Source organism: Collinsella sp. TF09-1AT, from assembly GCF_003436895.1.
Taxonomy (GTDB): Bacteria; Actinomycetota; Coriobacteriia; order Coriobacteriales; family Coriobacteriaceae; genus Collinsella.
Genome location: NZ_QSRC01000008.1, coordinates 56,794 through 112,217, shown reverse-complemented (window position 1 = coordinate 112,217; position 55,424 = coordinate 56,794). Strand labels below are relative to the sequence as shown.

Annotated in this window: 57 protein-coding genes and 1 tRNA gene (2 of these 58 only partly in view); 42 read left to right on the top strand and 16 right to left on the bottom strand. The window is 61.4% G+C overall.

Going from position 1 to position 55,424, the window contains the following annotated elements; translation table 11 throughout:
- The 5 genes in view from DXC90_RS08250 to hisE are tightly spaced (at most 46 nt apart) and all read left to right on the top strand, a layout consistent with a single transcriptional unit that may run on beyond the window.
- Window positions 1-576: the 3' portion of an imidazole glycerol phosphate synthase subunit HisH gene (locus DXC90_RS08250; RefSeq protein ID WP_117735545.1), read on the top strand. 120 nt of this gene lie to the left of the window's left edge; 576 of the gene's 696 nt are visible here — the last part of the coding sequence; the start codon falls outside the window, past its left edge; its stop codon occupies window positions 574-576.
- Window positions 573-1,316, top strand: a complete 744-nt coding sequence (locus DXC90_RS08245) for a HisA/HisF-related TIM barrel protein (RefSeq protein WP_055252390.1) — start codon at window positions 573-575, stop codon at window positions 1,314-1,316. The genes DXC90_RS08250 and DXC90_RS08245 overlap by 4 nt, the downstream gene beginning before the upstream one ends.
- 3 nt (window positions 1,317-1,319) lie before the next feature.
- On the top strand, window positions 1,320-2,102 hold the full coding sequence (gene hisF / locus DXC90_RS08240; RefSeq protein WP_055252389.1) for an imidazole glycerol phosphate synthase subunit HisF: 783 nt from the start codon (window positions 1,320-1,322) through the stop codon (window positions 2,100-2,102).
- Window positions 2,103-2,432, top strand: a complete 330-nt coding sequence (gene hisI, locus DXC90_RS08235; protein WP_055252388.1) for a phosphoribosyl-AMP cyclohydrolase — start codon at window positions 2,103-2,105, stop codon at window positions 2,430-2,432.
- A 46-nt stretch (window positions 2,433-2,478) separates the two neighbouring features.
- Window positions 2,479-2,796, top strand: a complete 318-nt coding sequence (gene hisE, locus DXC90_RS08230; RefSeq protein WP_055252387.1) for a phosphoribosyl-ATP diphosphatase — start codon at window positions 2,479-2,481, stop codon at window positions 2,794-2,796.
- Between the two features lie 29 nt (window positions 2,797-2,825).
- On the opposite strand, the gene DXC90_RS08225 is transcribed toward hisE, so the two are convergent.
- Window positions 2,826-3,737: a PHP domain-containing protein gene (locus DXC90_RS08225; RefSeq protein WP_117735544.1), complete on the bottom strand. Its 912-nt coding sequence runs from the start codon at window positions 3,735-3,737 to the stop codon at window positions 2,826-2,828.
- Between the two features lie 301 nt (window positions 3,738-4,038).
- On the opposite strand from DXC90_RS08225, the gene larC reads away from it, so the two are divergent.
- The 6 genes from larC (at window position 4,039) to DXC90_RS08195 (ending at window position 9,461) form a co-directional block, all read left to right on the top strand.
- Window positions 4,039-4,524, top strand: a complete 486-nt coding sequence (larC, locus tag DXC90_RS08220) for a nickel insertion protein (RefSeq protein ID WP_233502257.1) — start codon at window positions 4,039-4,041, stop codon at window positions 4,522-4,524.
- Window positions 4,525-4,581: 57 nt separating this feature from the next.
- Complete coding sequence (gene yfcE / locus DXC90_RS08215; protein WP_117735542.1) at window positions 4,582-5,130, top strand: phosphodiesterase; 549 nt, start codon at window positions 4,582-4,584, stop codon at window positions 5,128-5,130.
- A gap of 2 nt (window positions 5,131-5,132) precedes the next feature.
- On the top strand, window positions 5,133-5,993 hold the full coding sequence (gene mazG, locus DXC90_RS08210) for a nucleoside triphosphate pyrophosphohydrolase (protein ID WP_117735541.1): 861 nt from the start codon (window positions 5,133-5,135) through the stop codon (window positions 5,991-5,993).
- A 187-nt stretch (window positions 5,994-6,180) separates the two neighbouring features.
- Entirely contained in the window at window positions 6,181-7,470 is a 1,290-nt protein-coding gene (gene eno, locus DXC90_RS08205) for a phosphopyruvate hydratase (RefSeq protein ID WP_117735540.1), read from the top strand.
- A 196-nt stretch (window positions 7,471-7,666) separates the two neighbouring features.
- A complete protein-coding gene (locus DXC90_RS09770; RefSeq protein WP_233502256.1) occupies window positions 7,667-8,431 on the top strand; it encodes a septum formation initiator family protein in 765 nt (254 codons plus the stop codon).
- 28 nt (window positions 8,432-8,459) lie between these two features.
- A complete protein-coding gene (locus tag DXC90_RS08195; RefSeq protein WP_117735539.1) occupies window positions 8,460-9,461 on the top strand; it encodes a hypothetical protein in 1,002 nt (333 codons plus the stop codon).
- Window positions 9,462-9,909: 448 nt separating this feature from the next.
- On the opposite strand, the gene DXC90_RS08190 is transcribed toward DXC90_RS08195, so the two are convergent.
- Together DXC90_RS08190 and DXC90_RS08185 are read right to left on the bottom strand one after the other, a co-directional pair.
- Window positions 9,910-9,994 (bottom strand) — tRNA-Leu (locus DXC90_RS08190).
- Between the two features lie 31 nt (window positions 9,995-10,025).
- The gene (locus tag DXC90_RS08185; RefSeq protein ID WP_117735538.1) at window positions 10,026-10,649 is read right to left on the bottom strand and encodes a hypothetical protein; all 624 of its coding nucleotides are present in this window, start codon (window positions 10,647-10,649) and stop codon (window positions 10,026-10,028) included.
- Window positions 10,650-10,812: 163 nt separating this feature from the next.
- Between DXC90_RS08185 and DXC90_RS08180 the strand changes: the two genes are divergently transcribed.
- Both DXC90_RS08180 and DXC90_RS08175 read left to right on the top strand, forming a co-directional pair.
- The gene (locus DXC90_RS08180) at window positions 10,813-11,100 is read left to right on the top strand and encodes a PTS sugar transporter subunit IIB (protein WP_055252380.1); all 288 of its coding nucleotides are present in this window, start codon (window positions 10,813-10,815) and stop codon (window positions 11,098-11,100) included.
- 11 nt (window positions 11,101-11,111) lie between these two features.
- Window positions 11,112-11,486, top strand: a complete 375-nt coding sequence (locus DXC90_RS08175; RefSeq protein ID WP_055252379.1) for a VOC family protein — start codon at window positions 11,112-11,114, stop codon at window positions 11,484-11,486.
- 73 nt (window positions 11,487-11,559) lie between these two features.
- On the opposite strand, the gene DXC90_RS08170 is transcribed toward DXC90_RS08175, so the two are convergent.
- From DXC90_RS08170 to DXC90_RS08160, 3 genes are read right to left on the bottom strand one after another with little or no spacing between them, the layout of a single operon-like run.
- Window positions 11,560-12,855 carry a cell wall metabolism sensor histidine kinase WalK gene (locus tag DXC90_RS08170; RefSeq protein ID WP_055252378.1) on the bottom strand — a complete coding sequence of 432 codons (1,296 nt, stop codon included), beginning with the start codon at window positions 12,853-12,855 and terminating at the stop codon, window positions 11,560-11,562.
- Window positions 12,839-13,618: a response regulator transcription factor gene (locus tag DXC90_RS08165; RefSeq protein ID WP_055252377.1), complete on the bottom strand. Its 780-nt coding sequence runs from the start codon at window positions 13,616-13,618 to the stop codon at window positions 12,839-12,841. Before DXC90_RS08165 ends, DXC90_RS08170 begins: the two co-directional genes overlap by 17 nt.
- Before the next feature lie 18 nt (window positions 13,619-13,636).
- Window positions 13,637-14,179 carry a hypothetical protein gene (locus tag DXC90_RS08160; protein ID WP_055252376.1) on the bottom strand — a complete coding sequence of 181 codons (543 nt, stop codon included), beginning with the start codon at window positions 14,177-14,179 and terminating at the stop codon, window positions 13,637-13,639.
- Between the two features lie 373 nt (window positions 14,180-14,552).
- Between DXC90_RS08160 and DXC90_RS08155 the strand changes: the two genes are divergently transcribed.
- Window positions 14,553-15,314, top strand: coding sequence for a metallophosphoesterase (locus DXC90_RS08155; RefSeq protein ID WP_117735537.1), 762 nt, complete (start codon window positions 14,553-14,555; stop codon window positions 15,312-15,314).
- Window positions 15,315-15,335: 21 nt separating this feature from the next.
- Here DXC90_RS08155 and DXC90_RS08150 read toward each other — a convergent pair whose 3' ends face one another.
- Window positions 15,336-16,016: a hypothetical protein gene (locus DXC90_RS08150; protein WP_117735536.1), complete on the bottom strand. Its 681-nt coding sequence runs from the start codon at window positions 16,014-16,016 to the stop codon at window positions 15,336-15,338.
- 473 nt (window positions 16,017-16,489) lie between these two features.
- Between DXC90_RS08150 and DXC90_RS08145 the strand changes: the two genes are divergently transcribed.
- Window positions 16,490-16,729 carry a hypothetical protein gene (locus tag DXC90_RS08145; protein ID WP_117735535.1) on the top strand — a complete coding sequence of 80 codons (240 nt, stop codon included), beginning with the start codon at window positions 16,490-16,492 and terminating at the stop codon, window positions 16,727-16,729.
- An 85-nt stretch (window positions 16,730-16,814) separates the two neighbouring features.
- Window positions 16,815-17,540: a metallophosphoesterase family protein gene (locus DXC90_RS08140; protein ID WP_117735534.1), complete on the top strand. Its 726-nt coding sequence runs from the start codon at window positions 16,815-16,817 to the stop codon at window positions 17,538-17,540.
- Window positions 17,541-17,662: 122 nt separating this feature from the next.
- Here DXC90_RS08140 and DXC90_RS08135 read toward each other — a convergent pair whose 3' ends face one another.
- The 3 genes from DXC90_RS08135 to gluQRS form a co-directional block, all read right to left on the bottom strand.
- On the bottom strand, window positions 17,663-18,136 hold the full coding sequence (locus DXC90_RS08135) for a GNAT family N-acetyltransferase (RefSeq protein ID WP_117735533.1): 474 nt from the start codon (window positions 18,134-18,136) through the stop codon (window positions 17,663-17,665).
- Window positions 18,133-18,399: a DUF1778 domain-containing protein gene (locus DXC90_RS08130; protein WP_158550249.1), complete on the bottom strand. Its 267-nt coding sequence runs from the start codon at window positions 18,397-18,399 to the stop codon at window positions 18,133-18,135. Before DXC90_RS08130 ends, DXC90_RS08135 begins: the two co-directional genes overlap by 4 nt.
- A gap of 102 nt (window positions 18,400-18,501) precedes the next feature.
- Entirely contained in the window at window positions 18,502-19,503 is a 1,002-nt protein-coding gene (gluQRS, locus tag DXC90_RS08125; RefSeq protein WP_255413373.1) for a tRNA glutamyl-Q(34) synthetase GluQRS, read from the bottom strand.
- A 517-nt stretch (window positions 19,504-20,020) separates the two neighbouring features.
- Between gluQRS and DXC90_RS08120 the strand changes: the two genes are divergently transcribed.
- Window positions 20,021-21,967, top strand: coding sequence for a DUF2207 domain-containing protein (locus DXC90_RS08120; RefSeq protein ID WP_158550248.1), 1,947 nt, complete (start codon window positions 20,021-20,023; stop codon window positions 21,965-21,967).
- 110 nt (window positions 21,968-22,077) lie between these two features.
- Here the strand turns inward: DXC90_RS08120 and DXC90_RS08115 are convergent, their stop codons facing one another.
- Window positions 22,078-22,719 (bottom strand): GNAT family N-acetyltransferase, encoded by a 642-nt coding sequence (locus DXC90_RS08115; protein ID WP_117735530.1) that lies wholly within the window; start codon window positions 22,717-22,719, stop codon window positions 22,078-22,080.
- Between the two features lie 276 nt (window positions 22,720-22,995).
- Between DXC90_RS08115 and purH the strand changes: the two genes are divergently transcribed.
- The 6 genes from purH to DXC90_RS08085 all read left to right on the top strand — a co-directional run bounded on the left by purH (window position 22,996) and on the right by DXC90_RS08085 (window position 29,219).
- Entirely contained in the window at window positions 22,996-24,603 is a 1,608-nt protein-coding gene (gene purH, locus DXC90_RS08110; protein WP_117735529.1) for a bifunctional phosphoribosylaminoimidazolecarboxamide formyltransferase/IMP cyclohydrolase, read from the top strand.
- 246 nt (window positions 24,604-24,849) lie between these two features.
- On the top strand, window positions 24,850-25,557 hold the full coding sequence (locus DXC90_RS08105) for a hypothetical protein (protein WP_233502255.1): 708 nt from the start codon (window positions 24,850-24,852) through the stop codon (window positions 25,555-25,557).
- Between the two features lie 176 nt (window positions 25,558-25,733).
- A complete protein-coding gene (locus tag DXC90_RS08100) occupies window positions 25,734-26,405 on the top strand; it encodes a response regulator transcription factor (protein WP_117735528.1) in 672 nt (223 codons plus the stop codon).
- Between the two features lie 9 nt (window positions 26,406-26,414).
- Entirely contained in the window at window positions 26,415-27,458 is a 1,044-nt protein-coding gene (locus DXC90_RS08095; RefSeq protein WP_117735527.1) for a sensor histidine kinase, read from the top strand.
- Window positions 27,459-27,636: 178 nt separating this feature from the next.
- Entirely contained in the window at window positions 27,637-27,927 is a 291-nt protein-coding gene (locus tag DXC90_RS08090) for a helix-turn-helix domain-containing protein (protein WP_082435520.1), read from the top strand.
- Window positions 27,927-29,219 carry a HipA domain-containing protein gene (locus DXC90_RS08085; protein ID WP_117735526.1) on the top strand — a complete coding sequence of 431 codons (1,293 nt, stop codon included), beginning with the start codon at window positions 27,927-27,929 and terminating at the stop codon, window positions 29,217-29,219. The genes DXC90_RS08090 and DXC90_RS08085 overlap by 1 nt, the downstream gene beginning before the upstream one ends.
- Before the next feature lie 98 nt (window positions 29,220-29,317).
- Here the strand turns inward: DXC90_RS08085 and DXC90_RS08080 are convergent, their stop codons facing one another.
- Window positions 29,318-29,755, bottom strand: coding sequence for a universal stress protein (locus DXC90_RS08080; RefSeq protein ID WP_055251269.1), 438 nt, complete (start codon window positions 29,753-29,755; stop codon window positions 29,318-29,320).
- A 246-nt stretch (window positions 29,756-30,001) separates the two neighbouring features.
- Here DXC90_RS08080 and DXC90_RS08075 point away from each other — a divergent pair, with 246 nt between their 5' ends.
- Both DXC90_RS08075 and DXC90_RS08070 read left to right on the top strand, forming a co-directional pair.
- On the top strand, window positions 30,002-30,979 hold the full coding sequence (locus tag DXC90_RS08075) for an undecaprenyl-diphosphate phosphatase (protein ID WP_117735525.1): 978 nt from the start codon (window positions 30,002-30,004) through the stop codon (window positions 30,977-30,979).
- Window positions 30,980-31,272: 293 nt separating this feature from the next.
- Window positions 31,273-34,173 carry an ATP-dependent helicase gene (locus DXC90_RS08070; RefSeq protein WP_117735524.1) on the top strand — a complete coding sequence of 967 codons (2,901 nt, stop codon included), beginning with the start codon at window positions 31,273-31,275 and terminating at the stop codon, window positions 34,171-34,173.
- 535 nt (window positions 34,174-34,708) lie between these two features.
- Here the strand turns inward: DXC90_RS08070 and DXC90_RS08065 are convergent.
- On the bottom strand, window positions 34,709-35,641 hold the full coding sequence (locus DXC90_RS08065; RefSeq protein ID WP_370446341.1) for a type I phosphomannose isomerase catalytic subunit: 933 nt from the start codon (window positions 35,639-35,641) through the stop codon (window positions 34,709-34,711).
- A gap of 75 nt (window positions 35,642-35,716) precedes the next feature.
- A complete protein-coding gene (locus DXC90_RS08060; RefSeq protein ID WP_117735522.1) occupies window positions 35,717-36,436 on the bottom strand; it encodes a GntR family transcriptional regulator in 720 nt (239 codons plus the stop codon).
- 304 nt (window positions 36,437-36,740) lie between these two features.
- On the opposite strand from DXC90_RS08060, the gene DXC90_RS08055 reads away from it, so the two are divergent.
- From DXC90_RS08055 to nhaA, 7 genes are all read left to right on the top strand, one after another.
- The gene (locus tag DXC90_RS08055) at window positions 36,741-38,141 is read left to right on the top strand and encodes a glycoside hydrolase family 1 protein (protein ID WP_117735521.1); all 1,401 of its coding nucleotides are present in this window, start codon (window positions 36,741-36,743) and stop codon (window positions 38,139-38,141) included.
- Window positions 38,142-38,261: 120 nt separating this feature from the next.
- Window positions 38,262-39,614, top strand: a complete 1,353-nt coding sequence (locus tag DXC90_RS08050; RefSeq protein WP_117735520.1) for a PTS sugar transporter subunit IIC — start codon at window positions 38,262-38,264, stop codon at window positions 39,612-39,614.
- A gap of 153 nt (window positions 39,615-39,767) precedes the next feature.
- Entirely contained in the window at window positions 39,768-40,070 is a 303-nt protein-coding gene (locus tag DXC90_RS08045; protein ID WP_117735519.1) for a PTS sugar transporter subunit IIB, read from the top strand.
- A gap of 9 nt (window positions 40,071-40,079) precedes the next feature.
- Window positions 40,080-40,412 carry a PTS lactose/cellobiose transporter subunit IIA gene (locus DXC90_RS08040; protein WP_199406653.1) on the top strand — a complete coding sequence of 111 codons (333 nt, stop codon included), beginning with the start codon at window positions 40,080-40,082 and terminating at the stop codon, window positions 40,410-40,412.
- A 240-nt stretch (window positions 40,413-40,652) separates the two neighbouring features.
- Window positions 40,653-41,606 (top strand): ROK family protein, encoded by a 954-nt coding sequence (locus DXC90_RS08035; protein ID WP_231501530.1) that lies wholly within the window; start codon window positions 40,653-40,655, stop codon window positions 41,604-41,606.
- Between the two features lie 119 nt (window positions 41,607-41,725).
- Window positions 41,726-42,649, top strand: a complete 924-nt coding sequence (locus DXC90_RS08030; RefSeq protein WP_117735517.1) for a manganese-dependent inorganic pyrophosphatase — start codon at window positions 41,726-41,728, stop codon at window positions 42,647-42,649.
- A 264-nt stretch (window positions 42,650-42,913) separates the two neighbouring features.
- Window positions 42,914-44,272, top strand: a complete 1,359-nt coding sequence (gene nhaA / locus DXC90_RS08025; RefSeq protein ID WP_117735516.1) for a Na+/H+ antiporter NhaA — start codon at window positions 42,914-42,916, stop codon at window positions 44,270-44,272.
- A gap of 159 nt (window positions 44,273-44,431) precedes the next feature.
- Here the strand turns inward: nhaA and DXC90_RS08020 are convergent, their stop codons facing one another.
- Entirely contained in the window at window positions 44,432-44,686 is a 255-nt protein-coding gene (locus tag DXC90_RS08020) for a hypothetical protein (protein ID WP_055251249.1), read from the bottom strand.
- Between the two features lie 150 nt (window positions 44,687-44,836).
- Between DXC90_RS08020 and DXC90_RS08015 the strand changes: the two genes are divergently transcribed.
- The 7 genes from DXC90_RS08015 to DXC90_RS07985 all read left to right on the top strand — a co-directional run bounded on the left by DXC90_RS08015 (window position 44,837) and on the right by DXC90_RS07985 (window position 51,795).
- Window positions 44,837-46,141 carry an aminotransferase class I/II-fold pyridoxal phosphate-dependent enzyme gene (locus DXC90_RS08015; RefSeq protein ID WP_117735515.1) on the top strand — a complete coding sequence of 435 codons (1,305 nt, stop codon included), beginning with the start codon at window positions 44,837-44,839 and terminating at the stop codon, window positions 46,139-46,141.
- A gap of 67 nt (window positions 46,142-46,208) precedes the next feature.
- A complete protein-coding gene (locus DXC90_RS08010) occupies window positions 46,209-46,523 on the top strand; it encodes an STAS domain-containing protein (RefSeq protein ID WP_117735514.1) in 315 nt (104 codons plus the stop codon).
- A gap of 153 nt (window positions 46,524-46,676) precedes the next feature.
- Entirely contained in the window at window positions 46,677-47,276 is a 600-nt protein-coding gene (locus tag DXC90_RS08005) for a twin-arginine translocase TatA/TatE family subunit (RefSeq protein WP_158550247.1), read from the top strand.
- Window positions 47,276-48,067: a twin-arginine translocase subunit TatC gene (tatC, locus tag DXC90_RS08000; protein WP_022093860.1), complete on the top strand. Its 792-nt coding sequence runs from the start codon at window positions 47,276-47,278 to the stop codon at window positions 48,065-48,067. The genes DXC90_RS08005 and tatC overlap by 1 nt, the downstream gene beginning before the upstream one ends.
- A 6-nt stretch (window positions 48,068-48,073) precedes the next feature.
- Window positions 48,074-48,430: a hydrogenase maturation nickel metallochaperone HypA gene (hypA, locus tag DXC90_RS07995; protein WP_117735512.1), complete on the top strand. Its 357-nt coding sequence runs from the start codon at window positions 48,074-48,076 to the stop codon at window positions 48,428-48,430.
- A gap of 35 nt (window positions 48,431-48,465) precedes the next feature.
- On the top strand, window positions 48,466-49,149 hold the full coding sequence (hypB, locus tag DXC90_RS07990) for a hydrogenase nickel incorporation protein HypB (protein WP_055251237.1): 684 nt from the start codon (window positions 48,466-48,468) through the stop codon (window positions 49,147-49,149).
- 54 nt (window positions 49,150-49,203) lie between these two features.
- Window positions 49,204-51,795, top strand: coding sequence for a DNA topoisomerase I (locus DXC90_RS07985; RefSeq protein ID WP_117735511.1), 2,592 nt, complete (start codon window positions 49,204-49,206; stop codon window positions 51,793-51,795).
- Between the two features lie 141 nt (window positions 51,796-51,936).
- Here the strand turns inward: DXC90_RS07985 and DXC90_RS07980 are convergent, their stop codons facing one another.
- Window positions 51,937-52,920 (bottom strand): zinc-ribbon domain-containing protein, encoded by a 984-nt coding sequence (locus DXC90_RS07980; RefSeq protein ID WP_117735510.1) that lies wholly within the window; start codon window positions 52,918-52,920, stop codon window positions 51,937-51,939.
- Between the two features lie 212 nt (window positions 52,921-53,132).
- Between DXC90_RS07980 and tmk the strand changes: the two genes are divergently transcribed.
- The 3 genes in view from tmk to ricT are tightly spaced (at most 1 nt apart) and all read left to right on the top strand, a layout consistent with a single transcriptional unit that may run on beyond the window.
- The gene (gene tmk / locus DXC90_RS07975; RefSeq protein WP_117735509.1) at window positions 53,133-53,816 is read left to right on the top strand and encodes a dTMP kinase; all 684 of its coding nucleotides are present in this window, start codon (window positions 53,133-53,135) and stop codon (window positions 53,814-53,816) included.
- A gap of 1 nt (window position 53,817) precedes the next feature.
- Window positions 53,818-54,945, top strand: coding sequence for an ATP-binding protein (locus DXC90_RS07970; RefSeq protein WP_117735508.1), 1,128 nt, complete (start codon window positions 53,818-53,820; stop codon window positions 54,943-54,945).
- Window positions 54,936-55,424, top strand: the start of a protein-coding gene (ricT, locus tag DXC90_RS07965; protein WP_117735507.1) for a regulatory iron-sulfur-containing complex subunit RicT. Its footprint extends 1,212 nt past the window's final position; the window shows 489 of its 1,701 coding nt (coding positions 1-489); it begins with the start codon at window positions 54,936-54,938; its stop codon lies off the right edge, out of view. Before DXC90_RS07970 ends, ricT begins: the two co-directional genes overlap by 10 nt.

Sequence of the window (55,424 nt, the reverse complement as noted above, 5' to 3'; positions counted from 1 at the left end):
AAGGCCGATGGCCTGGTCATCCCGGGCGTGGGCGCGTTCTATGACGCGATCGCCTTTATGCGCCAGAGCGGCGAGGAGGCGGCCGTGCTTGACGCCGTTGCCGCCGGAACTCCTCTGCTCGGCATCTGCCTGGGCCTTCAGCTGTTTTTTGAACGCGGCGACGAGGGCGTGCCGGCGGACGAGGGCGCGGACGACGATGCCTCCGAGCAGGCCGGCGGTCCCTGGGTCGATGGCCTGGGCATTATGCGCGGCTCGTGCACGCGCTTGGAATCGAGTCGCCTGAAGGTGCCGCACGTGGGCTGGGACCAGGTGCACATGACGCCCGCCGGCGCGGCCGATCCATTGCTCGCCGGTTTTGCCGAGGGCGCCAACATGTACTTCACCCACAGCTATGCGGTGGCCGACGATGTCGATGCCGCCGATGTTCTGGCGCGCACGCACTACACGCGGAGCTTCCCGTGCATCGTGCGCCACGGCAACGTGTGGGGCTGCCAGTTCCATCCCGAGAAATCCTCCGCGCTGGGACAGCGCATCCTTAAGAACTTCGTCAACATCGTCGAGGAGGCCGGCCGATGATTCTGTTTCCCGCAATCGATTTGATCGGCGGCAAGGTCGTGCGCCTGGAGCGCGGCGACCGGAGCCGCTGCAAGGTATATTCCGACGACCCCGTGGCCGTTGCCCGCTCCTTTGCCGAGCAGGGTGCGAACTGGGTGCATGTCGTCGACCTGTCCGCTGCCTTTGGCGAGGATGAGGACGCATGCGCTGCCAACTCGACGGCGATCAAGGCTATCTGCGGCGTCGACGGTCTGTCTGTGGACGTGGGCGGCGGCGTCCGCTCGCTCGCACGCATCGACGAGCTGGCCGGCTATGGCGCGCGCCGTATTGCGCTGGGGACCGTGCTGGTGACCGAGCCGGGTTTTGCCGAGGTGGCAGCGCGCGGCTTTGGCGAGCTGCTGGTGGCAGACATCGCCGCCCGTGACGGCCAGGTCAAGGTGAACGGCTGGCGCGATGGCGCGGGCGTGGCGCTCGATGATGCGGTGGCGCAGCTTTCCGAGCTGGGCTTTAAGCATTTGGTGTACACCGACATCGCGCGCGATGGCATGCAGACGGGCATCGACGTGGCGGCGTATCGCCATGTGGCCGAGGTCGCGGGTTTTCCCGTCGTGGCTTCGGGTGGCATCTCGACACTCGACGATATCTGCGCGCTTGCCGCGGTGGGTGAGGATGCTATTGAGGGTGCGATCACCGGTCGCGCGCTCTACGAGGGCAACTTTACGCTGGCACAGGCGCTGGCCGCCGCCCGAGGGGAGGAGTAGCCCATGCTTACCAAGCGTGTGATTCCCTGTCTGGACGTTAAGGACGGCCGCGTGGTCAAGGGCGTCAACTTTGTGAGCCTGCGCGATGCGGGCGATCCGGTGGAGCTGGCGCGCGCCTACGACCGCGAGGGCGCGGACGAAGTCGTGTTCCTGGACATCACTGCGACGAGCGACAACCGTGCGACGACCATTGAGATGGCGGCGCATGCGGCCGAGGAGTTGGCCATTCCCTATACCGTGGGCGGTGGTTTTCGTGACCTGGCGGGCATGCGAACCATGGTGGCTGCCGGTGCCGATAAGGTGTCGCTCAACTCTGCTGCCGTGCGCGATCCGTCGCTGGTCAGCCAAGCTGCCGCTGCATTTGGCAGCCAGGCCGTGGTCGTGGCGATCGATGCCAAGCGTGTTGGTTTGCCCGGTGAGCCGGGAGCCGACAAGTGGGAGGTCTTTACCGCGGGCGGCCGTAACGCCACGGGTATCGATGCGGTGGCGTGGGCCGAGGAAGCGGCTCGTCGCGGCGCCGGTGAGATCTTGCTCACCAGCATGGATCGCGACGGCACCAAGGCTGGCTTCGACCTGGCACTCACCCGCGCCGTGGCGCGCGCGGTGCCGATCCCGGTGATCGCAAGCGGCGGCGTGGGCACGCTCGAGCATTTTGCCGAGGGCGTGATCGAGGGCGAGGCCGACGCCGTGCTGGCAGCAAGTGTCTTTCACTTTGGGACCTTCAGTATTCGCGAAGTCAAAGAATACATGGCCAGCCAGGGAATACCTGTGAGATTGGACTTCTAAATGGAGCAAGTGACAACCGCGGCAGAGCTCAAATACGACGACCGTGGGCTGATTCCTTGTGTGGTTCAGCAGTATGACACCGGTGAGGTGCTTATGGTTGCTTGGATGAACGAGGAATCGGTGGGGCTGACGCTCAAGACCGGGACCACGTGGTTTTGGAGCCGCAGCCGCCAGGAGCTCTGGAACAAGGGCGCGACGAGCGGCAATATGCAGGAGGTCAAGGAGCTCTGGGCCGACTGCGATAGCGATACGCTGCTGGTCAAGGTCGACTCGCCGGGTCCGGCCTGCCATACCGGCAACCGTACCTGCTTCTTTAGAAAACTCGCGTAGGGCGGGCGCTCGACCAGGCGCTTGGCCAACCAGAAAGGATTGAACCATGGGTGTGCGCACCGCGAATGTTCAGGATGGAAATATCGGTGAGACGCTGACGGGGCTCGCCGGGGTGATTCACGGCCGTCGCGACGCATCGCCGCAGGAGAGCTATACCGCTCGCCTGCTGACCGATGTCGAGGACGAGCTGCTCAAGAAGCTTGCCGAGGAGGCGAGCGAGGTGATCATGGCCTGCAAGGATAACGACCACGATCACATCCGCTACGAGGCCGGCGACCTGATCTACCACCTGCTCGTGACGCTCGAGCGCTACGGCATCACCCTCGATGAGCTGGCCGGCGAACTCAACGCCCGCCGTCAATAGTTGTTTAAGAACGTCCCCAACGACTAGTCTTAGGCGAGGGGCGTGGATTCCCATTCGCCGGTGGGGTGGGGGATATCGAAGGCCCGGTAGCCACAGTCGTAGGCGTGTGCCTGGGCCTCACGGATGTTCCAGCAGATGTCGCGGGCACGGTGTGCGTCCGAGCCAAAAGTAATCGGCACCTCGGCGTGGGCAAAGCAACGCAGCAATCCGGTTGCGGGATAGTAGTCGTCCAAGCCCTTACGCGGCGCGGCGGTAGAAACCTCAACGCGGCGGCCCGTGTCGTGGGCGCACTCGGCCATCTGCTCCCAAAAGGGCATGGGGTTAAAGTCGGGCGCAAAGCCCTCTTTCGAAAAACGCATGACTAGGTCGGGATGGGCCATCACGTCAAAGTTGAGCGAGCTCTCGCAGGCGCGGCACCAGTCGTCGACATAGCGCTCCCATACGCCGCGCACGCCTAAGTTTTCCCAAACATGCAGGTTGGTATCGTCGTCAATCCAGCCGCAGAGCGAATCGGGCGTGTCGGGGCGAGCGACGTCCTCTGTCCCCGCCGTGCTTGCGGCGCCTGCCGCAATATCGCCTGGGTTGCCAATCCAATGCACGCTACCCAGGCGTACGATGGCGCCCTGGGACCAGCTCTCAACCAAAGGCTCGCAACCTTGGTACCAATCGCATTCAAAGCCATAGATAAGCTCGAGCTCGGGTGCGATCTGCGCGGCAAGCTTGCGGGCGTCCTCAAAGGCCAGACGATGTACCGGCAAGTCGCTTTCGACAACCTGCACCTCGCAGTTGGCATCCATGCTGGCGGGCAGGGTGAGGTGGTCGGTCGAGACCATGACCCGACAGCCAGCGGCCGCGGCAGCGCGAACGTTTTCCTCAAAGGAGGCATGGCCGTCCGAAAACGAAGTATGGATGTGGCAATCGACCAGCGGGCATGCGGGCATGGCGACTCCTTTGCATTTGGCGAATCCGCTCCATTGTAATGGCGCAACTCTCAAAACGCCGGGCACGTCGGAGGTCGAAATCGATTGGAAAGGCTGCGCGGCGCGCGGTGCGGCCTCGCTTGCGCTCTCAAAACGTGTACGTCAGCCTCCAAAACCGACAAAAAATGGCATATTTGGAGGCTGACGTACACATTTGGATAAGGGCGAGGGCGGCGATGGACGAAAGTCACGTCTGCGCCACGTCCGATGTGCTAGCGTTTGGATGAACAAAACGAGCCCGTGCGGAAAGGACCCGGACCGTATGCAATGCGATAGCAAATCACCGCTGTCCCGCGAGACCGATGCGCCCGAAACCATCGTCAAGCTGGAATGCGACATCGACGATGCGTCGCCCGAGGTGCTCGCCTACGCCGCCGATCGCCTGCGCGAGGCGGGTGCGCGCGAGGTGCACTGGCTGCCCCTCTACTGCAAGAAAGGCCGTCCCGGCTGGCAGCTGCAGGTGATCTGCTCGCATGAGGATATCGAGCGCCTGCAGACGATTATCTTTTTGGAAACCACGACTAATGGCATCCGGCGCCAGGTCATGGAGCGCGTTTGCCTGCCGCGCCGCTTTGAGCAGGTCGCAACGCCTTGGGGCGAGGTGTCCGTTAAGGTAGCCACCCTGCCCGATGGCAGCGAGCGCGCGGCGCCCGAGTACGAGGACTGCGCCCGCCTTGCCCGCGAGCACAGCGTGCCGCTCCAGCGCGTGATGCAGGCAGCTCAGAGCGCGGTACTGCAATTTGAGTAGCACGGGCGAGCGACGCGCCACGCCAACCCTATTTGCCCCATCCCGAAAGGACTTCCCATGAAATGTCTCATCGCCTCCGACATCCACGGCTCGGCATATTGGGCCGAGCGCCTGTGCGACGCCATCGAGTCCGAGCAACCCGACCGCATCGTGCTGCTGGGCGACCTGCTCTACCACGGCCCACGTAACGACCTGCCGCGCGATTACGCCCCCAAGCGCGTGATTCCGCTGCTCAACGCCCTGGCCGACCGCATCATCGCGGTGCGCGGCAACTGTGACGCCGAGGTCGACCAGATGGTGCTCGACTTTCCCGTCATGGCAGACTACGCCACGCTGTTCGACGAGGCCGGCCGCGAGCTGTTCCTGACGCATGGCCACGTCTTTGGCGCCGGCATGCACAACAGCGTCGACCACGCACCTGCGCTGCCCGAGGGCTCCGCGCTCGTCTACGGTCACACGCATATCAAGGTTAACGAGGCAAGCGAGGCGCACCCGGGCCTGTGGCTGTTCAATCCCGGCAGCGTGAGCATTCCCAAGGACGGTACGCACAGCTACGGTATCTATGAGGGCGGTGCGTTCCGCCACGTGATCCTGGAGGAGGAGTAACCATGGCCGAGCATATGGCTCAGCAAAATGCCGAGGGTTCGCGCGACCTGTCGACGCTGGTAGATGCGTCGGCCGAGCTGCAGCATCTGGTGCAGACCATCTGGCGCCTGCGTCAGCCCGATGGCTGCCCGTGGGACCGCGAGCAGACGCATCAGAGCATCGGCAAGAACATGATCGAGGAAGCCTACGAGGCGCTCGATTGCATCGAGGCGGACGACGTGGCGCATCTGCGCGAGGAGCTCGGCGACGTGCTCATGCAGGTTGTGCTGCATGCGCAGATTGCGGCGGACGCCGGTGAGTTTACGCTGGCCGATGTGGCACGCGATATCGACGCCAAACTCATCCGCCGTCATCCGCACGTGTTTGGCGATGTGGATGCCGAGAACTCCGACGAGGTGCTCAAGATTTGGGACGAGGTCAAGCTTGCCGAGAGGGCCGTCAAGGACAAGGCCGTGGCAGCGGGCGAGGCAACGCCCGAGGGCCTGCTCGACGGCGTGCCCACGCATCTGCCGGCGCTGATGCAGGCTCAGAAGGTGTCGCGTAAGGCGGCTGCCGTGGGCTTTGAGTGGGAGACGGTCCAGGATGTGTGGGACGAGGTTGCCGAGGAGCGTGCCGAGTTTGAGGCCGAGGAGCCCGGCTCGCCCGAGCGCGAGATGGAGTTTGGCGACCTGCTCTTTGCCCTGGTCAACGTTGCGCGCAAGGAGGGGATTGACGCCGAGAGTGCCCTGCGCGCCAGTACGGCAAAGTTCCGCCGCCGCTGGGCCGCGATGGAGCAGATGGCAGCCGACGTTCACGTGGATCTTGCCGAGCTTTCGACCCACGGCCTCAACGACCTCTGGGATGCCGCCAAGGCGGAGGAGTAAGACTGCGGGAACGACGGGCTGACATGCCTCATCGTTCCCGCTAAATAATTCGAAAAACAATTGTATCCTTCGGCTAACTTAGGGCATAATGCAAAAAGTGCGACGGCTAACTTACGGAGGCGCACCGACGGTGCGCAGTCGGCCAGTCGCTTGCATCCACTACGTTTCCAAGTGAGAGGGAGACAACATGAGCGATATTTTGGACGTCTACGGTCGTGAGGTGCTCGACAGCCGCGGCAATCCCACCGTCGAGGTCGAGGTCGTGCTCGAGGACGGCAGCTTCGGCCGCGCAATGGTGCCTTCGGGTGCTTCGACCGGCGCCTTTGAGGCCTGCGAGCTGCGCGATGGCGACAAGGGCCGCTACCTGGGCAAGGGCGTTTCGCAGGCCGTCGAGCACGTCAACAACGAGTGCGCTAACGCCGTCGTGGGCCTCGACGCCTTCGACCAGCGCGCCGTCGATGCCGCGCTGATTGCCGCGGACGGTACCCCCAACAAGACCAGGCTCGGTGCCAACGCCATCCTGGGCGTGTCGCTGGCCGTTGCCCGCGCCGCTGCCGAGTCGGCGGGTCTGTCGCTGTACCAGTACCTGGGCGGCGTCAACGCCCACCTGCTGCCCACGCCCATGATGAACATCCTCAACGGCGGCGTGCATGCCGACAATAACGTCGACTTCCAGGAGTTCATGATCATGCCGGTGGGCGCCCCGAGCTTTGCCGAGGGCCTGCGTTGGTGCGCCGAGGTCTACCACACCCTCAAGGGCGTGCTGCACGAGGCCGGCCTGGGCGGCGGCGTGGGCGACGAGGGCGGCTTTGCCCCCAACCTTAAGACCAACGCCGAGCCGTTCGAGTACATCACCAAGGCCGTGGAGAAGGCCGGCTTTAAGCCCGGCGTCGACTTCATGTACGCCATGGATCCGGCCTCGACCGAGTTCTACAACGCCGAGACCGGCATGTACGAGCTCAAGGGCGAGGGTGTGGAGTACACGAGCGCCCAGATGGTTGATTACTGGGAGAAGCTTGTCGACACCTATCCCATCATCTCCATCGAAGACGGCATGGCCGAGGAGGATTGGGACGGTTGGGTCGAGCTTACCCGCCGCATTGGCAACAAAGTGCAGCTAGTGGGCGACGACCTGTTCGTCACCAACACCGAGCGCCTCAAGAAGGGCATCGAGCTGGGTGCCGCCAACGCGATCCTGGTCAAGGTCAACCAGATCGGTACGCTCACCGAGTCGCTCGAGGCCATCGAGACCGCCAAGGAGGCCGGTTACGCCTGCATCGTGAGCCACCGCTCCGGCGAGACCGAGGACTCCACGATCGCCGACCTGGTCGTGGGCGTCAACGCCGGCCAGATCAAGTCGGGCACCCCGTGCCGCAGTGACCGTATCGCCAAGTACAACCAGCTCATCCGCATCGAGGACGAGCTTGAGGGCAGCGCGCGCTACGCCGGCAAGACCGCGTTTTACAACATTCGCTAGACAGACGAGCCTGGCGGGGAGGGGACAGACTCGGCTTTGCCCCGCTCCAGCTAGATGCTACAGAGCGCTATCGGGCGCTGGGCCACACGGCTCAGCGCCTTTTTTATGTCGAGCAAAGGCTGGCGAAGGCGGTGCGCATGCTCGTGCTATAACTAAAGGACTTAGCGCAAACAAACCTCAACCGCACAAGGCGCACATGGATCAGATTTACGACAACAGGTACTATTCCGCCGGTTCGCGCGAGCCGTCGCCTCGCCCTGCGCGCACGGTGCAGCTCGGTGGGTCCGCCTACGCCGGCGCCGACCGCTCCACGCAGCGCCCGACAAGTATCTCGCGCCCCAATGCTCAAGTGAATACTTCGACAGATGGACCAGTACGTCCGACACGTTCGCCGCATTCGTCGCGTCCCTCGGCCCAGACGCACGACAAATCGAGCAGACCTTCGAGCCGTCTTTCGGGCTCGGACTTTATGCGCTACGCCAACGACAATGCGGTGGTCAAGGCGATCTATGACTTTACGCATGGCTCTCTGCGCCTGCTGTTTATCGGTATCGTGGTGGCGCTGGCGCTCGTGAGCCTGTATTTTCCCGTACGCGACCTGTACGTGGCTAAGCGTTCGAGTGATATCTTGGCCAAGCAGGTCGAAATTCGCGAGCAATATAACGACGAGCTGCAAAAAAGCGTCGACAAGCTGCTCTCGGAGGAGGGCATCAAGGATGCGGCGTCCGAGGACCTGGGCCTGGTGATGCCTGGTGAGACTAGGATTGATGTCTTGGGCCTGGACGATGATTCGGACTCGTCGTCGGCTGAAAAGAAGTCGTCGAACGCCAAGAAGGCCAGCGAGGTGGCCAAGGAGATCGAAGAAGTCGGCAAGGACGCGCCGTGGTACATTCAGACGCTCGACATGCTGTTTGGATTTAACGGCGTCGAGGGTCAGACGGTCGCGTCCAGCGGCGAGTAGGCGAGTAACGCCCGGAGGGGAGCCCGCAATGGCAGAGTGCAAACGATATAAGGTGGCCGCGATCGACCTGGGAACGGTGTCGTCGCGACTGGTGCTGGCGCAGGTCGAGGCCGGGGCGATCGTGGAATCGTCCAAGCATACCGAGATCACCGACTTGGGCGAGGGCGTGGACGCGACGGGGCGCTTTTGCGAGGCGGCCGTTGAGCGCGTGCTCGCTGCGTGCCGCATGTTTGTGGACGAAGCCCGTGCCTTTGGGGCCGTGCGCATCTGCACCACATGCACGAGCGCCGCGCGTGATGCGTCCAACGCCGCCCTGCTGCTAGACGGCCTGCGCGAGCTGGGGCTCGAACCGCAGGTGATTCCGGGCGAGGTCGAGGCGCGCCTGACGTTTTTTGGCGTGGCACACGACTTTGCTGGCGAGCGCATCATCGTCGCCGATTCGGGCGGTGGCTCCACGGAGCTCGCGACGGGCGTCTATGCGCCTGAGCGCGGGGTCTTTGCGCTGGAGGGAACGCGCTCACTGGACATCGGTTGCCGTCGCGTGACGGAGCGGTTTTTCTCGGCGCTGCCGCCTTTGGCAGGTGAGCTTGCGGCTGCTGCCGACTGGGCAAACGAGCAGTTTACGGCGTACTTTGAGAGCCTGCCCAACAACTTTGAGCGCGCCGAGCGCTTGGTCGCGGTGGGTGGCACCGTCACCACGCTCGTTGCACTCGTTCACGAGCTGGAGCCGTACGATTCGAGCTTTGTGCACCTGCGCGAGCTTTCGATGGAGCAGGTCTCGACCGCTATCGAGTGCATGTCCGCGCTGGGTGTTACGGGCATTGCCGCATTGCCGGGCGTGCAGTCCAAGCGTGCGGGCGTGATTCTCGCTGGCGCCGTGGTGATTCGCGAACTCATGCGCGCCGGCGGCTACGACACGCTCACAGTAAGCGAGAACAGCCTACTCGCCGGTATGGCAGCAACCATCAACGAGACTCTCGACGGCGCGACCCCCACCATCGCCTGGACCCCCACTCTCAGCACACTCTAAAAGTAGTCTTTTTGGGACGGGGCTTTTTTAGCTACATGGTCCGCCCGAGCCTTTCCGTGAATGAGTTTTCTGGGACGGGGATTAAAAAATCATTGTGTACCTAATGATTTTTTAATCCCCGTCCCAGAAAACTCATTGGGTGGGCGGAAAAGTAGTCAAAAAAGCCCCGTCCCAAATTAGCTGCCCTGCAGTTGACGGCATCTAAAAGAAACGAGCCCGCATCCCAAAGGGACACGGGCTCGTAAACAATACGTGGTAGGGGCGGTGGGACGTCTGCGTATTTGCTTCGCAAATACGCACCGGCTTCGGTCGCCTGCCGGCGCCCTCGCCGGCTCGCTACAAACGCTCCGCGTTTGCTTAACGCTTGCCCCCTCGCGGGTTCGAGCCCCACCGGCGTGCAAAAGAAACGGGCCCGCATCTCTGGGAGATACGGGCCCGTAAAAGCCAATGGTAGGGGCGGTGGGACTCGAACCCACAATCCTTGCGGCGAGAGATTTTAAGTCTCCTGCGTATGCCAATTCCGCCACGCCCCCGTGAGACTAGAAGTCTAGCACAAGCCGTCCGTTACGCGTTGACGGCCATCGAGTGTTGGCCCGACTTCTCCAGGAACTCCTGGAACTTGGCCTCGTCGCCCTTGTTCTTGTACTGCAGGGCCAGCAGGTACTCCAGGCGGCAGCGCTTGACCGGGTCGTCGCCGACATCCTCGAGCATGCGCTCCAGTTCGGGAATGTCGTTGTGGCGCTTGAGGATCATCGTGTCGTACATCAGCTGACACTCGTGCGCGACTGCCTCGGCCTGACCGCCCTCAAAGCCCTTGATCTCGTGCAGCAACTCCTTGGACTTTTTGCGGTCCTCCTGGCCAACGTAGTAGTTAAAGGCCTTAATTACCAGGTCGACGCGCTGCATCTTGGGCAGGTTGAGCCCCAGCAGCAGGTCGAACATCTCGTTGGCGTGCTCGTGGTCCTCGCGCAGCAGATAGGAGTTCAGGCGCAGGTAGTCGCGGTTGTAGCGCGGGTACAGCATGCTGGTGAGCTTGCCGTCGAGCAAACGATCGAACTCGTCCCACTGTTTGGCGGCCATCAACTGCTGCAGGCGCTTAAACGTGGTGCGTTTTTTGATGCTAAAGAACACCGACACGGCGATACAAATAATGACGACGGCGGTCCAGAGTGTGCGGGAATCGGGCATATTGAGCTCCTCGGTCGCTCATAAAACAGGCGGTATGACAACACGTACTAGATGTATTATACGCAGCGCGCAGGCAAACTGGTACAAAAGTGCATCGAGGCCGAGCACCATCGCTCGCTGCGGTACACTTACCTAAAGTAAACCATGAAGGGAGACATTACCTATGAAGAAGATCGTTTTGGCTTGCGGTGCTGGCGCTGCTACTTCCACGCTCGTTGCCCAGAAGGTCGCTACCATGCTCGACGCCAACGGTTATGCCGGCAAGTATGAGATCGTGCAGTGCGCCATCTCCGAGGCCAAGGACGCTTGCGACGAAGGCGCCGACCTGCTGATCGCCACCACCGTTGCCCCCGAGGGCCTCACCTGCCCGTACGTGAGCGGCGTGCCCTTCATGACCGGCATGAACCGCGTTGCTGCCGAGAAGGCCGTTCTCGACGTCATGGCTCAGTAGGCGCTGCCTGTATGAATGAGCAGAACGCCAATCCGGTCGAGCTCTTTGGCATGCGCGTCGCCCATGTGGGCATCAACGCCGCCGACCCGGCAGACGCCTTGGAGATCGCGGAGCTGTTCTCGACGATGATGGGCTTGCCCGTTATCGAGACCCCGGTTTCGTACTTTAACGATTCGCTGATCGAGGTCATGAAGCAGAACGGTCGTGGCACCAAGGGCCACATCGGCTTTGCCGTCAACGACATCGATGCGGCCGAGAAGTGGTTTGCCGAGCGTGGGCTCGAGGTTAACGAGGAGTCGCGCGCGCTGCTGCCCGACGGTTCTACCAAGCTCGTGTACTTTAAGCGCGAGTTCGCCGGCTTCGCCGTGCATCTGTGTCGCGAGTAGCGCACAAACTGCCATAACGAACAAAAGGGATAGGGCCGCATGGCCTTATCCCTTTTTTACGCCGAGGGGCTTCCTACCGTGGCAGGCGAATCGTAAAGCGGCTGCCGACGCCTTCGACCGAGGTCACGCCAATAACGCCGCCATGGCTATCGACAATCCACTTGGCAATGGCAAGCCCCAGACCCGAGCCCTGCGCGCCGGCATCGCGTGCGTTGTCGGCACGGTAGAACCGTTCAAACGCGTGAGCTGCGGATTCCTGATTCATGCCGATACCCTCGTCCTCAACACTTATGTCGATCGCGCCCGTGCCCGTATCCTGCGCTACGCCAAAGGTGATGGACGTGCCCGCGTCCGAATACTTGGCGGCGTTTTGCACGATCACGCGCAGGGCCTGCTTCATGAGCGCCACGTCGACAGAAGCATCGCAGCGCGGGTCGCTGGCGAGCGCAGTGTCGTACGCCAGCCGATACGTGTGCTCGGCATCGATCATCTGCGATTCCTCGCACACCTCGCCGACCAGTGCGGCCAGGTTGGTGTCCACGCGCCTCAGTACGGTGCGGCCGGCATCGCCGCGCGCCAAAAACAGCAGCTGCTCCACGAGCTCTTGCATGTGCTCGCTTTCGGCCTTGAGGGACGCGATGGATTCTGTCAGCACGTCCGGGTCGTCTTTGCCCCAGCGGTCGAGCATGTTCACGTAGCCCTGAATCACCGCGATGGGCGTGCGCAGCTCGTGGCTCGCATCGTTGACAAAGCGCATCTGCTGTAGCTTGGCCTCTTGCATCTGGCGCAGCAGGCGGTTGAGCGCGACCTCGATGCTCGCCAGGTCGGCGTCGCCGGTGGTGACGCTCGGCGAGTCGACACTCGCGCGTTCGATTGCCTGCTCCAGCGTTTCCATCTTGCCGCCGGAGAGCTGCATGCGGCCGAGCTCGTCCACGCGCAGGGCCAGGTCGTTGAGCGGTGCCATGGTGCGGCGCACGCGGCGAGCGCCGCTGAGCATGTTGAGCACGCTGATGACTTGCCCTCCCGCAACGACAAGATAGAGGGGCCACAGCGCGATGAGGTCCTGCGCGAGGGGGAAGGTCTTGGTGGTGCGCGCAAGCTCGACGGTATAGGTGAGCGTGGCCAGGTCCAAGCCGCGCGCGGGCGCGAACGACATGCCGTGAACGGTGGCGCCGGGGATCCAGCCTGCGGTAAACGCGCCGTCGGGCAGCGTCTGGTTGTAGCCATAGACCAGGATCGCCGCCGCAACAACCAGCAGCCACAGATCGAGCCAGACGTAGCTCATCAGGCGGCGCCACATGTAGCTCCAGTTGATGGCGCGGGCAATGGAGGTGACGCGCTTGGTCTCGGCGTTATGCGCGGCAGACATAGCCCACCCCGCGCACGGTCTGGATGATGCGGGCGCCGCCGGCGTCTTCAATCTTGGCGCGTAGGTGCGCGATGTGCACGTCGACGTTGTTGGTGTCGCCTACGTATTCGTAGCCCAGCGCCTCGTGCGCGATGCGCTCGCGCGTGAGCACGGTGCCGGCATGCGCCATAAGCAGGGCGAGGACGTCGAACTCTCGGGCCGTGAGCACAACGGGCGATCCGCCGACGGTGACTTCGCGGCGGTCGGGATCGAGCACAACCGATCCCACGGTGAGCGTAGCGGGGGAGGGCGAGGCGGATGCCTGGGTCGAGTCGCCAGCCGGGGGTATCGCAGCGGCGTTCCCGGCCGCGTCGCTCGCCGCGCCCGTCCCGATGCCGCCAACGCTCGAAGCCGTCCGCATGGCCTCCGAGCGCTTCAGCGCCACGCGGATCCGTGCGAACAGCTCCTCAATCGCAAACGGCTTGGTCAGGTAATCGTCGGCGCCGGCGTCGAGCCCGGCTACCTTGTCCATCACGGCATCGCGCGCGGTGACCATGATCACCGGCACATCCTTGTGCTTGCGCACGCGCCGCAGCACCTCCATACCGTTGAGCTGCGGCAGCAGCACGTCGAGCAGAATCAGATCGTAGTCGCGCTCCAGCGCCAGGTCGACGGCGGTGCGGCCGTCGGCGGCGTGCTCCACCTGGTAGCCCTCGTGCTCCAGCTCGAGCGTCACAAAGCGGGCGATTTTCTCCTCGTCCTCTACGATCAGGATTCGTGCCATGCGTGCCCCCGTCTGCGATTACTTGTCGTCGTTCAGATTTTGCTTGATATCGTCTGCGGCATCGGCGGCGTGATTCATCAGGTTGTTGATGCTGCCGGGCACGTCGCCGTCGCTATCGATGCGGTAACGCATGCCAAAGAACAGACCGATCAGCATCAGCCATATCGTGGCGCCCCAGGCAAACAAGGCGACGATGGGAATCAGGATGGGGATGTTAAGGATGATCGCATCGCGGCGCGTGGCGATAAACTTGGTGTCCAGGCTCAGGCGGAAGAGCTTTTTGAGGTACTCCCACACGCTGTCCATCTTCTTGGAGAAGTCGGTCTTTTCGCTCGACTTCTCGTAGGCGGCCTGCGCGGCGACCATCTCGGCCGAGGGCTCATCTACCGGCTCGGACTCGGTGGCGGCGTGCGCCGACGTGGTCTGGGTCTTGCCTTGCGACTCGAGCCAAATAATGGCGTCCAAAACGTTGCCGTCGGCGGCATCGAGTGCTGCCTTGGCATCGGTGTAACTCACGTTGCACTTGGTGCGGATGGTTTCAACTTTTTCGAGGTCGTCCATGACCTGTCCTTTCGTTCGATGGGCGCGACGCCAGGCGATTTGCCCGGGCGCAAGCGTTGCGTTCGGCGGCCTGCGTCGCGCGCCGCCGCCCCGCCCTCTGTCGAACTCTATAGTGCAGGTTATAGATTAAGCGATTCTTGAGCCAAGATTAATGTTGGATGAGTTTTTGGGTGACGCGGAGGCGGCCTTTGAGGCAAGCGCAGGCCGAGCGGCTAGAGCCCAAGGGTAAATTTGTGTCCGCACGGCGAGATATACTTATTGTCAACGTTGAGGGCGCGTCAGGGCAAAGCTGCCTGGCGCCCGCGAAATCAGAGGGGCCGCCGTGCCGCATGGCGCAAACGAGTGGGGTCCCGACGCAAACAGGGGGTCATACGTGCATATCTACGCTATGAGCGACATTCACGGGTGCTTGGACGCCTTTAAGGCATCGCTTTCCACCGTCGACCTCGATGCCGAGGATTCCAAGCTGGTTTTGCTTGGCGACTACTGCGACCGAGGCCCCGATTCACTCGGGGTCTTCGAGCTCGTCATGGACCTGCAAAAGCGCTACGGCGATCGCGTCGTGGCGCTGCGCGGCAACCACGAGGAGATGTTCCTCGAGTACATTGACGAGGTGAATGACCCCAATTTCACGCAGGCATGGATACTTGCCGACAGCAATCTGGCAACGGCCAAGAGCTTCTTAGACGCCGAGGCATTCAAGCACGTTAAGCACCTTTTGAGGCTCAGGGAGTTCGAGGAGGCCTACGCCTTTACGGTTGAGCGCATAAAGGCCGAGCACGCGGACATCATCGCGTGGGTTCGCAAGCTCCCTTACTTTTACGAGAGCCCCTTCGGCCAGGTCTTTGTGCACGCCGGCGTTGACGAGGAAGCCGGGGAGGATTGGAAGCTTGGCACGGCTGTCGAGTCGTTAACCATGATGCTGCCCGATTACGTGGGGCGCGAGTTCTATCTGGATGTTATCGCCGGGCATATCAACACCGAGGTTGTTTCGGGCATTGCGGGCTATCGCGGCATCTGGCATGACGGGGCTAGCCACTACTACATCGACGGGAACGTCATGAAGAACGGCGAGGTCGCCGTGTTGAGCTACGACTCGGAGACGGGGAAGTACAGCGGCCAAGGGCTGGAGTAGGTTGGTGGGCGATTAGTTCTCCTACGGCCTGCACAACGCTACCCTAAGCCATTCGTTCATCGCCGAAGAGGGCTGCCGTAGCCAATTTTTACCCTTTGATCTAAGTTGAAGTTCAATGGTGCCGGAGGCATAACGGCTGAATCGCAGTTCCAGGGCGTTCAAGTCACCTTTGTCCCAGTCTTTAATGTGCTGGTATAGGCAATGGCATTCGTGCCGCTCGTTGCTTAGGGCATGGGCGACGTCACGGAACGCAAGCAGGGAGATGAGCACATGCCACTGCTGATCTAAAACAGTCGTATTGTCCTTGAAAGGATTAAAGGCATCGATTTCTGCAACCGAATCTTTGTCGAAGTAAAAGCGGTAATGCCCTTGGCTGTCGGTGCGGTGTTTAAGCGCAAGGTAGAAAACAGCATCTTCCGGTGATGCTTTTATACCATTGTTTTTAAGCCATTCATTCCACCTGCCTTCTTTCAGGGCAGATTTCATCTCCATAAGCCTGTCTTCATTAAGGCAATTTAGGCTGCGTACGGTTTGACCAAGCACATTGGCCTGGTCATCTACTGTCCTATTGGAATCATTTTTGTAGGGATTGTTGCACCAACCAATAAAGTCTTTGACGCCTATCGGCTCGACAGAGGGCCTGTCGACACGGTTGAAAAAGTCCTGGATTTCGTTCAAATCGGCGAGCTTGGCTTCGTTCATAGCTGGATTCCTTTCTCATTAGGAAACATGTCTCATTATAGGCATGCCTGCGGTCGCAGCGGCTAGGGGTGCCAGTGCTAGTGAGGGTTCCAGAGAAGGAAGCGCCGCACCCTCGGGGCAGCAAAGAATCAAGGTCTAATACTTTTCCGGAGAAGTGAACGAGCTAAATCGGACCGCCGAAGCATCGACACTTTGAGCGTGTCGTTTCCTGCGGTTTCGGTGCTGAAATCCTGCGATTTTGCTGCCGAAAAATGCGGATGTTTCAGGGGTCCAAAATCAGCCGTTCACTTCTCGGGAAAAGTATTAGACCTCGATAGCGGGGGATGGGGTGCCGGTGCAAAACGGCGTCAAGGGTTGGTCGAGCAGGCGGTTTCTTCATTGATGTCCGCACGACATGTGACACTTATCCTGTCGCCCTGCTCTGCCGCGGCGGCATGTACCTGAACAACGACCCTCTAAGGAGCTCGATAGTAATGAGTGACAACACCAAGCATCTCGCAAAGAAGTACGTCAAGGACGCGGGGCCGTGCCTCGTGCTGTGCCTTGCCGGCGCAGCGGTCGCGCTGCTGGCTGTTCTGGGGCCGTTCGACGTGCTCCGAAGTGCCGTCTCTCTACACATTTGCATGGCCCTTGCCGGCGCCATGATGACCGGCAGCGCGCTCGATCTGGTTTTTTGGGTGCTTGACCCGTTTGGATGGAAGAACGAGGGGTAAGCCCTAAGGGATGGAAGGGCTGGAACGGTTGGCTTAGTGATCGTGCAGAATGGAGGCTAGCGACTTACAGGGAAGTGGTGATCCGATGACGGTCTATGTGACGGGCGATATTCACGGCGGCCTCGACATGCAAAAGCTGCGCGATTGGGACCTTGGGGATAGCTTGACGAGCGACGACTATCTGATTGTCGCGGGCGACTTTGGCTTTCTGTGGGATTTCTCTGCCGAGGAATGTGCCGATATCGCTTGGCTGGAGTCGCGCCCCTATACCGTGCTGTTCGTCGACGGCAACCACGAGCGGTTCGATCACTGGGCGGAGCGTCCCATGGAGCTGTGGCACGGTGGGCTGACACAGCGCCTGTCGGACACCTCCCCCATACGGCGCCTGACGCGCGGCGAGGTTTTTGAGCTCGACGGGTCAACGGTCTTTACCATGGGCGGCGCCACGAGCGTGGACAAGGAATACCGCACTCCGTATTCCAGCTGGTGGCCGCAGGAGCTGCCGGACGAGCGCAACTTTGAGGAGGCACGGACAAAACTCGACAGCGTGGGCTGGAAGGTCGACTACGTAATCACCCACACCTGCTCTACGCGCATGCTTTCGCCCACGCTCTATCCGGCGCCCGGCTGGAATTATCCCGCCGTTGATCGGCTTACGGCATTTTTCGATGAGCTGGAGGACCGCTTGGACTACAAGCGCTGGTACTACGGTCATTTTCATCGGGATGCCAACCCAGCCGAGCGCCACACCGTGCTCTACGACTGCATCGTTCGCCTGGGCGACGAACTCCAGCCCTGGGATGTTGCGTAGGGGTGGGCATAGCGAGAACTTCATACGATACCTTGGGTAGTTACCCTACATTTCAGTAGTAATCTTTATTTGTAGGGTAACTTAGGGCATGCTGGGAGCTGGAGGAGATGTCGCCCGATGATCTAAAGTTTCAGCGCCATTCGGTTGGTGCCCGGTAGGGTGGCGAAGCCAAAATGTTCATAGAATGCTGCCGCCTCATCATCTACTGGATTGACAACTAAAGCTCGCGCTCCTGCTAGGGCAGAAATTTTCAAGGCGTTCTCGATGGCATCTTTGAGCAGTGAAGCTCCAAGACCAAGCCCCTTGAACTTCTCATCGACCCCCATCATTCCAAGCAGCACTGTGGGGACTTGGGAGGGGGAGTTTCGCACGAACCATCCTCCATCAACATTTTCGCGAGCCACGGAGTGCGTGCACAACGTATAAAACCCAGCGACTGCGCCGTCGCAATACGATGCGTATATAACTGCTGATCCTCTTCTTCGCGCCGAGGCTGATCTGTTTTTAGCCCATCCGTCTACAAGAGTATTTCCGCAGTGGAAAGCCTCGATGCCTTGGCCAACGGGGAGTTGAACGGGCTTGGTAAATGTGCTCATTCCCAAACCGCTTTACGGTCAAGCAGCGCTTTTGCGGCTTGGGGCATGGGGGAATCGAGCATTTCGCAAAATGCATCGAAACCATCAGGAGAAAGATAGGTTGTTGATGCCTCGGCGATATCACGTGCGGAGCTCTCGTCAAGGTGGGCTGTGGCCCATTGGGTGAGAGTTTGCCCGCGCAAGGCCGCGGCGCGCTCGTAAGTAAGGCGTTGACGTTCGGTCAACCTTAGATCCATACGGCGTTGTTTCTCAATCGTTGGCATGGCAAAAACCTCCTTTGCACAATTGTACGGAATTATTCCGCACATAACAAGACGCAGAATTATGTCCTCGTTGAGGGGGGCGAGGGGGCGGGGCGTATTTGACTACTCGGCCATTACGGTGATGTTCTCGCGGTGCGCACGGATAACGTCCCAGCTAAAGTGCTCGACCAGCTGCTCGGCAGAGCGCGGCGTGGTGTCCGGTGCGATGCCCGTTTGCCCGGCGAGCCAGCCCAGCAGCGCTCCGGGCGTGCCAAAGCGGGCGCGGAGTTCGCCCAGGTCCAGATCGCGGTCGCGCTTGGAAAGGCGGCGGCCATCCGGCGACATGAGCAGCGGAATATGTGCGTAGTGCGGCGTGGGAAGACCCAGCAGATGCTGCAGGTAGATTTGGCGGGGCGTGGAGCCCAGCAGATCGCATCCGCGCACGACCTCGGTGACGCCCATGGCGGCGTCGTCGACCACTACGGCTAGCTGATAGGCAAAAACGCCGTCGCTGCGGCGGACCAAAAAGTCGCCGCACTCGGTGGCGAGTGCTTCGCATTGGGCGCCGTACGTGCGGTCAACAAATTCGACCACGTCGTCGGCGAGGTCATCGACGGCGGGCACGCGCAGGCGTGTGGCCGGGGCGCGCAGAGCACTGCGGCGTGCAACTTCTTCGGTAGAAAGAGCGCGGCAGGCGCCGCGGTAGATGGGCGTGCCGTCGCTGGCGTGCGGCGCGCTTGCGGCGTGGAGCTCGGCGCGCGTGCAAAAGCAGGGATAGGTGAGGCCGGCGTCTTGTAGCCGGTGCAGGGCGTCCTCGTACAAGTCCAGGCGATTGTGCTGGTAGTAGGGGCCTTCGTCCCATTCGAGTCCCAGCCAGGCCAGGTCGTCAATCAGTTGAACGGCAAGCTCCGGTCGCTTGCAGCGATCGTCGAGGTCCTCGATGCGCAACACGATGCTGCCGCCCTGGCTGCGGGCCGAAAGCCACGCGCACAAGCAACTGAACACGTTGCCCAGGTGCATGCGGCCCGAGGGCGACGGGGCAAGGCGGCCCACGACGGGGGTGGGCACTGCCGTTGCCGGGGCGTCCGCGGCGGGTGTTGCTATGTTGCGTGTGTTGATATCCATGCGGACGAGTATAGCGCGGGGCGCGGTGGGGGAGACGTTGCCGTGGCCCGCAAGTTGCCGAGGCCGCGCGTTGCGCGTGTCGGACCACCGGCTCGACAGCTCAATCGCCGCCCGCCAGCCCAACCCCTCAAACGACAGAAACCCCGGCAGCTCTTCGCAACTGCCGGGGTTTCCGCGGAAAAGGGGGACATGATCCTCGAGCGAACGGGAAAGGGGCAACCGTTTTCGCTCAACTGCTTTATGCCCCTCGGTTGGCGGCTCAATCAGCACGTGCCGCGCCAACACAAAGCCGCTACACCTGTGACGGTGCTGTGAAGTGGTATCTATTGCTGGCACAGGCCATGCCAAGGAGTGTCCCTAATGACTAGTCATTTAAGAACGTCCCCAATGACTAACTGCCGGGGTGCGGGCGTGACTTTTGTCCCGTTTTGACACTCCGCTGACCTAGATGTTCGTCACATGAACCCGCAAACGTGGGACAATGACGCTACTGGTATCACAGACAAAGGATGTGCCTATGAACGCCCCCGTTGCCAAGACCTGCCGGCAGCGCCACCTGTTTGCGCGATTCGCTTCCGTCTGCGCACTCGTCGCGCTTGCGTTGTTGCTACTGCCTGCCGCCGCGCACGCCGACGGCTACTCCATGACCCAAACCTATATCGGTGCCACGGTCGAAGCCGATGGATCGCTGACCGTTGTCGAGGGACGCCAGTTTGATTTCGACGACGATATCAACGGCGTGTATTGGGATATCAATACGGGCACCAACCAGCAGGGCGGCACGGCGGGCGTCGATGTGCTGAGCGTCGAGGAAGACGATGCCGCGTTTAGCAGGGTCGACTATGCAAACAAAGGCGACAGCGGCGTCTATACGGTTGAGCAGTCCGACGGCAGCGTAAGGATCAAGGTTTTCAGCCCCCACGAGAGCGACGACAGCGCGATCTATTACGTGAGCTACACCATGACCGGTGCGGTTATGAACTGGGCCGATACCGCCGAGCTCTACTGGAAGTTCGTGGGTGACGGCTGGTCTGCGAATTCCGACGACGTCGAGATGGAAGTTTACTTCGCGGACGGTGCCATCGGAACGCCAGCGAGCAAGGGCGACAACTTCCGTGCGTGGGGCCACGGCCCACTGACGGGCGACGTATCGATCGATGCGGACGAACCCATGGTCACCTACGCCATTCCGTGCGTGCACGAGGGCGAATTTGCCGAGGCGCGCATCGCCTTCCCCAGCGACTGGGTGCCAGGACTTTCCGCCTCGAGCGAGGAGCGCATGCCGACAATCCTGAGCGAGGAGAAGACATGGGCCGAGGAGGCCAACGCCCGCCGCGCCCGCGCCCGCATGATCGCAAATACGCTTGCCGCGGTAAGTGTTGTCGCGGCGGTGACCTTTACCGGCGTAATCGTCGTGCTCAAGCTGCGCCGTCGCAAGCCAAAGCCGCTTTTCCAAGATGAATACTTCCGCGACGTGCCCTCGGCCGACCATCCCGCGGTGCTTGCAGCTCTTATGAGCTGGAACGACGTGCCCGATCAGGCATATATCGCCACGCTGATGAAGCTGACCGACGACCGCGTGATCAAGCTAGAAGAAGCGACCGAGACCAAGAAGAAGGGTCTGCTCCGTCGCGAAAAAGAGGAGCGGACGTATCGCATCACAGTGACCGACGAGGCCTGGAAGGCTGCCAAGAAGGACGGCATCGATCGCGACGTGCTCAAGGTCTTCTTCGCTGGCGTTAAGCCCGATAAAGACGGCGTCCGTTCGCGCACGTTTAGCGAGCTGGAGGAGTATGCCAGCGAGCGTACTGAATCTGTTGGCGACAAGCTCGAGGACTATCAGAGCACGGTTAAGGGCAAGCTGGAGGAGCGCGAGTTTATCGCATCGGATGGCACTATCGCGATGGTGGCCGGCCTGGTTCTCGGCATCATCATTATCTTTGGCATTTTGGGTTCTCTGTTCTATACCGACTTTGCGGACGCCAACGTCGGTGCCGCTATGATCTCGATCCCCGTCACGATTGTGGGTTTTGTCCTGAGCTGCACCTTCCGCCGTTACACGCCGGAGGGCGCCGAGGTGGCGGCTCGCTGCAAGGCGCTCAAGCATTGGCTCGAGGACTTTACGCGCCTGAAGGAGGCCGTCCCGGGAGATCTGGTGCTGTGGAACAAGCTGCTGGTGATGGGTGTTGCGCTGGGCGTTTCGAAGGAAGTGCTGCGTCAGCTTGCCGAGGCCGTCCCGCCCGAGGTGCGCGAGGCCGATGGCTTCTACGACAATTATCCCTGCTACTGGTGGTATTACCATCATTACGGTACCGAGTCCCCGCTCGATTCGTTTAACGACGTGTATCACGAGACCATCCGCGAGCTGGCTTCGAGTTCCGATAGTTCGAGCGGCGGCGGAGGCGGTGGCTTCTCGGGCGGCGGAGGCGGCGGCGTCGGCGGAGGCGGCGGCGGAACGTTCTAGCGGTCCTAAATTACGGGACGGGTTTTTCTCGACAGCCGTCGGGGAAAGCCCGTCCCTTTCTTATGTGCCGAGATGGGACGTTCTTGAATGACTAGGTGTGGCTACCGGGGTTAGGCGGTTAGGTCCAGCTCGTAGAGGAAGCTTTCGCGCGGCATGTCGTGGCGGCGCTCTTCGCGGTTGGCGCGGTGCGTTGCCGTGCGCTTAAAGCCGTGCAGCTCGTAGAACTTCCACGAGCAGTTGGAGTCGGTGTGCAGGTGCACCCTCGTCGCTCCGCGTGAGGACAGGTGCGAGACCGCAGCATCGAGCAACACCGAGCCGACGCCCAAGCCATGGACATCGCGATCCACGGCAAGCAGCGTGACCTCGTTGTCGTGTGGCAGGGGGCTGCTTTCGAGCAGACGGTTGTTGGTGCGGATGGTTGCGCGCACAAACGAGAGATACTCGGCGCAGGCATCGGGCTCCAGCTCGCGCATCTGCGATAGCAGCGCGCGCTCGGTATCCATCCAATGTTCCTTGACGGCGGCGCCGGAGCTTTGCCCCGCACGCGCGAGCGCAATGCCGCGCGCCTGGCCGTCGATTACGGCAACCTGCGAAAACGTCGACGACGAAAGGCAATAGGCGAGGTCGCACGCGGCCTCGAGGCGGTTGTACTCATCGTTATCCGAATTGTTATGCCAAAGCTGCTGCAGAATCAGCGCGATGGCGTCGAAGTCTTCGGTGTCAAACGGTCGGTAGAGAACCCGCGAGACCATGGTGCCTCTTTCTTTTGCGGATGCATATCGAGCACAGTTCTACCACGCCATTGGCATCTAATTATGGTGCCCCTGTGTTCCATGAACTCACCGTGCCCGGTGCCGCACCATACCCTCCGCTCGCAAGCTTTTTCTGCACATGCGGCCGTTGCGGGGTGCATCGATGCGCTCGATGCGCTACATTAAATCAGTATTTTCAATGCCGCTGCGCGAGCGCTGCAGATCGACGTATCACCGACTCACAGAGCACGGCGGCGTACCAGACAGGAGGACTGCATGGGATCTGATGTGAAGATCGCCCGCGCGTTGATCTCGGTTACCGATAAGACGGGCGTCGTCGATTTCGCACGGACGCTGGTCGATGACTTTGGCGTCGAGATCATCTCTACGGGCGGTACGGCTCGTGCTATCGAGGATGCGGGCGTTCCCGTAACCCCCATCGAGGAGTTCACGGGCTATCCCGAGATGATGGACGGCCGCGTTAAGACCCTGCACCCCAAGGTTCACGGCGCGCTGCTGGCCCGCCGCGATTCCGAGCAGCACATGCAGGAGGCGGCTCAGCACGGCATTAAGCTGATCGACCTGGTCGTCGTCAACCTGTACGAGTTCGAGAAGACCGTCGCCAACCCCGAGGTCACCTTTGCGGACGCCATCGAGCACATCGACATCGGCGGTCCCTCCATGCTGCGCTCTGCCGCCAAGAACGCCGCGAGCGTTACCGTCATCTCCGATCCGGCCGACTACGACGCCGTCCTGGCAGAGATGCACGAGACCGGCGGTTGCACCACGCTTTCCACCCGTCGTCGTCTGCAGGTGAAGGTCTACCAGACCACCGCTGCCTACGACACGGCTATCTCTCGTTGGCTTGCCGCCCAGGCAAGCGATGTGGCGGACACCTCTGCCAAGCTCGAGGTTTCGCTCGAGAAGGTCGACGACCTGCGCTATGGCGAGAATCCGCAGCAGAAGGCCACGGTCTACCGCTTTGCCGAGGGCTGCGAGAACTCCGCGAGCTCGCAGTTCCCGCTCGTGGGCTCCGAGCAGGTCCAGGGCAAGCCGCTCAGCTACAACAACTATCTGGACGCCGACGCCGCTTGGAACCTGGTCCGCGAGTTCGACGAGCCTGCCTGCGTGATCCTCAAGCATCAGAACCCCTGCGGTTCCGCCGTTGCCGAGGATATCACGGCTGCCTACGACCGCGCCTTTGCCTGCGATCCCAAGAGCGCCTTTGGCGGCATCATCGCCTGCAACCGCGAGGTTCCCTTTGAGTTGGTTGAGCACTTTGCCGACCAGAACAAGCAGTTCGTCGAGGTCATCATCGCGCCGAGTTACACCGCCGAGGCGCTCGAGCGCATGGCCAAGCGCCCCAACCTGCGCGTGCTGGCTACCGGTGGCGTGGACCACGGCGCCAAGGTGGAGCTGCGCTCCATCGACGGCGGCATGCTGGTGCAGGAGGTCGACCACGTGACCGAGGACCCCGCGACCTTTACGTTCCCCACCGACCGCAAGCCCACCGACGCCGAGATGGCCGAGCTCGAGTTTGCCTGGAAGGTCTGCAAGGGCGTTAAGTCCAACGCCATTCTGGTCTCCAAGGGCAAGGCCGGCATTGGCATGGGCCCGGGTCAGCCCAACCGCGTTGACTCCGCGCTGCTTGCCTGCGAGCGCGCCGAGGACTTCTGCGAGCGCGAGGGCGTGGAGAAGGGCGGCTTTGCCTGCGCAAGCGATGCGTTCTTCCCGTTCCGCGACAACGTCGACGTGCTTGCCGCTCACGGCGTGACCTGCATCATCCAGCCCGGCGGCTCCAAGCGCGACGACGAGAGTATCCAGGCCTGCAACGAGCACGGCATCGCGATGGTCTTCACAGGTGCCAGGCATTTTAGGCACTAGGGCTTTCCCAAGCACCCGACCTTGCCCCTCAAACCGTCGCTTGCGTACATTTAGTACGCGGCGCTCCTCTTTCGGGGCAATCTCGGGCACTTGGAAAACCCTTAATGGGATGTTGTTCTATCCCATTAAGCTGATCGGTCGCTTGGCCATATCGTCAAAATAATCTCTGCAAAAGACGGCCGCTCCGTTTGGAGGGCCGTCTTTTTGGTATAAGAGGACGGAATGACTAACACGAAAGGGATGACCATGCCCCAGATTGATGATGCCGAGCTGTTTGGCAATGCCGAGGACCAGCGCGCGTACGAGGACTTTTGCGCCAATCAGGAGGCGGTTGAGAAGTTTACGCTCGACGAGCCCGCGCTCGTGTGCCGGTGGCGCATGTCCAACAAAAAGGTACCCATGCTCAACCGTCACATCCGTGCGCTGTCCGAGCGCTTGGTGCAGGGCGAGCCGCTCACCCATAACATGCTCAGCTGGGCAAAGCAGCACGTTGAGTGGTCGCTTGCCGAGGGCGATTACACCGCGCACGACGGCGTGCTCATGCTAGTGATCGACGTCAACGGCAATGCCGCCATGACGGTGGGCGAGTACGAGCCGCTGGCCGATACTTCGGCCAAGGCGCTGCGTGCCCGCTCTGCCGAGGCCCGCTCCGAGGCCGACGAAACCGGCGTGGCGCCCGAGTTGCTCGCTTCCGTCAACGACGGAGAGCTGGCCTTTGTGGCGCCGGCGGACGAGTGCCTGTGCGGTACGGCGACGCTCATCGAGCAGCTGGCCCAGACCAAGGGCATCTCGGTCACGCGTGTAGACATTCCCGCGCAGCTCAAGGGTGCTTTGTTTCTGGTGAGCGACGAGCACGGCGTGGTTCCCGCTGCCGATGCCGACGCTGCCGAGGCGGACGCTGCTATGGTCACCTTCTTCGCCGACGGCTACGAAAAGCTCCGCGCCCGCCGCTAAATGATTTTTCTGGCGCGGGGATTTTATAATCATTTGATCCCCGCACCCGTTGCGAGCGAGGGCGAGTCGGACCTTTCGTTCGCGAACAGTTCTGTCACCTTGTTGCCGCGCGAGGCGCGTGCCGGCGACTTCGCGGCAATAATGGCTGTAAGACAACTAAGAGGGGAGCGGAATCCATGGCGCTGATCTATATCGTTGAGGACGACGAGCCCATTCGTCGCGAGCTTGCTGACATCCTTGCCCGTGCTGGTTTTGAGGTCGAGGCCTGCGAATCGTTTGAGCATGTCTCGCGCGATATTCTCGCTGCCGCGCCCGACCTGGTGCTGCTCGATCTCACGCTTCCTGTCAAAGACGGCCAGCACATCTGCCACGAAGTCCGCCGCGAATCCGAGGTCCCCATCATCGTCCTTACGTCGCGCACGACCGAAATCGACGAGGTCATGGCCATGACACTCGGCGCGGACGACTTTATTTCCAAGCCCTATAGCGCGCGCGTGCTCGTGGCGCGTATCAACGCGCTGCTGCGCCGCACCACGTCGGCAGGCGAGCGCAGCACCATGGTCCACAAGGGGTTGGAGCTCGACCTTGCCCGCTCCACGGTCACCAATACGGCAACCGGTGACAGTACCGAGCTCACCAAAAACGAACTGCGCATTCTCTCGCTGCTCTTGGGTCGCGTGGGCAAGATTGTCTCGCGCTCGGCCATCATGCAGGACCTGTGGGATTCCGATGCCTTTGTGGACGACAACACGCTCACCGTCAATATCAATCGCTTGCGTGCGACGCTCGACAAGATCGGCGTCAAGGGGTACCTCACCACGCACCGCGGCCAAGGCTATTCGGTTTAGGGTCCGGCCATGTCGTTTGGCAAGTTCTTTAAAGACGCGTTGCTGCCCGTTGCCGTGTGGACGTGCGGCGTGCTACTGAGCTGCTTTGTGCTGACGGTGGCCGGCGCCCCCGCATCCATCGTGATCGTGGCGGTTGGCGTGTCCTTTATCTTTGGCGTACTGGGTATCGTGATCGAATATGCGCGCCGTCGCCGCTTTCTGCACCAGCTGGAGCGTGCGGCCGAGGAGCTGGAGAGCCCCGCGTGGGTGCAGGAGATGGTGCAATGCCCAACCTATGCCGAGGGCGAGCTCGAGTACGAGGTTCTGCGCCGGGTGGGCAAAGCCGCTTGCGATGAGGTTGCCGAAGGCCGGCGTCAGACCGATGACTATCGCGACTATATCGAGAGCTGGGTCCACGAGGCCAAGCTGCCCCTGGCGGCAGCCCATCTGATTTTGGAAAACTTGGACGGCAGCGAAGACGACCTGTCGCGCGTGGATGACCTGGGCCGCGAGCTGGATCGCGTGGAACGCTATATCGACCAGGCGCTGTACTATGCGCGCTCGGAAGTCGTGGAGCGCGATTACCTGATTCGCCGCTGGGATCTTAAGACCTTGGTGGCGGGTGCGATTAAGGCCAACGCGCGCGAGCTCATTGCGGCGCACGTGGCTCCGGTGTGCGAGAACCTCGATTTCGAGGTCTTTACCGACGAGAAGTGGCTCGAGTTTATCCTGGGCCAGCTCATTCAGAACAGCATTAAATATGCGTGCGAGGACGGCGCGAAGATCGTGTTTTCGGGCGCGTTGCTGGACGAGGGCTTGGCAAGCGAGCGCATTGAGCTTGCCGTCGCCGATAACGGCTGCGGCGTGTGTGCGGCAGACCTGCCACGCGTGTTCGAGAAGGGCTTTACCGGCGACAATGGCCGCACCACCAAGCGTGCAACGGGCATCGGCCTCTACCTGGTGGCGCGCCTGTGCTCCAAGATGGGCATCGACGTCACCGCAGCGTCCGACCCCGGCGAAGGTTTTGTCGTAACGTTTGCCTTCTCGACGAACAAGTTCCAATACTTTGAGTAGCCGGCCCGTATGGCGCGGCCGATCGGAATCTTCCCGTCTGGGAACAAACCGGGGGCTTTTAACAACTATATTCCTGAACGGGAACATTGCTAATGAAGTCGATACTATATTCTCGTACATGAACATAGCTTAGTAGTTTTATACTGTGTTCACGAATAGGAATATAGCTAGGAGCATCATGAGAACAGTGACAACGATTAAAAAGCTGGATGGGCGCATCAAGCTCAAGCCGTCAGAAGCTGCTTTCTCGGAGCGCATGGTTTTCGATCCGGCCGAGATGGGGAAGGCCCTCAGGCTCAGAAGGCGTGAGCTTGGCTTAACTCAACGTGACGTCGCGACTATGACGGGTCGCAGCCTTCGTGTGATCGGTGATATCGAGCGGGGGCGGACAACGGTCGAAATTGGCGTCATTTTCGACTACGCCTCCATCGTGGATATCGATTTTATTCTGAAGGTGAGGGGAAAATAATGGATGGCGCACTGTTCGTTCATCGTGAGTTTAATGGTTCCTACCAGCTGGTTGGCGTATTAGAGGAAAACGCCGGGCTTCCGATATTCGCCTATGACCCCAAGTATCTCGAGAGTGCTGATGCGGCCCCGATTTCGGCCTCGCTGCCTTTGTCGGCCGAGGCGTTCAGCCCGGACGTAACGGGCTCCTTTTTCTCTGGCATCATTCCAGAGGGGCAGCTTAATAGGGACCTCGAGAAAAGGGCGCGAGCGGAACGCGGAGATTACTTTAAGGTGCTCGATTTGGTCCGCGATGAACCCGTCGGCGCTCTTGTTTTGACGCGAGAGCCTTCGGCCGAGGGTCTCGAAATGGGCTATGAAGAGATAGATGGGGAGCGGCTAAGCAGGCTGGCATACGCACCGGCGGAGGTTGCTTTTGACTTAGCGCTAGAGAGTCGAATCTCCCTTGCGGGTGCTCAGGCGAAGGTTGGCCTTTACCATACGGGCGATGACCCGTGCGGCGGATGGTACCTGCCTCATGGAGCGGCTCCATCTACGCACATCCTCAAGGCGGGGTCGAAAACGTTTCCGGGCGAGACGGTGTGTGAAGCAATGTGCGTTAGAGCCGCATCTCTGATGGACCTATCGGCCGAAGAATGCTTTCTAATCCGGGTTGAGGACGCCGAGCCGATTATCGCTGTGAAGCGATTTGATCGAGTAACGTCGGATGACGGACGCTCGGTTGATGGATTGCCAATTCCATATCGTTTGCACCAGGAAGATGTTTGTCAGGCCAAGGGTATCTCGCGTGAGCTTAAATATGAGCCGACGGGCGTCAATTATCTGGGACTTATCGTCGATGCGGTGCGAAGGGTGTCGACTAATCAAATGGAGGATAGGTTCCTTATCGGCTATAACCAGCTGTTCGATTATGCCGTAGGTAACTGCGATAACCATCTTAAGAACTGGTCGCTCGTGTGGGACGAAAGTTGGAAACAAGTGAGGTTGGCGCCGCTCTATGACGTGCTGTGCACAACGGTTTACCCCAGCCTTGTTCGCGAGATGGGCGTCTCGTTTGGTGGGAGCCGGAAGATCGACGATGTAACGCGCGGATCGGTGATGAACCAAATGATCGAGGCGGGTTTGCCCGCGGGAATCGTTGCCGGGATGATAGCCGACACCTGCAATGAGGTTCCAGACGCACTAAGAGACGCCGCGCGCGGTCTCAAAGAAGATGGTTTTCCCGAGGCGGAGGTAATGTTCGAGAAGATCATTCCAGAAGTACAAGCCCGTCTAAGCAGGATCGCCTCATAACAAAACGTGCCGGCCCCATCGGGGCGGCACGCCATCTTTCTTATCAGCCAGCTCGCTGAAGTAAGGCTGCGAAGGCCCCGCGGCCGGTGGGAGCAACGCTACTTCACGACCAAGATGTCGCAGTCGGTGTTGCGTAGCAGGAACGTCGAAATCGAGCCCAGTAGCGCATACTTGATCGAGGACAGGCCGCGGGCGCCGCAGAGCACCAGGTCGGGCTTGACCACGTCGAGCATCTCGTCTTTGAGCGTCTCGCGAATACGACCGGCGCGGATCATGACCTCGACCTCGGGAATATCAGGATTGGCCTTGGCCTCTTCGAGCTGCTTGGCGATGGAGTTGTTAAATGCCTCCTCCAGACCGTTGACCAGATCGACCGGATAGGAACCGGCGCTCTCGAGCGCCGTGGAATCGATAACGTGGCCGATAATCAGCTTGGCACCGTTGTTTGCGGCGACCTTGATGGCGCGTGCGAGCACAAAATCCTGCTGCTCAGTACCGTCGAGTGAAACAAATACCTTGGTGTAGCCCTCGTTCATGGTTTCCTCCTTGGTCTATCGCACGGGCGCTGGGCTCGTGCATCGGGCGGGCGCGGATGCGTGGCCGCCGGACACTTTATCTTGTTGCAGTTATACCCAAGGATTTGGGTTTGACCGCTCGCAATTCTGTGAACGGGCGAGTTTTTTGGTAAGGGTAGGCGCAGACGCGCCCGTACGGTTGATAATGGGATATCGCCCGCACCGTCCGCAGAATAATATCGGCGGGTGTCTAACGAGGGGGTCCCTTTGGATATCATCGAGCTTCTAAAATCTGCCTTTATGGGCCTGGTCGAGGGCATCACCGAATGGCTGCCTGTTTCGTCGACTGGTCACATGATCTTGGTGGACGAGTTCGTCAAGATGAACGTGAGCGAGACGTTCTGGAATATGTTCCTGGTCGTGATCCAGCTTGGCGCCATTTTGGCCGTCTGCGTCCTGTTCTTCTACGACCTTAACCCGTTTTCTCCCAGCAAGGGCAAGGAGGGCCGTCGCGACACCTGGGTGCTGTGGGGCAAGATTGTGCTCGGCTGCATTCCCGCCGCGGCAATCGGTCTGCCGCTCAACGACTGGATGGAGGAGCATTTCTACAATGCTCCCGTCGTGGCACTGGCGCTCATCGTATACGGCGTGCTGTTTATCGTGATCGAGAACTGGCGCGCGAGCAAGCGCGAACAGGCTGCTCTTGCCGGTTCGTTTGGTTCTCGTGCCGTGACGTCGGGTGGGCGTCCCGCTGGCGCACACTTTGCCGCACCCGCTGCGACTGCCGCTGCAGACGACGATGACGATAACCTGGACTTTGGTTCCATCGCTACGCTCGAGGACCTGAGCTGGAAGACCGCACTGGGCATCGGTTGCTTCCAGGTGCTCTCGCTGGTGCCGGGTACGTCGCGCTCTGGCTCCACCATCATCGGTGGCCTGCTTTTGGGCTGCACGCGTTCGGTGGCGTCCAAGTTTACGTTCTTCCTGGCCATCCCTGTCATGTTTGGCGCGAGTGCGCTCAAGCTGGTCAAGTACTTTATTAAGGGCGGTACGTTCGGTGCCAACGAGGTCGCTATCTTGGGCGTGGGCTGCGTTGTGGCCTTTGTGGTTTCGCTCATCGCCATCAAGTGGCTCATGGGCTTCGTTCGCCGTCACGACTTTAAGTGCTTCGGTGTTTACCGCATCATCCTGGGCATCGTAGTGCTCGCATACTTCTTCGTTCTGGAGCCTATGCTCGGCCTCTAACTCAGCTGTCGTTGCGCGACGGCCAGAGCGACAACTTGTCATTCAAAGAGGGTGGCATGACCAAAAGGTCTATGCCGCCCTCTTTTCATGTCAATTTGTTCGCTCTGGCCGCCGCTCGCTACCGTTGCCGTGACATCGGTGGCTCCGTGATTGGTCCAATGGGGTCAGGTTTGGCGGCGGCGCACGGAGTCGTGGTGTGATTTGCGTCGGTGTCCGTGCGGCTCGGTATACTGGTACGGCTCAAACTATGGCGCTGCCCGCAGGCGCGCCGTCCGTCAGATGAGGAGTCGCCCATGACCCAGCCCTTGCCCTGGGAAAAGAACACCGCGGTACCCGTGCCGCCCGCGCCGGAACCCGTGCCACTCGATGCATACGCCGCCCCCGCCGCGCCGGAACCCGAACTTGTCCCGCTCGACATCTACGACGCTCCCGCGCCGGCTCCTGCGCCCGCAAAGCCGCTTGTCGACATCGACAGCCTTAATCCCGCCCAGCGCGAGGCGGTCCTCACCACCGAGGGCCCGCTGCTGGTCCTTGCCGGCGCCGGCTCGGGTAAGACCCGCGTCCTGACCTTCCGCATCGCGCATATGCTCGGCGACCTGGGCGTTAAGCCTTGGCAGGTGCTTGCCATCACGTTTACCAACAAGGCCGCGGCAGAGATGCGTGAGCGTCTGGCGGCGCTCATCCCCAGCGGCACCCGCGGCATGTGGGTATGCACGTTCCACGCCATGTGCGTGCGTATGCTGCGCGAGGACGCCGACCTGCTGGGCTACACCGGTCAGTTCACCATCTACGATGACGATGACTCAAAGCGCATGGTGCGCGATATTATGCAGGCGCTCGGCATCGAGCAAAAGCAGTTTCCCATTAACATGATCCGCAGCAAGATCAGCTCGGCCAAAAACGCCATGATCGGGCCCGAGGACATGCTCAAATCCGCCGACAGCCCCAATGACAAAAAGGCCGCGCAGGTCTACCTGGAGCTGGAGCGCCGCCTGCGTGCTGCCAACGCGATGGACTTCGACGACCTGCTCGTGCGCACGCTCGAGCTGCTGCGCACCCGCCCCGAGGTGCTCGACAAATACCAGGAGCGCTTCCGCTACATTAGCGTCGACGAGTATCAGGACACCAACCACGTCCAGTACGAGATCGCCAACCTGCTGGCCGCCAAGTACCAAAACCTCATGGTCGTGGGCGACGACGACCAGTCCATTTACAGTTGGCGCGGCGCCGACATCACCAACATCCTGGACTTTGAGCAGGACTTTAAAAACTGCAAGACCGTTAAGTTGGAGCAAAACTACCGCTCCACGGGCCATATCCTGAGCGCCGCCAACGCCGTGGTGCGCCACAACTCGCAGCGAAAGGACAAGCGTCTGTTTACGGCCGAGGGCGATGGCGAGAAGATCCAAGCCTTCCAGGCGAGCGACGAGCGCGACGAGGGCCGCTGGATTGCCGGCGAGATTGAGAAGCTGCATGCCAAGGGCACGAGCTACGACGATATCGCCGTGTTCTACCGCACCAACGCCCAGTCGCGTATTCTCGAAGATATGTTCCTGCGTGCGGGCGTGCCCTACAAGATTGTCGGCGGCACGCGATTCTTCGACCGCGCCGAGATCCGCGATGTCATGGCTTACCTCAAGATGATCGTGAACCCGGCCGACGAGATGAGCGTCAAACGCGTCATCAACACGCCGCGCCGCGGCATCGGTTCCACCTCGATTCAAAAGATCGAGCAGCTGACGCGCGACAACCGTTGCTCGTTCTTCCAGGCCTGCGAGATTGCGACAGCCGAGACGGGCATGTTTAGCGCCAAGGTGCGTAATGGCCTGTCGAGCTTTGTGGCGCTGGTGCGCGAGGGCCGTCGCATGGACGGCGAGCTCAAGGACGTCGTCGAGATGATTGTCGATAAGACGGGCCTGCTGCGGGCTTTTCGCGCCGAGGGCACCATGGAATCCGAGAGCCGTGCCGAGAACATCCAGGAATTCCTGGGCGTTGCCGCCGAATTTGAGGAGACGCACGAGGATATTGAGGGTACGCTCGAGAGCTTGGAAGAGCTGCGCGCGGCTGGCGTTGCCGATGTGCCGGCCGGCGCTGAGCCCGAGCCCGTTGTGGTGAGCGCACCTGCGCCCGAGCCGGGACCCTCCGCCCCGGCATCTTCGTTTGAAGCGCTTGTCGGCGCGCGCGATGCCGCGGGCACCAATCCGCTCGATAGCTTGGCCACTCCGGCACTCTCGCCGCAGGACGCCTTGGCCGCTGCCATCGCGGGCAACGCATATGCTGCGCCGACGCAGCTGCCGGCGGGTGCCGTGCATGCCGATGAGATTGAGCGCACCTATGGCCCGCTTACCTGCAAGGCGCTGCCGGCGCTCATGGAGTGGCTGGCCCTACGTTCCGACTTGGATTCCCTGGCCGGCGAGACGCATGCCATCACCATGATGACCATCCACTCCGCAAAGGGCCTGGAGTTCCCGGCGGTGTTCGTGGCCGGCATGGAGGAGGGTATCTTCCCGCATGTGCACGACTTTGGCGGCAGCGATGATCCGGGCAAGCTCGAGGAGGAGCGTCGCCTGGCCTACGTCGCCATCACGCGTGCCCGTAAGCGCCTGTTCTTGACCTATGCGGCCACGCGCCGTACGTACGGCTCAACTTCTGCCAACCCGCGCTCGCGCTTCCTCAACGAGATTCCGTTTGAGGATATCGAGTTCAGCGGTATCGGTTCTGCCGGTTTTGAGGGCACGGGCTGGGAGAAGCGCGGCGACCGTCGCGGCACCTTTGGCTCGGGCATGGGCTCGGATATGTACGGCGGCAAGGTGTTTGGCTCGCATACGCGCTCGACCGGCGGTTCCGCCTCGCGTGGCGGATCGAGCTTCGACGATTTCTTTGGCGGCAGCAGTTATGGGACCGAGCGTCATCGCGGGGTCTCGCCCGACGCCGGCCGTGTCGCCTCGACCTTTGGCTCGGGTGCATCGCGAGCCAAAAAGCCGTCGTCCAAGGTGTCGCCGACGGTGGAGCGCAAGGTCGATCGCGCGAGCGCGTCGCAGGACTTTGCCGCGGGCGATACCGTGAGCCACAAGACCTTTGGCACGGGTACCGTGATCTCGGTCGCCGGAGACATGATCGAGGTTCAATTCGAAAAGACCGGCCAGACCAAAAAGCTAATGAAGGGCTTTGCACCTATAGTGAAACTGACCTAGGCGGCTTTCCCAGGCACGGCACCTCGGCCTTCAATCGTCGGGCATGACCTCAAGGTCTATGCCCTCCTCTTTCAGGCCGATCTGCCGCACCTGGAAAACCCGTACATCCGGCTGGCGGGCACGCCGGGGGCTTTGGTCGCCTGCTCGGGCAGTCCTGCGCAAGACGGAGAGCACATTAAGTGCTCTCCTTTGCGTGCGGAACTCGCGACCGATGTTGCCCTATACGCCCACCCAGGTCCTCAGGTAACGTTGCTTGCGAACAACGCTCTGCTCGTTCGCTTTTTGGTCTGGAGAGCCGGGTGGGCTGATAAATGGATATGAGTAGGGGCTCCCCCGTTGATGGACGGGAGAGCCCCTTGTTGCTTTTAGGTTGTTGCTGCTGTCCAGAGGTTCGCCGGGATGGGCGCGGGGTTTGGTCGATCGCGAGTTCCGCACGAGCCGGAGAGCACTTAATGTGCTCTCCGTGCGAGCAGGACTGCCCGAGCAGGCGATCAAACCCCGCGCCCATCCCGGCGAGCACTTGGGGACCGGTGGCTTACAGGTGCGAGATGATTAGTTCCATTTTGCCTTCGAGGTCGATGGAGGTGACGGTGCTGGGGGCTAGCAGATGGCTTCCCTTGTGGACGGGGTCGCCGCAGACGGTGCCTTCGCCGTCGATGACCGACAGGCACATGAAGGGCCAGCGCTGGTCGAGGGTCTTGCTGCCGTCGACGCGTACGCGATCGACGGTGTAGCAGGGGTTGGACTCGAGCTCGGTCACGCCGTCGACCTCGGGTGCGGTCACGGTGCCGTCGGTCGGCGCCTGAACGTCAAAATCGATGCAGTCGAGGCTCTGCTCAATGTGCAGCGGGCGCAGCTTGCCGTCGGTGCCGGGGCGGTCGTAGTCGTACAGGCGATAGGTCACGTCGCTCGACTGCTGCGTCTCCAAAATGAGCGTGCCGGTCTTGATGGCGTGCACGGTGCCGGAGTCAATCTGGAAAAAGTCGCCCTTGTGGATCGGTAGCACGTTGAGCATGTCGTCCCAGCGGCCGTCCTCGATCATCTGTGCTGCCTCGGCGCGGTCCTTGGCGCGCTGTCCGACGATGATCGTGGCGCCGGGCTCGCAGTCCAGCACATACCAGCACTCGGTCTTGCCCAGGCTGCCGTTCTCGTGCTCGGCGGCGTACTCGTCGTTGGGATGAATCTGGATCGAAAGATCGTCCTTGGCGTCCAGAATCTTAATAAGCAGCGGGAACTCCTTGCCCTCGCAGTTGGCAAAGAGCTCGCGGTGCTCGGCCCACAGCCACGACAGTGTGTGGCCGGCATACGGGCCTTCCGCAATTTGGCAGTCGCCGTTGGGATGGGCCGAGATGGCCCAGCACTCACCGATGGGACCCTCGGGAATGTCGTAACCAAATACGGTTTCGAGCTGGCGGCCGCCCCAGATCTTCTCGTGGAAGATCGGCGTCAGTTTAATCAAATCGGACATGTTCATACTCCCATGGTGTTGCGCGGCCGCCCGCTCTAAACGAGCTGCAACGAGCGTCCGCATGACTACAAAAACCTATGCCAACGTTACGTTGTGCAGCTCAAAGCGGTCGCCAACATTGCGCGAAATCGAATGCTCAAAGGCGGTGCCGCTATCCAAAAAGCCAATCTGGTTGAGCTCGAGCAGGGGGGAGCCGGGTTTGGTGTCCAGGCGCTCGGCCTCTTCCTCGGTAGCCGCTACGGCACGGATGGTGCGGTGGAAGCTCGAGATCTTCAGCCCGCACTGCTCGCGGATAAAGCTATAGATCGATCCGTACAGGTCCTTCTTTTTAAGGCCCGGAATCAGCTCGAGGGGCATGTAGGTGTACTCGATAACGATGGGCTTCTCGTCAACCTGGCGCACGCGCACGATGTGGTAGGCAAAGTCATCCTCGGCAATTCCCAGCTGGGCAGCGACGTCCGCCGGTGGATTGACAATCGAGAAATCGTAGACCACCGAGGTCACCTTCTCCCCGCGGTGCTCATACGAAAAGCCCTGGGCACGGTCGTTCTTGCCCTGGAAAAACGCCTTGCCGGGAAGTCCCGCCGTGTCCTTAACGTAGGTGCCCGATCCGCGCCGGCTGGTAACAAGACCTTCCTCGGTGATCTGTTCGATAGCTCGTTTGACGGTGATTTTGGAAACGCTATAGAGCTCGCAGAACTCAACGACGGTGGGCAACTTGTCGCCCGGCTTTAGAGCGCCGTCCTCGATGCTTCGACGGATATCTGCAGCTATTGCCTCGTATTTGGGAATCATGGAACCTCCTTTCTGACATACATAAATACATAAGTAAGTATAACCCGCAACGAGGCACCCATATTACTTTTATAAAAGAAGTTCGAGAAAGAAAAAAGAAAAAAACGCTTTACTTATAAAATTAGAGCGCTATAGTTGTAGCCAACAAACGGAACCCTACCGCACGGCAGGACCGACCGTTTGGGGACGGCTTTGTTTTGGCGGGCTGGATATCCGGATAACCGGTGCGCGCCCGCGCCGGATAACCTGCCAAGGCAAACCTGTCTCCAACCGGAAGCTCTAGAACACGAAAGCGAGGACTTCGATGGCACAGTATCAGCTGCCCGGCGACTTCTTCTTTGGCGCCGCTATGTCCGGCCCGCAGACTGAGGGTCAGTGGAACCAGGGCGGCAAGCTCGAGAACCTGTGGGACACTTGGTCCATCCAGGATCTGGATTCGTTCTATAACCGCGTTGGCTCTTATGCCGGCAATGACTTTATGGCCAAGTACCAGGAAGACCTTCGCATTTTGAAGGACTTGGGCCTGGATACCTACCGCACCTCCATCCAGTGGAGTCGTCTGCTCGATGCTAACGGCAATCTTAATGAGGAGGGCGCCGCGTGGTACCACGAGCTGTTCCGCGCCTCTCGCGAGGCCGGCCTGGAGCCGTTCGTCAACCTGTACCACTTTGACATGCCCACCCACTTCTTTGACCGCGGCGGTTGGGAGAGCCGTGAGGTCGTCGAGGCTTACGCCCATTACGCCGACGTTGCCTTCCGCGAGTTTGGCCAGGAGATCAAGTACTGGTTCACCTTTAACGAGCCCATTGTCGAGCCCGAGCAGCGCTACCAGGAGGGCGTGTGGTTCCCGCAGCTCCATGACTATAACCGCGCTCGCACCGCGCAGTATCACATCTCGTTGGCGCACGCGCTGGCCGTGGCCAACTATCGCCGTGCCTATGACGAGGGCGCCGTTCGCGCCGATGCCAAGATTGGCATGATCAACTGCTTTACCCCGGTCTACACCAAGGAGAACCCCAGCGAGGCGGACCTCGAGGCCGTGCGCATGACCAGCGGTATCAACAATCGCTGGTGGCTCGACCTTATTACCAAGGGCGAGCTTCCCGCCGACGTGCTCGACAGCTTGGCCGAGGGCGGCGTTAGGCTCCCGTTCCGTGCCGGCGACCATGAGATCCTCAAGCAGGGCGTTGTCGACTGGCTCGGTTGCAACTACTACCACCCCACGCGCGTTCAGGCTCCGGCGAGCAAGATCGACCAGTACGGTCTGCCGCACTTTGCCGACGAGTACGTGTGGCCCAACGCCGTTATGAACAAGAGTCGCGGCTGGGAGATCTACCCGCAGGGTCTCTACGACTTTGGCATGGACTGCGCTAAGAATTACCCCGATCTTGAGTGGTTTGTATCCGAGAACGGCATCGGCATCATGGACGAATACAAGAACCGTGACGCGGAAGGGACTATCCAGGACGACTACCGCGTCGACTTTGTGCGCCAGCACCTGGAGTGGGTCGCCAAGGCAATCGCCGAGGGCGCCAAATGCCGCGGGTACCATTATTGGGCCGTCATCGATAACTGGTCTTGGGCCAATGCCTTTAAGAACCGTTACGGCTTTGTCGAGGTCGACCTCATGGATGGCTACAAGCGTCGCCTTAAGAAGTCGGCAGCTTGGCTCAAGCAGGTCGCAACGACCCACGTGGTCGACTAGCGACCGGGCAAACGCCCAGACCGCGCGCCGCCGCGCGCAAAACATGGCACATCTGGTGGCAGAGGGCGACAGACCACCGTGCGCATAGGAAAAGGCCGGATTTGAAAGTTAGGAGCAATCATGGCCAGTGACAACGGAAAGAGCTTCCTCGACAAATTTGCCGAGGTCTCTGCGAAGGTGGGAAACCAGGTTCACCTGCGTTCCCTGCGCGATGCCTTCGCAACCATCACGCCGCTCTATATCCTTGCGGGTATCGCGGTTCTTATTAACAATGTCGTGTTCCCTCTGTTCCCGCTCGATGCGGCGGGTCTTGCCAACCTCCAGACCTGGGGTTCGGCAATTACGCTGGGCACCCTCAACGTCTCTGCCATTATCCTGGCCGGATTGATTGGCTACAGCCTCGCTAAGAACGAGCGCTTCGATAACCCGCTTGCCTGCGTGGTCGTCGCAATCTCCGCTTTCGTCATCATGATGCCGCAACAGATCACCGCCACGCTTGCCGCCACGAGCCCGCTGCTCACCGACAAGATCACCTCTGCCGAGGTCACGGGCGCCCTTTCGACTGCCAACACCGGCACCAACGGTCTGTTCGCGGCTATTATCATCGCTCTGCTCTCCGTTACGCTCTTCATCAAGATCTCCGGCGTCGAGAAGCTCAAGGTCAAGCTGGGCGAGGGCGTGCCTCCCGCGGTCTCCAACTCCTTTAACGTCATGATCCCGATGCTGCTCAACCTCTCTATCTTCGCTGTTGCCGCAGCCCTGCTCGCCGTGTTTGCCGGCACCGATCTGTGCACCATCATCTCCACGTGCATCTCCAACCCGCTCAAGAGCATCATGAACGCCGGCCCGTGGGCTGTCATCCTCATCTACACCCTTGCGAACCTGCTGTTCTGTGTCGGTATTCACCAGTCCACCATCTCTGGCGCTACCGTCGAGCCGATCCTGACCATGCTCATCGTCGACAACATGGCTACCTTCGCCGCCGGCGGCACCATCCAGCCCGATCACTACATGAACATGCAGATCGTCAACAGCTTCGCCCTCATCGGCGGCTCGGGCTGCACCCTCATGCTCCTGCTCGACACCTTCCTGTTCTCCAAGAACAAGGCTTCCAAGACCGTTGCCAAGATGGCTATCGTTCCTGGCCTGTTCAACATCAACGAGCCGGTCATCTACGGTTACCCTGTCGTGTACAACCTGCCGCTCATGATTCCGTTCGTGCTTCTTCCCGACCTGTTCATCGGCATCACCTATGCTCTGACCTGCGCGGGCATCATTAGCCCCTGCATTGCCCAGGTGCCTTGGACCATGCCTCCCGTTATCAACGCCCTGCTTGCCACTGGCTTTGACTGGCGCGCCGGCGTGTGGCAGGCCCTCGAGCTTGTCATCGGAATGGCTGTCTACCTGCCCTTTATGAGGATCTCCGAGAAGGCCATCGCCAAGCAGGAGGCCCTTGCCGAGCAGAACGCTTAAACGTCGTTCTCCCTTTCACCGTTGCGGGCGCCGGTACGCGGTGCCGATGCCCGCGGCTCTCTCCTTGTGTAAAGACGCAGGGGGTGGGCACAATAGCCGCAAGGAATAAAACCAGTTGTCGTCTGCGCGCCGCGCAGTTATAAGGAGAAAACCATGAAGAAGATCATGCTTTGCTGCAACGCCGGCATGTCCACGAGCCTGCTGGTCCAGAAGATGCAGTCTGAGGTCGCGAGCCGCGGTCTGGACATCGAGGTCGAGGCTCGTCCCATGAACGAGGCCCACGATCACCTGGACGAGTGCGATATCCTGCTGCTCGGTCCGCAGATTGGCTACACCAAGGGCGATTTTGAGAAGGAGGCCGCCGGCCGTTTCCCGGTCGAGGTCATCAACATGGTCGATTACGGCCGTATGAACGCCGCCGGCATCATCGACCACTGCGTCAGCGTGATGGGCTAGGTGCAGCACATGGAGGATATGAACGAGCTGCAGATGACCTGCTTCGAGATCATCAGCTACGTTGGCACCGCCAAGAGCATGTACATCAATGCCGTGCAAAAGGCCAAGGAGGGCGATTTTGACGCCGCCGAGGAGCTTATCAAGCAGGGTGACGAGGCTTACAACGGTGGTCACGATGTTCACATGGGGCTCCTTAAAAAGGAGGCCAATGGCGAGCGTAACGGCGAGGCCCCGCTGATTCTGCTGCATGCCGAGGACCAGATGGCAGGCACCGAGACCATGCGCGTCATGGCCACGGAGCTCATCGAGGTCCACAAGCTGCTGCAGGCGCGTACGGCCTAGTCGGCGTTATCGCCGCGACGGACCGTTCGGCCCACCAGACAATTCAGTCCCTTTCACGGGCGCCGGGAGCCTCCGTCTCCCGGCGCCTTTATATTTGGCGAAGGCCTTGCGCGAGCTGATGAGCGGGCGTCGCATTTTCCCAGATAAAACCTGCCAAAACAAACCTGTCCTTTTTTGGCAGGTTTTTGCCTTGGGAGCGGTACCATACAGGCAATGTTTAAACGAGAAAGGCGGGCTCCCATGGAACCTAAGCAGTACTACATCGGCATCGACGTCGGCGGCACTTCGGTTAAGGAGGGCCTGTTCGATGAGGACGGCAACCTGCTTGCCAAGGCCAGCGTACCCACGCCTCCCATCGTTGACGCTGCGGGCTTTGCCGCGGTGACCGAGGCGATCGACCAGGTGGTCGCCAAGGCGCAGATTCCGCGTGCCTTTGTGGCTGGCATTGGCCTGGCCGTTCCGTGCCCCATCCCGGCCTCGGGCGATGCCAAGGTCAAGGCCAACATTGCCATTAACCTGCCCGAGCTTAGGATCGCCATTCAGGAGCACTGCCCCGACGCGGTCGTTAAGTACGAGAACGATGCCAACGCTGCTGCCATGGGCGAGGCCTGGCTCGGTTCTGCCAAGGGCGTGCAGAATGTGGTGATGGTCACCATCGGTACCGGCGTGGGCGGCGGCGTTATCGTCAACGGCGACGTGGTGTCGGGCGTTGTGGGCGCCGGCGGCGAGATTGGCCACATGTGCCTGAATCCCGACGAGGAGCGCACCTGCGGCTGTGGCGGCCATGGCCACCTGGAGCAGTATTCCAGCGCCACCGGTGTGGTGAGCAACTACCTAGCCGAGTGCAAGAAGGCGGGCGTCGAGCCCATCGAGCTCACCGGCCCCTCCGATTCCAAGGACGTGTTCCAAGCTTGCCGCGAGGGCGACAAGCTTGCGCTGGCCGCGGCTGATACCATGGCCGATTATCTCGGTCGCGCTCTGGCGCTTATCGCCAACGTGGTCGACCCCGAGATGTTCCTGATCGGCGGCGGCGCCTCCGCCTCGGCCGACGTCTACCTCGACAAGGTCCGCGAGCACTTTAAGCACTACGCGCTTTCCGCCTCGCGCGAGACGCCCATTGAGGTCGCCTCGCTCGGCAACGACGCCGGCATCATCGGCGCCGCCTACGTAGCCCTGCGCGCCGCCGGCAAATAGCTGGTGCGAGGGGGACAGACTTGCCCCAAATTGCGCCGGCGCCCTTCCGTCTTATAGGGTCCGGCGTTCGCGTGCTACCATAGCTACGTCCAAGTACACATATCAAGTGGAGGATATCCATGGCAAACGTTCTTGTCTTTGGTCACCAGAACCCCGATAACGACGCCATCATGAGCGCCGTCGTCCTGTCCCAGCTGCTCAACCAGGTTGAGTATGCCGGCAACACCTATGAGGCCTGCGCCCTGGGCCAGCTTCCGGCCGAGTCCGCCAAGCTGCTCTCCGACGCCGGCATTGCCGAGCCCCGCGTGATCGAGTCCGTCGAGGCCGGTCAGCTCGTCGTCCTCACCGACCACAACGAGTCCGCCCAGTCCGTCGCCGGCCTTAAGGACGCCACGGTCTTTGGCGTCGTCGACCATCACCGCATTGGCGATTTCGAGACCGCCGGCCCGCTGCACTACATCTGCCTGCCTTGGGGCTCCAGCTGCACCATCGTCACCAAGCTCGCCGGCGTGCTCGGCGTCGAGCTTTCCGACGTCCAGGCCAAGCTGCTGCTCTCGGCCATGATGACCGACACGCTCATGCTCAAGAGCCCCACCACCACCGATGTCGACCGCGCCGTCGCCGCCAAGCTCGGCGAGCAGGTGGGCGTCGACCCGGTCAAGTTTGGCATGGAGGTCTTCCTCACCCGTCCGTCCGGCTCCTTCACCGCAGCCGAGATGGTCGGCAACGACATCAAGATGTTCGAGCCCGCCGGCAAGAAGCTGCTCATCGGCCAGTACGAGACCGTCGACAAAAGCCGTGCGCTTGGCATGATTGACGAGATCCGCGAGGCCATGCGCGCCTACGCCGCCGAGAAGGGCGCCGACGGCATCGTCCTGTGCATCACCGACATCATGGAGGAGGGCTCGCAGGTCCTGCTCGAGGGCGAGACCGATGCCGCTCAGAAGGGCCTGGGCATTGCCGACGAGCACGACGGCGTCTGGATGCCGGGCGTCCTTTCCCGCAAGAAGCAGATCGCTGCCCCCATCATGGCCGCCTGCTAGGTTTTGCAACCTGCTCACGACCGGATCGCGGATGCTCCGCGCTCCGGTCGTTTTTTGTGCGCGGGACCACGTCGCCTATTGGACAGGGGCGCCCGTGCCGTTGAACAAATAATGTTCAACCTGTGGTTCCGCTTTTCGGCCGCGCTCGCGCGCTTGTCGCGCAGGGTAGGCTAGATGCAAGCGTAATACGTTGGAGCGCGGCGTCGCCATTTGGGCGGGCCGTGCTTTTTTAAGACGGGAGCCTTCCCGTGAAAGGAGCCGCCCATGGCAGCACCCGAGCAGCTGTTCAACACCCGTGAGCGCAAGCGTTTTGAGCGTCACGACATTTGGGAGCGCATTGCCGAGAACGGCACGATTTCCGCCGCCGTCATGGTGATCGCAGCCATCGCCGCGGTCATCTGCGCCAACACCGATGCCTACGAGGCTATTCATCACTTTTTGGAGACCCCGCTGTATGTGGGTCTTGGCAGCCTTACGGCTGGCCTTACCGTCGAGGTCTTTGTCAACGACTTTCTCATGGCGATCTTCTTTTTGCTGGTGGGCATCGAGCTTAAGTACGAGATGACGGTCGGCGAGCTCAAGAATCCGCGTCAGGCCATGCTTCCCATGCTGGCGGCCGTGGGCGGCGTCGTCGTTCCCGCCTGCATCTACCTGATCTTTAACCATGCCGGCGCGCACAACGGCTGGGCTATTCCCATGGCAACCGATATCGCCTTTGCGCTGGGCGTGCTATCGCTTTTGGGCAACCGCGTGCCCAACGGCGTGCGCGTGTTCTTCTCGACGCTCGCCATCGCCGACGATCTCATCTCCATCGCCGCCATCGCCATTTTCTACGGTCAGAGTCCCAACCCGTTTTGGTTGGGCGCCGCCGCGGTTGTGACCTGCGCGCTCGTGTGGCTCAACAAGACGCAGCACTACCGTCTTGCCCCGTATTCGGTGCTGGGTCTGCTGCTGTGGTTCTGTATGTTTAAGAGTGGTGTGCACGCCACGCTCGCCGGCGTCATCTTGGCCTTCACCATTCCGGCCAAGTGCGGTGTTAAGCTCGATAGCCTTACCGACTGGCTGGGCGAGTGCCTGCCGTTGCTCGACGACCGCTACGACGACGAGGCGCACATCCTGGGTCAGCACGACTTTACCGTCTCGACTACCAAGGTCGAGCGCGTCATGCACCGCGTGACTCCGCCGCTCATCCGCATGGAGCGTCTGATCTCCACGCCGGTCAACTTTGTGATTCTGCCGATCTTCGCATTTGTCAACGCGCAGGTTCGCTTGGTGGGTGTGGACATGAGCACGCTGCTTTCCGACCCGGTGACGCTCGGCGTGTATTTTGGCATGCTGCTGGGCAAGCCGATTGGCATCTTTGGCATGACGTTTGCCCTGGTTAAGCTCAAGATCTCCGAGCTGCCGCGCAACGTTAACTGGCACATGATTGCCGGCGTGGGCATTCTGGGCGGCATTGGCTTTACCATGTCGATTCTCATAAGCGGCCTTGCCTTCCCGACGGCTCAGTTCGAGGTCCTGGCTGCCAAGGCTGCCATTCTCGCTGGCTCTGTCACCGCGGCCGTGCTGGGCATGATCTACATGAGCGTGGTCTGCAAACACCCCGCGCCCAAGGACGAGTAAAAGCGCATACAAGTTTGTACAAGTTTAAAAACGCCGCCTGTGAACACCATCACAGGCGGCGTTTTAGTCACTGGGTAGTCGTTGGGGACAGACTTAAATGACTACCCAAGTGCCGGCAGGTTGGGACTACTCATTTAAGTCTGTCCCCAATGAGTGGTTCTATTCCACGGTGCCGTAGACGGCGCCCCAGCCGTGGGCGGCTAAGGCGGAGTTCAACTGGTCGCAAAGTGACTGGCGGTCGTAATAGCCGGGCGGCAAAAGGTTCACGATCTCCATGAGGTCGGGCGCCAGGTCCAAGATTTCGGCCTGCACGATTAGGTCCAGGCGGTCGATGGCGTGGCGGTCGTAAAACAGCCCGTCGATCAGGCGCTGCAGGTCGCCGAATTCCTCAGCCCTAAACGAACCGTATTCCATAATGCCTCCTTAGGCGCCCCACGCCGGCATGCGCGGCGATGTCGTAATTCATTGCGATGAACTTAATCTATCACGGCTTCATAACGTTACGGCGGTGGCGGTCTATACTTAGACGAACTGCAACGTCCCGCTTCGCGAAAGGTCGCACCCATGCAGACGATCTACCAGAAGATGGAAACCACCGAACTCGATGCCGCCATCGAGGCGCTCAAAGCCGAGGTCGCCGAGGTCAAGGCCAAGGGTCTGGCACTCGATATGGCCCGCGGCAAGCCGTCGCCCTCCCAGGTGGACATCTCGCGCCCCATGCTCGATATCCTCAATGCCGACGCCGATCTGCACGACGGCAACGTCGACTGCTCCAACTACGGCTGCTTTGAGGGCATTCCCTCGGCACGCAAGCTGGCAGGGGAGTTCCTAGGTTGCCCCGCCGAGCAGACGCTCGTGTTGGGTTCGTCGAGCCTGCTGATCGAGCACGATATTGCCGGCATGTTCTGGCGTTGCGGCTCGTGCGGCAGCGAGCCTTGGGATGCCTACGAGGCCGCGCACGACGGCAAGAAGGTCAAGTTCCTGTGCCCGGTTCCCGGCTACGATCGCCACTTTGGCATTACCGCCGACCTGGGTATCGAGAACGTCCCCGTCGCGATGACCGAGGCCGGCCCCGACATGGATGAGGTCGAGCGTCTGGTTGCCGCCGACGACTCCATCAAGGGCATCTGGTGCGTGCCCAAGTATTCCAACCCCACGGGCATCACCTTTAGCGAGGACACCGTGCGCCGCCTGGTCGAGATGCCCACGGCCGCGCCCGATTTCCGCATCTTCTGGGACAACGCCTACTGCGTGCACGACCTGTACGACGAGACCGACGAGCTTGCCAATATCTTTGACCTCGCTCGCGCGGCGGGCACCGAGGACCGCGTGGTGGCTTTTGCCTCGACGTCCAAGATTACCTTCCCGGGCGCCGGCATCGGCTTTATCGGCGCGAGCCCTGCGGTCATCGCGGAGTTCTCCAAGCGCCTCAAGGCCGGCTTGATCAGCGCCGACAAGCTCAACCAGCTGCGTCACGTGCGTTTCCTTCCCACCATTGAGGCGGTCAAGGAGCATATGAAAAAGCATGCCGAGTTTTTGCGCCCGCGCTTTGAGGCCGTTGAGCGCAAGCTCACCGAGGGTCTGGGCAACACGGGTTGCGCCACTTGGGCGCATCCCCGCGGCGGCTACTTTGTGAGCTTCGATGGTCCTGAGGGCTCGGCCCAAAAGGTCGCCGCGCTTTGTGCCGATCTGGGCGTCAAGCTCACGCCGGCTGGTGCCACCTGGCCCTATGGCAAGGACCCGCGCGACACCAACATCCGCATCGCGCCGAGCTATCCCACGGTCGAGGACCTGGAGGCCGCGCTCGACGTACTGGTGCTGGCCGTCAAGCTCGTCGCTGCCGAGATCGCGCGTGCCGAGCGCGCCTAGCGCGCAGAGCTCTGCAAGTCCGCGCCGCGTACTTTTCCGCACTTTCGATACGCAAAGGAGCGTATACATGGATTTGGGTATTTCCACCAACCCCACGCCGGAGCTCTACACCATTAAGGTGACCGGCGAAATCGATATCTCTAACGCCGACAGTTTGCGTAACGCCATCGACTTGGCGCTTGAGCAGCCCACCGAGGCCGTTGAGCTCGACTTTGCCCAGGTGAGCTATATCGACTCGACGGGCATTGGCGTGCTTGTGGGCGCCGCGCACCACGCAGCCGATCATGGCAAGCGTTTTAGCTGCGCCAACGTGCAACCCCCGGTGATGCGCGTGGTTCAGCTGCTGGGTGTCGACCAGGAGATTTCGATCACGGCCGCATAAGCCCTGTCCCAAAAGGGGCGTGCCGTTTGGCATATGTTTGTGATGCGCTCGAACGTTTTGGCGTCCGGGCGCTATACTTGATCGAATGAATAGACGAGTTCCGGCCGAATGGCGCGGTGCGGGCTCGACTCACATCGAGCCTTGGAGGTATGTGTGTTTGGTATTGGAGAGGGTGAGCTGGCAATCATCGTGGTCTTCGGCTTTTTGCTGTTTGGCCCGGATAAGCTCCCGCAGATGGGCCGCACGATCGGCCGTGCCATCCGTCAGTTCCGCGAGACGCAGGAAAAGATGACGGCAGTTGTTCAGTCCGAGATTATCGATCCGGTAAGTGAGGCCGCTTCGGCGCCGGTCAAGCCCAAGAAGGCTGCTGTCGATGACGATTCCGATGCGGATGAGGATGCCATCGAGACGGCCGCGCCCGCAAAGAAGGAGACCTTTGCCGAGCGTCGCGCCCGCCTTGCCGCCGAGAAGGCCGCGAGTGAGGGTGCTGCTGAGGGCGAGGCTGCTGCCGAGGAGACGGAGGCCGAGGGCGCTGGGCCCGCCGCTGCTGTGTCCGCTGCCGATGCTGCCACTGCCGCCGTCGAGCCCGAGCCTGCCGCAGAGCCCGAGCCCGAGCCGGCAGAGCCCACGACGGCCGACCTCTACGCCCGTCGTCCCCGCAAGCGCAAGGCCGTCGTCGACCAGCTCGCTCGTGAGCTTGAGGTCGAGGACGAAGCCGCTGCCGCCGACGCCCCGAAGGGAGGCGATGAGTAATGCCTATCGGACCTGCGCGCATGCCGCTCTTCGATCACCTGGGAGAGCTCCGTCGCCGCCTGACCATCGTGGTCGTATCGGTGTTTGCCGCCGCCATCGTGCTGTATTTCGCCACGCCCGTGGTGCTCGATATCCTGGAAGACCCCATCCGCTCGTTTGTGCCGGACGGTAAGTTCTACATCACCACCACGCTCGGCGGCTTTGGCCTGCGCTTCTCGCTGGCCATCAAGATGGCCGTTGTCATGTGCACGCCCATGATCATCTGGCAGATCTTGGCGTTCTTCCTGCCGGCGCTTCGCCCCAACGAGCGCAAGTGGGTCGTGCCCACGGTGCTCGCTTCGACGGTGCTGTTCTTCCTGGGTGCCATCTTCTGCTACTTCATCATCATTCCTGCGGGCTTTGAGTGGCTCATCGGCGAGACCTCTGCCGTCGCAACTGCGCTGCCCGATCTGGAGAACTACGTCAACATGGAGCTGCTCTTTATGATCGGCTTTGGTGTGGCGTTTGAGCTGCCGCTCATCATTTTCTACCTGTCCGTTTTCCACATCGTGTCCTACGCGGCTTTCCGCGGCGCCTGGCGCTACGTGTACGTGGGCCTGCTCGTGGGCTCGGCTGTGATCACGCCCGACGGCTCGCCCGTCACGCTGGGCCTTATGTACGGTGCCCTGCTTTCGCTCTACGAGATTTCGCTCGCCATCGCTCGCGTGGTCATTACTGCGCGCGAGGGCAAGGAGGGCCTGTTCGTGAGCCGTCTGGACCTGTTCTCGGACGACGAGGACGACGAGGAGTAAATCGGTATGCACGAGGTTGGCATTGTCAACGGCATACTCGATACAGTGATTCGCGCGGCGCGTGGGGCGGGGGCCTCGCGCGCCGTTTTGGTAACGCTGCGTATCGGGGATATGACCGAGGTGGTGCGCGAGGCGCTCGACTTTGCGTGGGAGACGTTTCGCGACGAGGACCCGCTCACGCGAGGCTGCGAGCTTTCCGTGGAGGAAGTCCATCCACAAAGCGAGTGCCTGGACTGCGGCGACGTCTTCGACCACGATCGCTTCCACTGTCGCTGTCCCCAGTGTGGTGGTGCCAACGTGCGCCTACTGCACGGCCGCGAACTCGACATCGCAAGTATCGAAATCGAAACCCCCGACGATTAGCCGTCACCAAATGGCAGAAGTAAGGAGTGCCGAGTATGGCCGAGAAAACGATTGATATCGCATCGCCGATCCTGTCGCGCAACGAGCGTCTGGCAGACCAGCTGCGTCAGCGATTTAATGAGGCAGGCACCTATGTGATCAATGTGCTGTCGAGCCCCGGTTCGGGCAAGACCACCACGATCCTGGGCACCAACGAGCGCCTGCGTGACAAAGCCGGCCTGCGCTGTGCCGTCATCGAGGGCGATATCGCCTCGGACGTCGACGCCATCATCATGAAGGAAGCCGGCATGCCCGCCATCCAGATCAACACGGGTGGTCTGTGCCACCTCGAGGGCAACATGATCATGGAGGCCGTCGACGCCTTCGACCAGGCTGTGGGTTTGGAAAACATCGACGTCATCTTTATCGAAAACGTTGGCAACCTGGTCTGCCCGGTCGACTTTGACCTGGGCGAGAACCTGTCCATCATGATTCTCTCGGTGCCCGAGGGCGACGACAAGCCCATCAAGTACCCGGGCATCTTCCAGCACGCCGGCGCGCAGCTGCTCAATAAGGTCGACGTGGCCCCGGCTTTCGATTTTGACATGGATAGGTATACTAAGACACTCGATGACCTCAATCCGCAGGCGCCGCGGTTTGCCGTGAGCGCGCGCAAGGGCGAGGGCATGGATGCCTGGTGCGATTGGCTCATCGGGCAGATCGAGCAAGCAAGGGCGTAAGTCGGCCGCCATAAGCGCGGGCGCAGCCGCAGAGACATGAGATAGGAGCCTCTTTTGAAGCTCATCATCGCCGAGAAAAACGACGCCGCGCGCCAGATCGCCGAGCGTCTGTCCACGGGCAAGCCCAAAAAGGACAAGGTGTACAACACCGCCATCTACCGTTTTGAGTGGAAGGGCGAGGAGTGCGCGACGATCGGCCTTGCCGGTCACATCCTCGCGCCCGATTTTTGCGACAGCGTGCTGTTCGATAAAAAGCTGGGCTGGTATTCGGTCACCGAGGACGGCGAGATGCTGCCGGCCGACATGCCCGATGGCCTGGCACGTCCGCCCTACGACACCAAGCGCAAGCCGTTCCTTGCCGACGGTATCTCCATCAAGGGCTGGAAGCTCGAGAGCCTGCCTTATCTCACCTGGGCGCCCGTTATTAAGCTGCCGGCCGAGAAGGAGCTCATTCGCTCGCTCAAGAACCTTGCCAAGAAGTCCGACAGCGTCATCATCGCTACGGACTTCGATCGCGAGGGCGAGCTGATCGGTTCGGACGCCCTCAACAAGGTGCGCGAGGTTGCGCCCGACTTGCCGGTTGCCCGCGCTCAGTATTCTTCGTTTACCAAGGCCGAGATTACGCAGGCCTTCGATAACCTTGTCTCGCTCGACCAGAACTTGGCCGACGCTGGCGAGAGCCGTCAGCATATCGACCTCATTTGGGGCGCGGTGCTCACGCGCTACCTGACGCTCGCCAAGTTTGGCGGCTTTGGCAACGTGCGCTCCGCCGGCCGCGTGCAGACGCCGACGCTTGCCCTGGTGGTCGAGCGCGAGCGCGAGCGCATGGCGTTTGTGCCCGAGGACTATTGGCAGATTCGCGGTATGGGTGCCGCGCAGGGCGCCGCCGAGGACGACCGCTTTAAGATCGCGCACAAGACGGCGCGTTTTACCGATAAAGATGCTGCCGAGACGGCATACGGCCACGTTGACGGCATCAAGACGGCAACCGTCGCCGCGGTGACGAAGCGCTCGCGCAAGCAGCAGCCGCCCACGCCGTTCGCGACCACCTCGCTGCAGGCAGCCGCTGCGGCCGAGGGCATATCGCCCGCACGCACCATGCGCATCGCCGAGTCCCTCTACATGGCGGGTCTCATCAGCTATCCGCGTGTCGACAACACCGTGTACCCCGCGACGCTCGATCTGGGCGCCGTGGTAAGCGACCTGGCAAAGATCAACCCGGCGTTGGCGCCCGTGTGCAAAAAGGTGCTCGCCGGCCCCATGAAGCCCACGCGCGGCAAGGTCGAGACCACCGACCACCCGCCTATCTATCCCACGGGCGAGGGCGATCCGTCCACACTCGATGGCGGCCAGCGCAAGCTCTACGACCTCATCGCCCGCCGCTTCCTAGCGACGCTTATGGGCCCCGCAACCATCGAGAACACTAAGCTCGAGCTCGACGTGAACGGTGAGCCGTTCGTGGCTTCGGGCGACGTGCTCGTGACCCCGGGTTTCCGCGAGGCCTATCCGTACGGCCTTAAGCGCGATGAGCAGATGCCGCCGCTTGAGCAGGGCGATACGGTCGACGTGTTCGACATTAAGCTCGAGGCCAAGCAGACCGAGCCGCCCGCTCGCTACAGCCAGGGCAAGCTCGTGCAGGAGATGGAAAAGCGCGGCCTGGGCACCAAGTCCACGCGTGCGAGCATCATCGAGCGCCTGTATGCCGTGCGCTACCTCAAAAACGACCCCGTGGAGCCGAGCCAGCTGGGCATCGCCATCATCGACGCGCTGTCGCAGTTTGCCCCGCGCATCACGAGCCCCGATATGACCAGCGAGCTCGACGGCGATATGACTCGCGTGGAGCGTGGCGAGGACACCGAAGAGCATGTCGTGACGCACTCGCGCGCGCTGCTGGCCGGCGTGCTCGACGAGCTGCTCAAACATACGCAGGAGCTGGGCGACGCCATCAGCGACGCCGTCACGGCCGATGCGCGCGTGGGCGCCTGCCCCAAGTGCGGCAAGGACCTGGTTATGAAGACGAGCGCCAAGACCCGCGGCAGCTTTATCGGCTGCATGGGCTGGCCCGACTGCGACGTGACCTATCCGGTGCCGAGCGGTGTCAAGGTGAGCCCGCTCGAGGGCGAGGCCGCCGTGTGCCCCGAATGCGGCGCGCCGCGCATTAAGTGCCAGCCGTTCCGCCAGAAGGCCTTCGAGATTTGCGTGAACCCCACGTGCCCCACCAACTACGAGCCTGACCTTAAGGTGGGCGAGTGCAAGGTGTGCGCCGAGGCCGGACGCCATGGCGACCTGATCGCGCACAAGAGCGAGAAGAGCGGCAAGCGCTTTATCCGCTGCACCAACTACGATGACTGCGGCGTGAGCTATCCTCTGCCGGCGCGCGGTAAGCTCGAGGCGACGGGTGAGACCTGCCCCGAGTGCGGCGCCCCCATCGTGGTGGTCAACACGGCGCGCGGTCCGTGGCGCATCTGCGTGAACATGGACTGCCCGACCAAGGAGAAGAAGCCCGCCCGCGGCCGCAAAACCACAACCAAGGCGAGCACGGCGAAGAAGACAACGGCGGCCAAAAAGACGACGGCCAAAAAGACAACCGCCAAGAAGTCGACGGCGAAGAAGTCGACTGCCAAGAAAGCGGCTACCGACAAGTAGCGGCGCAGTCGAAACATCGCCCTAAAAAACGAGCGAGGACCCTGCGATCCTCGCTCGTTTTTTGACCGGCAGTCAGGGACGTTCCTTTTCTGCCGGCAGTTTAGGAACGTCCCTAACTGCTGGCTCGGGAACGACAAAGCTCTAGTTCACTTCGACGGGTTTGGCGCCGGGATAGCGCTCCTCAAAGTCTAGGCGGTACTTATTGTCATTGGTGCCCGCCACGTTGTCGTGTGACAGCGGCGCCACGATCTCATTCTTATGGTCCGCAGGCTTGGCGTATTTCAGGCTGATCTCCCAGGCATCACAGATTGCGTCGATGCGGTGATCCAGGTCGTCGTACAGGGCAACGATGTCCTTCCAGGAGCTGTAGTTCCTGGAGCTCGTCGGGACGTCCAGATCCTCGACGATGTCGTAATACTGCTCAATGGTGTCCTCCGTGCGCTCGGCGACGTCGGCGAGATTTTGGCGGGCGGTGCGATCTTCTTCCAGATAGCTACCATTGAAGGCGTGCGCGCAGGCGCGGACCTGGCTGTCGAGGTCTTCGAGCAGGTCGTAGTATTCGCTCAGTCGGCGGTAGAGGTTCTGCTCGGAGAGCGTTGCTTCGCCGCCATCCTCGTCGTCATCGTCATCATCGTCGTACAGGCTGTTGGGATCGCCGAGGGGCTTTAGGTCATCGTCGTCGACGTCATGGTGCAGCTTAGCTACCTCGGCAGTCGTCTGCGTGGCGGCGTTGTCGAACGGTCTGATTGCAAAGAAGATGACCAGAGCGATGATGATCGCCACCAGCACAACGATAACGGCGATAAGCGGCCCGGTGCCGCTCTTTTTGGGCGCGGGGGTCTGTGGCGAAGCGGGCGCGTATGAGGGAGCCGGCTGCTGTTGGGGCGAGCCGCTCGCGACGGGTACGCGCTGCGTGGTCTCGACGGCCGCGGGGCTTGCGGCGGGGTCGGGGCGATAGGCGAGGGGGTCGTCCGCCTTGGCTTGCGGCATATCAAGGGAGCCGGTCTGCTCAAAAGCGGGCTGGCTATCGCTCGCGGTTGTTTGCTCAACGGGTGCACCGCACGAGGTGCAGAACTTGGCATTATCTGCAAGAAGCTTGCCGCACGAGGCGCAGTACCGAGACATTGTCACTCCTTTCGCCACATTTCAATGCAATACGACGATTATACCCATCGTCCAAAATTCCCCATCATGACAGTTAGGGACGTTCCTTTTCGGCCGGCAGTTTGGGAACGTCCCTAACTGCCGCCTGGTGGTTGGGGCGCGCCTGCCCCTGGGGTATCATGACTTGGTTGATATATCTGCATTTACGCGCCATGTAGGAAGGGGCTGCGCCCATGGCTTTTGAGCCCGCTCAACATAGCTTCATCACGCTCGAGGGCGTCGACGGCGCCGGCAAGTCTACGCAGGCGCGCCTGCTTGCCCGTGCGCTCGATCTTGCCGGCTACCAGGTGGTGAGTCTGCGCGAGCCGGGCGGTACCGCCATCAGCGAAAAGATTCGCGCCCTGCTGCTCGACCCCGTCAACACGGCGATGGGCGATACCTGCGAGCTGTTGCTCTACGAGGCTGCGCGTGCCCAGCTGGTGCACGAGGTCATAGCCCCCGCTCTCGCGGCCGGTAAAGTGGTCCTGTGCGACCGCTTCTACGATTCCACGACCTGCTACCAAGCGTTTGCCGACGGTCTCGATCGCCAGATGGTACGCGATGCCAATGACCTGGCCGTCGCGGGAACGCATCCGGCGCTCACGCTCGTCTACCACATCACACCCGAGCAGGCGGCGCTGCGTATGGCCGCCCGTGGCGCGGCAGATCGCATGGAGGCAAAGGGCATGGCGTTCCAAGAGCGCGTTTACCAGGGATTTTGCAGCATTGCCGCCGAGGAGCCAGGCCGCGTAAAGCTCATCGACGCCACCGCGCCCATCGAGGAAGTCTTTGCGAAGACGGTCGAGCAGGTCCGCGCGCACGGTCTCGATATCTCCCAAGACGCCGTTGCCGCCGCGCTTGCCCAGGAGGCCGAGTAACATGGCCCCCGCTCAGACAAGCCTGTTGGCCAAGCTCGACACCCAAGAGCGCGTGCGCGACTTTTTGACCAATGCCGTCGCCGGCGGCCGCGCATCGCACGCTTACCTGTTTTTGGGTGCTCCCGGCGCCGGCAAGCTCGACGCTGCATGGGCGCTCGCCCAGGCCTTCCTGTGCGAGCAGGATGGCTGCGGCGCATGCGACAGCTGCGTGCGCGTTGCTCGGCATACGCATCCCGACGTGCACTATTACACGCCCGAGAGCGCCACGGGCTACCTCATTGCCCAGACCCGCGAGTTGCTCGATGACGTGCCGCTGGCGCCCATCCGCGCCAAGGCCAAGGTCTACATCATCGACCGCGCCGAGCAGCTGCGCGCCAACACCGCCAACGCGCTGCTCAAAACACTCGAGGAGCCGCCCGAGGGCGTTATGTTCATTTTGCTGGGCACCTCGGCAGACGTGATGCTGCCCACCATCGTGAGCCGCTGTCAGTGCGTGCCGTTTCGGCTGGTGTCGCCCGCCGTGGCCGCGCAGGCCGTGAGCCGCGCCACCGGCCAGGACCTCGCGCGTTGTCGCATGGCGGTCGCCGTGGCGGGGAGCCCCACGCGCGGCATCGAGTTCCTTAAGAGCGCCGAGCGCCAGGACGCTCGCCGCCAGATGGTTCGCGCCATCGATTCGCTTATCGCCGCCGACGAGGCTGATGTGCTCAGCCTCGCCAAGTCACTCATCGTCGCCGTTAAGGCGCCGCTCGCCGAGGTCAAGTCCACGCAGGAAAAGGTGCTTGAGCAAAACGCCGACTACCTGTCGCGTGGAGCATTGAAGCAGCTTGAGGACCGCAACAAGCGCGAACTCAACGCGCGCGAGCGTTCGGGTATCATGGAAGCGCTGGCGAGCGCGCGGACGCTCATGCGCGATGTGCTGTTGACGCTTCAGGATGAGGCGGCCGACGTGGTGAACGAAGACGTGCGCGACACGATCGGTCGGCTTGCCGCCGCGACCAATGTTGCGGGTGCCACCCAGGCGCTCGAGGCGGTCGCAACCGCCGAGCGCAACATCGCCAGAAATGTTACTCCCCAGCTGGCCATCGAGGTCATGCTGTTCGATATCAGGAAGGCACTGAAATGCCGTTAGTCGTACCCGTTAAGTTTACCTATGCCTCGCGCGACCTGTGGTTCGACCCACAGGATCTGGATATCCTCGAGGCCGATTATGCCATTTGTTCTACCGAGCGCGGAACCGAGATCGGCCTGGTCACGGCCGATCCCTTCGAGGTGCCGCAAGACGAGATCGGTCAGCCACTCAAACCCGTGCTGCGCGTGGCGAGCGACATCGACCTGCAGCTTGCCGACGACCTGGCTATCCAGGGCGACGAGGCCATGGTTGATTTCCGCCGTCTGGTCAAGGAACTCGACCTCGAGATGAAGCCGGTCGGCGTCGAGTACCTGTTTGGCGGCGAGAAGGCCGTGTTCTACTTTGCGGCCGAGGAGCGCGTCGATTTTCGCCAGCTCGTCAAGGACCTGTCCTCGACGCTGCACATTCGCGTCGACATGCGCCAAATCGGCGTGCGCGACGAGACCCGCCTGGTGGGCGGCTATGCCCAGTGCGGACAG

Bases quoted from the DNA above. Each gene is read 5' to 3' on its own strand.
- hisE (WP_055252387.1), top strand. From the start codon at position 2,479: ATGGGTGTGCGCACCGCGAATGTTCAGGATGGAAATATCGGTGAGACG.
- tatC (WP_022093860.1), top strand. From the start codon at position 47,276: ATGCCTATCGGACCTGCGCGCATGCCGCTCTTCGATCACCTGGGAGAG.
- tmk (WP_117735509.1), top strand. From the start codon at position 53,133: ATGGCTTTTGAGCCCGCTCAACATAGCTTCATCACGCTCGAGGGCGTC.
- nhaA (WP_117735516.1), top strand. From the start codon at position 42,914: ATGGCAGCACCCGAGCAGCTGTTCAACACCCGTGAGCGCAAGCGTTTT.
- DXC90_RS08020 (WP_055251249.1), bottom strand. From the start codon at position 44,686: ATGGAATACGGTTCGTTTAGGGCTGAGGAATTCGGCGACCTGCAGCGC.
- DXC90_RS08185 (WP_117735538.1), bottom strand. From the start codon at position 10,649: ATGCCCGATTCCCGCACACTCTGGACCGCCGTCGTCATTATTTGTATC.
- DXC90_RS08245 (WP_055252390.1), top strand. From the start codon at position 573: ATGATTCTGTTTCCCGCAATCGATTTGATCGGCGGCAAGGTCGTGCGC.
- DXC90_RS08045 (WP_117735519.1), top strand. From the start codon at position 39,768: ATGAAGAAGATCATGCTTTGCTGCAACGCCGGCATGTCCACGAGCCTG.
- DXC90_RS08080 (WP_055251269.1), bottom strand. From the start codon at position 29,755: ATGAACGAGGGCTACACCAAGGTATTTGTTTCACTCGACGGTACTGAG.
- DXC90_RS07980 (WP_117735510.1), bottom strand. From the start codon at position 52,920: ATGTCTCGGTACTGCGCCTCGTGCGGCAAGCTTCTTGCAGATAATGCC.
- DXC90_RS07970 (WP_117735508.1), top strand. From the start codon at position 53,818: ATGGCCCCCGCTCAGACAAGCCTGTTGGCCAAGCTCGACACCCAAGAG.
- DXC90_RS08120 (WP_158550248.1), top strand. From the start codon at position 20,021: ATGAACGCCCCCGTTGCCAAGACCTGCCGGCAGCGCCACCTGTTTGCG.
- DXC90_RS08135 (WP_117735533.1), bottom strand. From the start codon at position 18,136: ATGAGCACATTTACCAAGCCCGTTCAACTCCCCGTTGGCCAAGGCATC.
- DXC90_RS08145 (WP_117735535.1), top strand. From the start codon at position 16,490: ATGAGTGACAACACCAAGCATCTCGCAAAGAAGTACGTCAAGGACGCG.
- hisF (WP_055252389.1), top strand. From the start codon at position 1,320: ATGCTTACCAAGCGTGTGATTCCCTGTCTGGACGTTAAGGACGGCCGC.
- DXC90_RS08035 (WP_231501530.1), top strand. From the start codon at position 40,653: ATGGAACCTAAGCAGTACTACATCGGCATCGACGTCGGCGGCACTTCG.
- mazG (WP_117735541.1), top strand. From the start codon at position 5,133: ATGGCCGAGCATATGGCTCAGCAAAATGCCGAGGGTTCGCGCGACCTG.
- DXC90_RS08130 (WP_158550249.1), bottom strand. From the start codon at position 18,399: ATGCCAACGATTGAGAAACAACGCCGTATGGATCTAAGGTTGACCGAA.
- purH (WP_117735529.1), top strand. From the start codon at position 22,996: ATGGGATCTGATGTGAAGATCGCCCGCGCGTTGATCTCGGTTACCGAT.
- DXC90_RS08065 (WP_370446341.1), bottom strand. From the start codon at position 35,641: ATGTCCGATTTGATTAAACTGACGCCGATCTTCCACGAGAAGATCTGG.
- DXC90_RS08055 (WP_117735521.1), top strand. From the start codon at position 36,741: ATGGCACAGTATCAGCTGCCCGGCGACTTCTTCTTTGGCGCCGCTATG.
- DXC90_RS08105 (WP_233502255.1), top strand. From the start codon at position 24,850: ATGCCCCAGATTGATGATGCCGAGCTGTTTGGCAATGCCGAGGACCAG.
- DXC90_RS08085 (WP_117735526.1), top strand. From the start codon at position 27,927: ATGGATGGCGCACTGTTCGTTCATCGTGAGTTTAATGGTTCCTACCAG.
- hypB (WP_055251237.1), top strand. From the start codon at position 48,466: ATGGCCGAGAAAACGATTGATATCGCATCGCCGATCCTGTCGCGCAAC.
- DXC90_RS08165 (WP_055252377.1), bottom strand. From the start codon at position 13,618: ATGGCACGAATCCTGATCGTAGAGGACGAGGAGAAAATCGCCCGCTTT.
- DXC90_RS08100 (WP_117735528.1), top strand. From the start codon at position 25,734: ATGGCGCTGATCTATATCGTTGAGGACGACGAGCCCATTCGTCGCGAG.
- DXC90_RS08015 (WP_117735515.1), top strand. From the start codon at position 44,837: ATGCAGACGATCTACCAGAAGATGGAAACCACCGAACTCGATGCCGCC.
- DXC90_RS08050 (WP_117735520.1), top strand. From the start codon at position 38,262: ATGGCCAGTGACAACGGAAAGAGCTTCCTCGACAAATTTGCCGAGGTC.
- DXC90_RS08030 (WP_117735517.1), top strand. From the start codon at position 41,726: ATGGCAAACGTTCTTGTCTTTGGTCACCAGAACCCCGATAACGACGCC.
- larC (WP_233502257.1), top strand. From the start codon at position 4,039: ATGCAATGCGATAGCAAATCACCGCTGTCCCGCGAGACCGATGCGCCC.
- DXC90_RS08175 (WP_055252379.1), top strand. From the start codon at position 11,112: ATGAATGAGCAGAACGCCAATCCGGTCGAGCTCTTTGGCATGCGCGTC.
- DXC90_RS08225 (WP_117735544.1), bottom strand. From the start codon at position 3,737: ATGCCCGCATGCCCGCTGGTCGATTGCCACATCCATACTTCGTTTTCG.
- DXC90_RS08140 (WP_117735534.1), top strand. From the start codon at position 16,815: ATGACGGTCTATGTGACGGGCGATATTCACGGCGGCCTCGACATGCAA.
- hisI (WP_055252388.1), top strand. From the start codon at position 2,103: ATGGAGCAAGTGACAACCGCGGCAGAGCTCAAATACGACGACCGTGGG.
- yfcE (WP_117735542.1), top strand. From the start codon at position 4,582: ATGAAATGTCTCATCGCCTCCGACATCCACGGCTCGGCATATTGGGCC.
- DXC90_RS08060 (WP_117735522.1), bottom strand. From the start codon at position 36,436: ATGATTCCCAAATACGAGGCAATAGCTGCAGATATCCGTCGAAGCATC.
- DXC90_RS08115 (WP_117735530.1), bottom strand. From the start codon at position 22,719: ATGGTCTCGCGGGTTCTCTACCGACCGTTTGACACCGAAGACTTCGAC.
- DXC90_RS08095 (WP_117735527.1), top strand. From the start codon at position 26,415: ATGTCGTTTGGCAAGTTCTTTAAAGACGCGTTGCTGCCCGTTGCCGTG.
- gluQRS (WP_255413373.1), bottom strand. From the start codon at position 19,503: ATGGATATCAACACACGCAACATAGCAACACCCGCCGCGGACGCCCCG.
- DXC90_RS08150 (WP_117735536.1), bottom strand. From the start codon at position 16,016: ATGAACGAAGCCAAGCTCGCCGATTTGAACGAAATCCAGGACTTTTTC.
- DXC90_RS08090 (WP_082435520.1), top strand. From the start codon at position 27,637: ATGAGAACAGTGACAACGATTAAAAAGCTGGATGGGCGCATCAAGCTC.
- DXC90_RS08040 (WP_199406653.1), top strand. From the start codon at position 40,080: ATGGAGGATATGAACGAGCTGCAGATGACCTGCTTCGAGATCATCAGC.
- DXC90_RS09770 (WP_233502256.1), top strand. From the start codon at position 7,667: ATGGATCAGATTTACGACAACAGGTACTATTCCGCCGGTTCGCGCGAG.
- DXC90_RS08070 (WP_117735524.1), top strand. From the start codon at position 31,273: ATGACCCAGCCCTTGCCCTGGGAAAAGAACACCGCGGTACCCGTGCCG.
- eno (WP_117735540.1), top strand. From the start codon at position 6,181: ATGAGCGATATTTTGGACGTCTACGGTCGTGAGGTGCTCGACAGCCGC.
- DXC90_RS08170 (WP_055252378.1), bottom strand. From the start codon at position 12,855: ATGTCTGCCGCGCATAACGCCGAGACCAAGCGCGTCACCTCCATTGCC.
- DXC90_RS08195 (WP_117735539.1), top strand. From the start codon at position 8,460: ATGGCAGAGTGCAAACGATATAAGGTGGCCGCGATCGACCTGGGAACG.
- DXC90_RS08160 (WP_055252376.1), bottom strand. From the start codon at position 14,179: ATGGACGACCTCGAAAAAGTTGAAACCATCCGCACCAAGTGCAACGTG.
- hypA (WP_117735512.1), top strand. From the start codon at position 48,074: ATGCACGAGGTTGGCATTGTCAACGGCATACTCGATACAGTGATTCGC.
- DXC90_RS08010 (WP_117735514.1), top strand. From the start codon at position 46,209: ATGGATTTGGGTATTTCCACCAACCCCACGCCGGAGCTCTACACCATT.
- DXC90_RS08180 (WP_055252380.1), top strand. From the start codon at position 10,813: ATGAAGAAGATCGTTTTGGCTTGCGGTGCTGGCGCTGCTACTTCCACG.